The sequence below is a fragment of the Leclercia sp. UBA5958 genome, assembly GCF_002430365.1.
GTDB classification, from domain to species: domain Bacteria; phylum Pseudomonadota; class Gammaproteobacteria; order Enterobacterales; family Enterobacteriaceae; genus Enterobacter; species Enterobacter pneumoniae.
This window is the reverse complement of sequence record NZ_DJCE01000004.1, coordinates 567120-624790: the sequence shown is the minus strand read 5'-3', so window position 1 is coordinate 624790 and position 57671 is coordinate 567120. Positions and strand designations below refer to the sequence as shown.

General features: G+C 55.0%; 45 protein-coding genes, 1 other RNA gene, 2 pseudogenes and 1 other annotated feature (1 of these 49 only partly in view). Of the genes and pseudogenes, 24 read left to right on the top strand and 24 right to left on the bottom strand.

Translation table 11 applies throughout. The features are described 5' to 3' along the window. The 3 genes from clpB to rluD form a co-directional block, all read right to left on the bottom strand. Window positions 1–1207 carry the beginning of an ATP-dependent chaperone ClpB gene (gene clpB / locus B2Q93_RS07420; protein WP_040074444.1) on the bottom strand. The gene continues 1367 nt to the left of window position 1, outside the view, so only the first 1207 of its 2574 coding nucleotides appear in the window; its start codon is at window positions 1205–1207; the stop codon falls past the left edge of the window. A gap of 129 nt (window positions 1208–1336) precedes the next feature. Next, window positions 1337–2068, bottom strand: coding sequence for a purine nucleoside phosphorylase YfiH (gene yfiH / locus B2Q93_RS07415; protein ID WP_286932366.1), 732 nt, complete (start codon window positions 2066–2068; stop codon window positions 1337–1339). After that, window positions 2065–3045: a 23S rRNA pseudouridine(1911/1915/1917) synthase RluD gene (gene rluD, locus B2Q93_RS07410; RefSeq protein ID WP_046886231.1), complete on the bottom strand. Its 981-nt coding sequence runs from the start codon at window positions 3043–3045 to the stop codon at window positions 2065–2067. The genes yfiH and rluD overlap by 4 nt, the downstream gene beginning before the upstream one ends. A gap of 130 nt (window positions 3046–3175) precedes the next feature. Here rluD and bamD point away from each other — a divergent pair, with 130 nt between their 5' ends. The 4 genes from bamD to pheA all read left to right on the top strand — a co-directional run bounded on the left by bamD (window position 3176) and on the right by pheA (window position 5945). Continuing rightward, window positions 3176–3913: an outer membrane protein assembly factor BamD gene (gene bamD / locus B2Q93_RS07405; RefSeq protein WP_212476267.1), complete on the top strand. Its 738-nt coding sequence runs from the start codon at window positions 3176–3178 to the stop codon at window positions 3911–3913. Window positions 3914–4183: 270 nt separating this feature from the next. Then, the gene (raiA, locus tag B2Q93_RS07400) at window positions 4184–4525 is read left to right on the top strand and encodes a ribosome-associated translation inhibitor RaiA (protein ID WP_032613238.1); all 342 of its coding nucleotides are present in this window, start codon (window positions 4184–4186) and stop codon (window positions 4523–4525) included. 103 nt (window positions 4526–4628) lie between these two features. Continuing rightward, window positions 4629–4754, top strand: a sequence feature (Phe leader region). Next, entirely contained in the window at window positions 4630–4677 is a 48-nt protein-coding gene (locus B2Q93_RS21260; RefSeq protein ID WP_411815397.1) for a hypothetical protein, read from the top strand. It overlaps the preceding feature by 48 nt. A gap of 30 nt (window positions 4755–4784) precedes the next feature. Continuing rightward, window positions 4785–5945, top strand: coding sequence for a bifunctional chorismate mutase/prephenate dehydratase (gene pheA / locus B2Q93_RS07395; RefSeq protein ID WP_286932364.1), 1161 nt, complete (start codon window positions 4785–4787; stop codon window positions 5943–5945). Here pheA and B2Q93_RS07390 read toward each other — a convergent pair. Genes B2Q93_RS07390 through aroF form a run of 3 tightly spaced genes read right to left on the bottom strand, consistent with a single transcriptional unit; the run spans window position 5942 to window position 9077 of the window. Next, complete coding sequence (locus B2Q93_RS07390; protein WP_286808213.1) at window positions 5942–6814, bottom strand: SMP-30/gluconolactonase/LRE family protein; 873 nt, start codon at window positions 6812–6814, stop codon at window positions 5942–5944. The two genes, pheA and B2Q93_RS07390, sit on opposite strands and share 4 nt — an antisense overlap. A 60-nt stretch (window positions 6815–6874) precedes the next feature. Beyond that, on the bottom strand, window positions 6875–7996 hold the full coding sequence (tyrA, locus tag B2Q93_RS07385; RefSeq protein ID WP_046886235.1) for a bifunctional chorismate mutase/prephenate dehydrogenase: 1122 nt from the start codon (window positions 7994–7996) through the stop codon (window positions 6875–6877). Window positions 7997–8006: 10 nt separating this feature from the next. Further along, window positions 8007–9077, bottom strand: a complete 1071-nt coding sequence (gene aroF / locus B2Q93_RS07380; RefSeq protein ID WP_286932363.1) for a 3-deoxy-7-phosphoheptulonate synthase AroF — start codon at window positions 9075–9077, stop codon at window positions 8007–8009. A gap of 214 nt (window positions 9078–9291) precedes the next feature. Between aroF and B2Q93_RS07375 the strand changes: the two genes are divergently transcribed. The 4 genes from B2Q93_RS07375 to B2Q93_RS07360 all read left to right on the top strand — a co-directional run bounded on the left by B2Q93_RS07375 (window position 9292) and on the right by B2Q93_RS07360 (window position 12055). After that, window positions 9292–9666 (top strand): DUF2799 domain-containing protein, encoded by a 375-nt coding sequence (locus B2Q93_RS07375; protein WP_212476272.1) that lies wholly within the window; start codon window positions 9292–9294, stop codon window positions 9664–9666. Window positions 9667–9812: 146 nt separating this feature from the next. Beyond that, window positions 9813–10346: a YfiR family protein gene (locus B2Q93_RS07370; protein WP_286932361.1), complete on the top strand. Its 534-nt coding sequence runs from the start codon at window positions 9813–9815 to the stop codon at window positions 10344–10346. Further along, a complete protein-coding gene (gene dgcN / locus B2Q93_RS07365; RefSeq protein ID WP_286932360.1) occupies window positions 10339–11559 on the top strand; it encodes a diguanylate cyclase DgcN in 1221 nt (406 codons plus the stop codon). The genes B2Q93_RS07370 and dgcN overlap by 8 nt, the downstream gene beginning before the upstream one ends. Before the next feature lie 13 nt (window positions 11560–11572). Then, window positions 11573–12055: an OmpA family protein gene (locus B2Q93_RS07360; RefSeq protein WP_212476278.1), complete on the top strand. Its 483-nt coding sequence runs from the start codon at window positions 11573–11575 to the stop codon at window positions 12053–12055. Window positions 12056–12059: 4 nt separating this feature from the next. Here B2Q93_RS07360 and B2Q93_RS07355 read toward each other — a convergent pair whose 3' ends face one another. The 7 genes from B2Q93_RS07355 to ffh form a co-directional block, all read right to left on the bottom strand. Then, window positions 12060–13427 (bottom strand): PepSY-associated TM helix domain-containing protein, encoded by a 1368-nt coding sequence (locus B2Q93_RS07355; RefSeq protein WP_286932359.1) that lies wholly within the window; start codon window positions 13425–13427, stop codon window positions 12060–12062. A gap of 38 nt (window positions 13428–13465) precedes the next feature. Then, window positions 13466–13894, bottom strand: coding sequence for a DUF2946 domain-containing protein (locus B2Q93_RS07350; protein WP_286932357.1), 429 nt, complete (start codon window positions 13892–13894; stop codon window positions 13466–13468). Window positions 13895–14025: 131 nt separating this feature from the next. Further along, complete coding sequence (rplS, locus tag B2Q93_RS07345) at window positions 14026–14373, bottom strand: 50S ribosomal protein L19 (RefSeq protein WP_002914145.1); 348 nt, start codon at window positions 14371–14373, stop codon at window positions 14026–14028. 43 nt (window positions 14374–14416) lie between these two features. After that, window positions 14417–15184, bottom strand: coding sequence for a tRNA (guanosine(37)-N1)-methyltransferase TrmD (gene trmD, locus B2Q93_RS07340; RefSeq protein ID WP_040074388.1), 768 nt, complete (start codon window positions 15182–15184; stop codon window positions 14417–14419). Between the two features lie 30 nt (window positions 15185–15214). Then, window positions 15215–15754, bottom strand: coding sequence for a ribosome maturation factor RimM (gene rimM, locus B2Q93_RS07335; protein ID WP_046886242.1), 540 nt, complete (start codon window positions 15752–15754; stop codon window positions 15215–15217). Window positions 15755–15769: 15 nt separating this feature from the next. Next, a complete protein-coding gene (gene rpsP / locus B2Q93_RS07330; protein WP_003863133.1) occupies window positions 15770–16018 on the bottom strand; it encodes a 30S ribosomal protein S16 in 249 nt (82 codons plus the stop codon). 271 nt (window positions 16019–16289) lie between these two features. Further along, window positions 16290–17651: a signal recognition particle protein gene (ffh, locus tag B2Q93_RS07325; protein WP_046886243.1), complete on the bottom strand. Its 1362-nt coding sequence runs from the start codon at window positions 17649–17651 to the stop codon at window positions 16290–16292. 166 nt (window positions 17652–17817) lie between these two features. Here ffh and B2Q93_RS07320 point away from each other — a divergent pair, with 166 nt between their 5' ends. Continuing rightward, window positions 17818–18609 (top strand): cytochrome C assembly family protein, encoded by a 792-nt coding sequence (locus B2Q93_RS07320; protein WP_046886254.1) that lies wholly within the window; start codon window positions 17818–17820, stop codon window positions 18607–18609. 17 nt (window positions 18610–18626) lie between these two features. Next, window positions 18627–19916, top strand: a complete 1290-nt coding sequence (locus B2Q93_RS07315) for an HlyC/CorC family transporter (protein WP_207293863.1) — start codon at window positions 18627–18629, stop codon at window positions 19914–19916. A 48-nt stretch (window positions 19917–19964) separates the two neighbouring features. On the opposite strand, the gene grpE is transcribed toward B2Q93_RS07315, so the two are convergent. Then, on the bottom strand, window positions 19965–20558 hold the full coding sequence (gene grpE / locus B2Q93_RS07310) for a nucleotide exchange factor GrpE (protein ID WP_040074383.1): 594 nt from the start codon (window positions 20556–20558) through the stop codon (window positions 19965–19967). A gap of 121 nt (window positions 20559–20679) precedes the next feature. Here grpE and nadK point away from each other — a divergent pair, with 121 nt between their 5' ends. The 3 genes from nadK to bamE all read left to right on the top strand — a co-directional run bounded on the left by nadK (window position 20680) and on the right by bamE (window position 23798). Next, window positions 20680–21558: an NAD(+) kinase gene (gene nadK / locus B2Q93_RS07305; RefSeq protein WP_040078426.1), complete on the top strand. Its 879-nt coding sequence runs from the start codon at window positions 20680–20682 to the stop codon at window positions 21556–21558. Window positions 21559–21643: 85 nt separating this feature from the next. Beyond that, a complete protein-coding gene (recN, locus tag B2Q93_RS07300) occupies window positions 21644–23305 on the top strand; it encodes a DNA repair protein RecN (RefSeq protein ID WP_207292242.1) in 1662 nt (553 codons plus the stop codon). A 151-nt stretch (window positions 23306–23456) separates the two neighbouring features. Beyond that, the gene (gene bamE, locus B2Q93_RS07295) at window positions 23457–23798 is read left to right on the top strand and encodes an outer membrane protein assembly factor BamE (RefSeq protein ID WP_040074379.1); all 342 of its coding nucleotides are present in this window, start codon (window positions 23457–23459) and stop codon (window positions 23796–23798) included. 59 nt (window positions 23799–23857) lie between these two features. Here the strand turns inward: bamE and B2Q93_RS07290 are convergent, their stop codons facing one another. Both B2Q93_RS07290 and B2Q93_RS07285 read right to left on the bottom strand, forming a co-directional pair. Beyond that, the gene (locus tag B2Q93_RS07290) at window positions 23858–24145 is read right to left on the bottom strand and encodes an RnfH family protein (protein ID WP_040074377.1); all 288 of its coding nucleotides are present in this window, start codon (window positions 24143–24145) and stop codon (window positions 23858–23860) included. Continuing rightward, complete coding sequence (locus B2Q93_RS07285) at window positions 24135–24572, bottom strand: type II toxin-antitoxin system RatA family toxin (protein WP_040074376.1); 438 nt, start codon at window positions 24570–24572, stop codon at window positions 24135–24137. Before B2Q93_RS07285 ends, B2Q93_RS07290 begins: the two co-directional genes overlap by 11 nt. Window positions 24573–24727: 155 nt before the next feature. Here B2Q93_RS07285 and smpB point away from each other — a divergent pair, with 155 nt between their 5' ends. The 3 genes and pseudogenes from smpB (at window position 24728) to B2Q93_RS07270 (ending at window position 27043) form a co-directional block, all read left to right on the top strand. After that, window positions 24728–25210: an SsrA-binding protein SmpB gene (smpB, locus tag B2Q93_RS07280; RefSeq protein WP_040074375.1), complete on the top strand. Its 483-nt coding sequence runs from the start codon at window positions 24728–24730 to the stop codon at window positions 25208–25210. Window positions 25211–25299: 89 nt separating this feature from the next. Then, window positions 25300–25662: a transfer-messenger RNA gene (ssrA, locus tag B2Q93_RS07275) on the top strand. 184 nt (window positions 25663–25846) lie between these two features. Beyond that, window positions 25847–27043, top strand: a pseudogene (locus B2Q93_RS07270) (integrase domain-containing protein). Between the two features lie 36 nt (window positions 27044–27079). On the opposite strand, the gene B2Q93_RS07265 reads toward B2Q93_RS07270, so the two are convergent. Together B2Q93_RS07265 and B2Q93_RS07260 are read right to left on the bottom strand one after the other, a co-directional pair. Beyond that, window positions 27080–28489 carry a hypothetical protein gene (locus B2Q93_RS07265; RefSeq protein WP_286932348.1) on the bottom strand — a complete coding sequence of 470 codons (1410 nt, stop codon included), beginning with the start codon at window positions 28487–28489 and terminating at the stop codon, window positions 27080–27082. Window positions 28490–29007: 518 nt separating this feature from the next. Then, window positions 29008–29364, bottom strand: a pseudogene (locus B2Q93_RS07260) (phage polarity suppression protein); the annotation flags it as partial. Here B2Q93_RS07260 and B2Q93_RS07255 point away from each other — a divergent pair. Next, on the top strand, window positions 29353–29694 hold the full coding sequence (locus B2Q93_RS07255; protein WP_286932380.1) for a hypothetical protein: 342 nt from the start codon (window positions 29353–29355) through the stop codon (window positions 29692–29694). The pseudogene B2Q93_RS07260 and the gene B2Q93_RS07255 overlap by 12 nt on opposite strands. A gap of 37 nt (window positions 29695–29731) precedes the next feature. On the opposite strand, the gene B2Q93_RS07250 is transcribed toward B2Q93_RS07255, so the two are convergent. The 5 genes from B2Q93_RS07250 to B2Q93_RS07230 form a co-directional block, all read right to left on the bottom strand. Then, window positions 29732–31051 (bottom strand): NAD(P)/FAD-dependent oxidoreductase, encoded by a 1320-nt coding sequence (locus tag B2Q93_RS07250; protein ID WP_286932347.1) that lies wholly within the window; start codon window positions 31049–31051, stop codon window positions 29732–29734. A 273-nt stretch (window positions 31052–31324) separates the two neighbouring features. After that, a complete protein-coding gene (locus B2Q93_RS07245) occupies window positions 31325–32023 on the bottom strand; it encodes a GntR family transcriptional regulator (RefSeq protein ID WP_286932345.1) in 699 nt (232 codons plus the stop codon). A gap of 122 nt (window positions 32024–32145) precedes the next feature. Next, a complete protein-coding gene (locus B2Q93_RS07240) occupies window positions 32146–32451 on the bottom strand; it encodes a hypothetical protein (RefSeq protein WP_233800836.1) in 306 nt (101 codons plus the stop codon). Window positions 32452–32522: 71 nt separating this feature from the next. Then, the gene (locus B2Q93_RS07235; protein WP_286932344.1) at window positions 32523–34025 is read right to left on the bottom strand and encodes an aldehyde dehydrogenase; all 1503 of its coding nucleotides are present in this window, start codon (window positions 34023–34025) and stop codon (window positions 32523–32525) included. A 9-nt stretch (window positions 34026–34034) separates the two neighbouring features. Continuing rightward, window positions 34035–34937, bottom strand: coding sequence for a dihydrodipicolinate synthase family protein (locus B2Q93_RS07230; protein ID WP_046886084.1), 903 nt, complete (start codon window positions 34935–34937; stop codon window positions 34035–34037). Window positions 34938–35329: 392 nt separating this feature from the next. Here B2Q93_RS07230 and yddG point away from each other — a divergent pair, with 392 nt between their 5' ends. Beyond that, window positions 35330–36241: an aromatic amino acid DMT transporter YddG gene (yddG, locus tag B2Q93_RS07225; RefSeq protein ID WP_046886085.1), complete on the top strand. Its 912-nt coding sequence runs from the start codon at window positions 35330–35332 to the stop codon at window positions 36239–36241. A gap of 335 nt (window positions 36242–36576) precedes the next feature. Further along, on the top strand, window positions 36577–37959 hold the full coding sequence (locus B2Q93_RS07220) for an MFS transporter (protein ID WP_040074355.1): 1383 nt from the start codon (window positions 36577–36579) through the stop codon (window positions 37957–37959). Window positions 37960–37982: 23 nt separating this feature from the next. Here B2Q93_RS07220 and B2Q93_RS07215 read toward each other — a convergent pair whose 3' ends face one another. Then, complete coding sequence (locus B2Q93_RS07215) at window positions 37983–39005, bottom strand: GlxA family transcriptional regulator (RefSeq protein WP_286932378.1); 1023 nt, start codon at window positions 39003–39005, stop codon at window positions 37983–37985. An 866-nt stretch (window positions 39006–39871) separates the two neighbouring features. Here B2Q93_RS07215 and B2Q93_RS07210 point away from each other — a divergent pair. From B2Q93_RS07210 to B2Q93_RS07190, 5 genes are all read left to right on the top strand, one after another. Beyond that, entirely contained in the window at window positions 39872–51553 is an 11682-nt protein-coding gene (locus B2Q93_RS07210; RefSeq protein ID WP_286932341.1) for a BapA/Bap/LapF family large adhesin, read from the top strand. Between the two features lie 206 nt (window positions 51554–51759). After that, window positions 51760–53160: a TolC family outer membrane protein gene (locus B2Q93_RS07205; RefSeq protein WP_040074352.1), complete on the top strand. Its 1401-nt coding sequence runs from the start codon at window positions 51760–51762 to the stop codon at window positions 53158–53160. After that, on the top strand, window positions 53157–55343 hold the full coding sequence (locus B2Q93_RS07200) for a type I secretion system permease/ATPase (protein WP_286932339.1): 2187 nt from the start codon (window positions 53157–53159) through the stop codon (window positions 55341–55343). The genes B2Q93_RS07205 and B2Q93_RS07200 overlap by 4 nt, the downstream gene beginning before the upstream one ends. Before the next feature lie 10 nt (window positions 55344–55353). Continuing rightward, window positions 55354–56523, top strand: coding sequence for an HlyD family efflux transporter periplasmic adaptor subunit (locus B2Q93_RS07195; protein ID WP_154298883.1), 1170 nt, complete (start codon window positions 55354–55356; stop codon window positions 56521–56523). A gap of 165 nt (window positions 56524–56688) precedes the next feature. After that, entirely contained in the window at window positions 56689–57225 is a 537-nt protein-coding gene (locus B2Q93_RS07190) for a hypothetical protein (RefSeq protein ID WP_286932337.1), read from the top strand. Window positions 57226–57671: the final 446 nt, after the last annotated feature.

The window sequence follows — 57671 nt, the reverse complement described above, 5'->3', positions numbered from 1 at the left end:
TACGAATGCTGGAAGCGGCTTCATCGATAAGGTCGATGGCTTTGTCTGGCAGCTGACGATCGGAAATGTAGCGATGCGATAAGGTTGCCGCAGCCACAATCGCCGGGTCAGTGATCTGCACATGGTGGTGCAGTTCATAACGTTCTTTTAAACCACGCAGAATGGCAATGGTGTCTTCGACCGTCGGTTCTGCAACAAACACCTTCTGGAATCGACGTTCCAGCGCGGCATCTTTTTCTATGTATTGACGATATTCATCGAGTGTAGTGGCCCCTACGCAGTGCAGTTCACCACGCGCCAGCGCAGGTTTCAGCATGTTGCCGGCGTCCATCGCCCCATCGGCTTTACCCGCGCCCACCATAGTGTGCAATTCGTCAATAAACAGGATGACATTACCCTCCTGTTTAGCCAGATCGTTCAGCACCCCTTTCAGACGCTCTTCGAACTCACCGCGGTATTTTGCCCCGGCCACCAGCGCGCCCATGTCTAGCGCCAGTACGCGGCGGCCTTTCAGCCCTTCCGGTACTTCGCCGTTGACGATACGCTGAGCCAGCCCCTCAACGATGGCCGTTTTACCGACCCCGGGTTCACCGATGAGTACCGGGTTATTTTTAGTACGGCGTTGCAGTACCTGGATAGTACGACGTATCTCTTCGTCACGGCCAATCACCGGGTCAAGTTTGCCTTGCTCAGCACGCTCGGTCAGATCGACAGTAAATTTTTTCAACGCCTGACGTTGGTCTTCGGCTCCCTGATCGTTCACGCCTTCACCTCCACGCATTTGATCGATCGCCTGAGTCACATTAGCAGTTGTCGCTCCGGCAGATTTCAGCAGGTCGGTCAGCGTGCCACGTGAATCAAGCACTGCCAGAACAAAGAGTTCCGACGAAATAAAATTATCCCCACGCTTCTGCGCCAGTTTGTCGCACAGGTTCAGCGCCCGCACCAGATCCTGAGATGGCTGCACATCGCCGCCGGTACCTTCTACCTGCGGTAGACGGCTTAACGCCTGATCGATGGCCGTACGAAGCTGCCCGACGTTGACGCCAGCAGAGGTTAATAAAGGACGTACTGATCCCCCTTCCTGATTCAGCAAGGCGCTCATTAAATGAAGAGGTTCAATAAATTGGTTGTCGTGCCCCAGTGCGAGTGACTGGGCATCAGCGAGAGCAAGCTGGAATTTATTAGTAAGACGATCCAGACGCATAACTCCTCCCATAACAGGTCAAATTTGCTACTGGAGATTAAATGAGGTCATCCCTCAATTATTCAAGGTGAATGACCTGAATTATGCGAAAAGAAAACTACACGTACCGGATCGTCTTGATTCTATAGGTTATATCAGCCAAATGAAACTTGCCATACGACCGGTGGTCTTGTCGCGACGATATGAGAAGAATTCGTCCCGTTCTGTGAAGGTGCACCGATCGCCGCCGTAAATTTGCGTCACACCCAGCGCGGCTAAGCGCTGACGCGCAAGCTGGTAAATATCGGCCATATACTTCTCACCGACTGGCGTGAATGCACTGGCCGCCTGCGGGTCGGCGTGCATAAAGGCCTCTCGTACTTCGGGGCCTACTTCAAAGGCCTGAGGGCCGATTGCGGGCCCAAGCCAGGCGAGGATGTTATCTGGTGTATCGTTAAAACAGGTGATGGTCTCTTCCAGCACGCCGGCACACAGGCCTCGCCAGCCTGCATGGGCAGCCCCCACTTCCGTACCCGCGCGATTACAGAAAAGCACAGGTAAACAGTCGGCGGTCATCACGGCACAAACGGTACCCGGCGTATTGCTCCAGGAAGCGTCAGCACGTTTTGAAACGTAAGGTTCGCCAGTGAGTTTGAGCACCTGCGTGCCATGAACCTGTTCAAGCCAGACCGGTTTGGACGGCAACCGGCCAGCCGTAAACATACGGCGGCGGTTCTCTTCGACATGTTCTGGATTATCACCGCAGTGCGCCCCGAGGTTCAGTGAGTGCCAATCCCCTTCGCTGACGCCGCCAATACGCGTAGAACTACAGGCGGCCACACCTTCAGGCAGTGGCCATTGCGGGATAATCACTTTAGTCATAACCAGTCCACATCGTCCTTATGTTCTTCGAAATCGGCGCGCATGGCGTCGATAAGGTCCACCATATCCTGCGGAATAGGCGCATGCCACTCCATCTCAATACCGGAGATCGGGTGGTACAGACGCAGCATGGTCGCATGCAGCGCCTGGCGGTCAAATTTACGCAGTTCGGCGATGAACGCCTCCGACGCACCTTTCGGCGGACGCGGACGGCCACCGTACAGCTGATCGCCCACCAGCGGGTGAGTGATATGCGACATATGCACACGGATCTGGTGCGTACGCCCGGTTTCCAGACGCAGGCGCAAGCGCGTGTGGATACGGAAATGCTCCATGATGCGATAGTGCGTCACCGCAGGTTTACCCATCGGATGCACTGACATATGCGTTCGTTTGGTCGGGTGGCGGCTGATCGGCTGCTCCACCGTGCCCCCGGCGGTCATATGTCCGATTGCAACGGCTTCATATTCACGGGTGATTTCACGCAGCTGCAGGGACTCTACCAGGCGCGTCTGCGCCGGAATAGTTTTCGCTACCACCATCAGGCCGGTGGTGTCTTTATCCAGACGGTGAACAATGCCCGCACGCGGCACATCAGCAATGGGCGGATAATAGTGCAGGAGTGCATTCAGCACCGTCCCGTCAGGATTACCTGCTCCTGGGTGGACAACCAGGTCGCGCGGCTTATTAATAACGAGGATGTCATCATCTTCGTAGACGATATTCAGCGGGATATCTTGAGGCTCAAAGCGAACTTCTTCTTCGATCTCAACATCAATGGCGACAACCTCCCCGCCTAACACTTTCTCTTTCGGCTTGTCCCAGACTTTGCCATTTACCAGCACGCGCTGGTCAAGGATCCATTCTTTTATGCGTGAACGCGAATAATCAGGGAACATTTCGGCCAAAGCTTGATCTAAGCGTTGACCGAGCTGATTTTCGGAGACTGTTGCGGTGAGTTCTACTCGTTGTGCCATGGACTGCTTCTTCGTTTAACGTTGGGTTTTACGGCTTTGCCGTTTAATATAGTGTGCTATTGTAGCTGGTCTTAATCGGGAGCAGGAAAGAGATTCTCCCGGACAAACATTTGAGGAAAGTCAAAACGTCATGACGCGCATGAAATATCTGGTGGCAGCGGCCACGTTGAGCCTGGCTTTGGTGGGCTGCTCCGGTTCAAATGAACAGGTCCCTGACAATCCGCCGAATGAAATCTATGCGACTGCTCAGCAAAAGCTGCAGGACGGTAACTGGAAACAGGCGATAACGCAACTGGAAGCGTTGGATAATCGCTATCCATTTGGTCCGTATTCGCAGCAAGTGCAGCTGGATCTCATCTACGCCTACTATAAAAACGCCGATCTCCCGCTGGCTCAGGCGACTATCGATCGTTTCATCCGTCTGAACCCGACTCATCCTAACATCGATTACGTGATGTATATGCGCGGCCTGACTAACATGGCGCTGGATGACAGTGCGCTGCAAGGCTTCTTCGGCGTGGATCGCTCTGACCGCGACCCGCAGCACGCTCGCGATGCGTTCAACGATTTCTCCAAGCTGGTTCGTGGTTATCCGAACAGCCAGTACGTGACCGATGCCGGCAAACGTCTGGTATTCCTGAAAGATCGTCTGGCTAAATACGAGTACTCCGTTGCCGAATACTATACGCGTCGTGGCGCGTGGGTCGCCGTGGTGAACCGCGTTGAAGGAATGCTGCGTGATTATCCGGATACGCAGGCTACGCGTAATGGCCTGAAGCTGATGGAAAACGCCTATCGCCAGCTGCAGATGAATGCCCAGGCTGAGAAAGTGGCAAAAATCATTGCTGCCAACAGCAGCAACACCTGATTTATCGCTCTCAAGAGAAACGGCAGCCCTCGGGCTGCCGTTTTTTTATGCGTTTAGTGATTTCGCTGAAGCGGTTTAGCCGCTACCAATCTAGTCAACTATGACCCCTAATCAGCTCTTCGACAAGGTTAAACTTACGTCTTCCTGTCCTGGCTCACAAAAAGAATGAACTGACAAAAAGTGACAAAATAACGTGACTTACATCACACATTTTGACATTAGAGACGGTATGCTGGAATCACCAAGACGGAAAGACAAGAGGTAAAATTTATGACAATGAACATTACCAGTAAACAAATGGAAATTACTCCGGCAATCCGCCAGCACGTCGCAGACCGTCTCGCCAAACTGGATAAATGGCAAACACACCTGATTAATCCACATATCATTCTGTCCAAGGAGCCGCAGGGCTTCATCGCTGATGCAACTATCAATACTCCTAACGGCCATCTGGTCGCCAGCGCAAAACACGAGGATATGTACACCGCTATTAACGATTTGATCAACAAGCTGGAACGGCAGCTCAATAAAGTGCAACACAAAGGTGAAGCCCGTCGCGCCACAACATCGGTGAAAGACGCCAGCTTCGCTGAAGAAGTTGAAGATGAGTAATCCTTTACATTGAGTCTATCGCCAACGCGCCTTCGGGCGCGTTTTTTATTGACAGGGTGAAAACAGTACAGGTACTTTAAGTCTGTCTTTACAAGGAATCTTCCCTGATGCTTAAACCGTTTTTCTTCGCATTCTTTTTTACCTTCCCCTGATTGGGAGGCGTTTCGTCGTGTGATAAAGAATGTGAAGACGAACAACAAGGCCTCCCACACCGGGGGGCCTTTTTTATTGATAACGATAATATGATTAAGGCAAAGCGATGACACAGGAAAACCCGTTACTGGAACTGCGCGATAAGATCAGCGCACTGGATGAGAGATTGCTTTCACTGCTGGCTGAACGCCGTACCCTGGCGGTTGAAGTGGGTAAAGCCAAGCTCGCCACTCATCGTCCGGTACGTGACATTGACCGCGAACGCGACCTGATGGAGCGGTTAATTCAGCTGGGTAAAGCTCATCATCTGGATGCGCATTATATTACCCGCCTGTTCCAGCTGATCATCGAAGACTCGGTGCTTACCCAACAAGCTCTGCTCCAGCAACATCTGAATAAAACCAATCCCCACTCTGCCCGTATTGCTTTCCTTGGCCCGAAAGGATCTTACTCGCACCTGGCGGCACGCCAGTATGCTGCTCGTCATTTCGACGAGTTTATTGAGAGCGGATGCGCGAAGTTTGCCGATATCTTTAACCAGGTAGAGACCGGCCAGGCCGATTACGCTGTGGTGCCAATTGAGAACACCAGCTCCGGGGCAATCAACGAGGTTTATGACCTGCTGCAACACACCAGCCTGTCGCTGGTTGGCGAACTGACCATCCCCATTGACCACTGCGTGCTGGTCTCCGGCTCGACGGACCTGAGCCAAATCAAGACCGTTTACAGCCACCCGCAACCTTTCCAGCAATGCAGCCAGTTTTTGAATCGCTATCCGGACTGGAAAATTGAGTACACCGAGAGCACCTCCGCTGCGATGGAGAAAGTTGCTCAGGCTAACTCCCCTACCGTGGCGGCACTGGGCAGCGAAGCCGGTGGTGCGCTGTATCATTTACAGGTGCTGGAACGTAACCTGGCAAACCAGACGCAAAATATCACCCGTTTTATTGTGCTGGCACGTAAAGCAATTAATGTCTCTGACCAGGTTCCAGCCAAAACCACGCTGTTGATGGCGACAGGACAGCAGGCGGGCGCGCTGGTTGAAGCGCTGTTGGTATTACGCAACCACAACCTGATCATGACCAAACTGGAGTCCCGTCCCATTAATGGCAACCCGTGGGAAGAGATGTTTTACCTTGATATCCAGGCCAACCTTGAATCTGCATCCATGCAGAGTGCCCTGCGTGAGCTAAGTGATATCACCCGCTCAATGAAAGTGCTGGGCTGCTATCCTGGCGAAAATGTCGTGCCCGTCGATCCTGTTTAACGCTCGATAAAGAGGCTTTTCTTCACCCCTGCCACATTCACTGGCAGGGTGAAGATTGCGCCGGATAAAGGGTATTGCTTCACTTCTTCCGCGCTCATGTTTTCACGCGTGGTGGTAATAAAGAGCGTTTTCATATCCGCACCGCCAAAGCAGACCATGGTGGGGCAACGTACCGGCAGTTTATATTCCTCGAGCTGCTCGCCCATGGGTGAAAACCGGGCGATACGCCAGCCATCATACATGGCGCTCCAGTAACACCCTTCCACATCCATGGCCGCGCCATCCGGAATGCCTTCGCCCTCTACGAATTGACAGAACACTTCACGTTGGCCGGGCTCGGCCTGTTCATCGAGCGGAGTGCGATAAATCACCGCATTTGGCGTATCTGAGGTATACATCCACTTGCTATCCGGGCTGAAAGCCACCCCATTATGTCCCTGGATATCACACTGGATAACCCTGGGCGTAAGATCGTTATCAATACGCATCAGCATAGCCCCGTTATAATCCCCCGGCGCCCAGAACGTACCCGCGTAGAAACGTCCGAGAGGGTCAGTTCCGCCATCGTTGAAACGGGCAAGCTGCGGGTTAGAGGGGTTATCACAGACTTTACGCTGCAGGGTGCCGTTTTTATCCGTTAGCCAGATGGCATTACGCATGGCGACAATAAATCCGCCCCGCTCACGCAGCGCGAAACAGCCCACCTCTTCGTGAAAAGCCAGTACAGAATGTTCACCGTTGACCGGATGATAACGGTGGATCTCGCCCTCAAGAATATCTGCCCAGTAGAGAGCCTGTTCTTCCTCGCTCCAGGTTGGACATTCCGGTAAGTGCCCGGTGTAGTTAAACAGGCGCTGTAATTCAGCCATAACCGTTCCCCATAATGAAAAAAGCCAGCGTTGCTGGCTTTTAGTATATACATCACTGGATTACTGACGACTGTCATTTGCCTGTCGTAACAGTATCCGGCTCTCACTCTGGAAGCGCTGAGCGTAATCGCCAAACCAGTGTTCAACCTTGCGGAAACTGTCGATAAAGGCCTGTTTATCACCCTGCTCCAGCAGCGTTATGGCCTCGCCAAAGCGTTGGTAATAACGTTTGATCAGCGCCAGGTTGTTCGTTGACGACATAATAATGTCGGCATAAAGCTGCGGATCCTGGGCGAACAGACGCCCGACCATAGCCAGTTCCAGACGGTAGATGGGTGAAGACAACGACAGCAGTTGCTCAAGCTGTACGTTCTCTTCCGCCAGGTGAAGGCCATAGGCAAAGGTGGCAAAGTGGCGCAGCGCCTGAATGAATGCCATATTCTGGTCATGCTCAACTGCGCTGATGCGGTGCAAACGCGCGCCCCAGACCTGTATTTGCTCCAGGAACCACTGATACGCCTCCGGCTGGCGGCCATCACAATAGACCACCACCTGCTTCGCCAGACTGCCGCTGTCCGGGCCGAACATCGGGTGCAGACCTAGCACCGGCCCCTGATGGGCAGCCAGCATCGCCTGCAGCGGACCATTTTTCACGGACGCCAGATCGATCAGAATACAGTCTTTGGGTAATGGAGGCAGTTTAGCAATGATCTCTTCCGTCACGTGAATTGGCACGCTGACAATAACCATACCGGCGTCCGATACCATTGCTTCGGCCTGTGCCCAGTCCTCTTTTTCCAGAATACGCACCTGGTAGCCAGAAAGGGTAAGCATCTTTTCAAACAGACGCCCCATCTGGCCGCCACCGCCAACAATGACTACCGGGCGCAGCGAAGGACACAGGGTTTTAAAACCCTTATCGTTTTCGCTGGAGTAAGATTCACGCATTACACGGCGTAAGACATCTTCAATTAAGTCCGGTGAGACGCCCAGCGCCTCAGCCTCTTTTCGACGGGATGCCAGCATGGAGGCTTCACGTTCAGGTACATAAATCGGCAGGCCGTAATGACTTTTAACCTCGCCCACTTCGGCAACCAGCGACATCCGGCGCGCCAGCAAATCCAGCAGCGCCTTGTCCACCTCATCAATTTGATCGCGTAACGCGGTCAATTCAGCAACCATAACTACCCTCTTAAGCCAGACGCTTCGCCAGCTGGCCATTTAAATCTTTGTGGATCTCACGCAGCAGCGCATCGGTGGTTTCCCAGCTAATGCAGGCATCGGTCACGGAAACACCGTGTTTCATGGCGCTGCGAGGCTGTTCAGATGACTGATTTCCTTCATGGATATTGCTCTCGATCATCAAACCAATGATTGAGCGGTTGCCATCTTTAATCTGCGCTACCACCGATTCGGCCACCGCTGGCTGACGGCGGTAATCTTTGTTTGAATTACCATGACTGCAATCTACCATCAGCGCCGGGCGCAGTCCCGCCTGTTCCATCTCTTTTTCACACTGCGCGACGTCCGCCGGGCTGTAATTAGGCGCTTTGCCACCGCGCAAAATCACATGCCCGTCCGGGTTACCCTGGGTCTGCAGCAGGCACACCTGCCCGGCCTGGTTGATGCCCACAAAACGGTGAGGCATCGCGGCGGCACGCATGGCGTTAATCGCCGTAGCCAGGCTTCCGTCGGTACCATTTTTAAATCCAACCGGCATTGAAAGGCCAGAGGCCATTTCACGGTGAGTTTGTGATTCAGTGGTACGCGCGCCAATGGCTGACCAGCTGAACAGGTCCCCAAGGTATTGCGGGCTGTTCGGATCCAGTGCTTCGGTCGCCAGTGGCAGCCCCATACTGACCAGCTCCACCAGAAGATTACGCGCAATCTTCAGGCCTGCTTCCACATCAAACGAGCCATCCATATGAGGATCGTTAATCAGCCCCTTCCAGCCAACGGTGGTACGGGGTTTTTCAAAATAGACGCGCATCACCAGATAGAGGCTATCGCTGACCTCTGCGGCAAGGGCTTTAAATCGGTGAGCATATTCAATGGCAGTTTCAGGATCGTGAATAGAGCATGGACCGCACACCACCAGCAGGCGCGGGTCACGGCCAGCAATGATGTTAGAGATGGTCTGGCGGGAGTGCGCGACTTGCGCTTCCTGCTCGATGCTCAGCGGGAATTCCGCTTTCAGTTGATCCGGGGTGATCAAAACATGTTCATCGGAAATATGTACGTTGTTCAGCGCGTCTTTTTGCATGATGGCGATCCTGGAAGCTCGTTTGCGATAGTTGTTTTCCTCAGTGAGGAGACCTAACCATACCATAACAAGTAAAGATTTCAATCCAAAATACGTACATAAAAGTTTACGAAAGGCTATTTTAATGAAAAAACAGCCCACAAATTCGTAAAGAATAAATTACAGTCCATATTCCTATTCGCCAGGCTATGCTGAAATAAAACGGAGAACATCAATGCGCCCGATTGCGATTTCACTGCTTTGCCTGCTGCTGGCTGCCTGTCAGGTCGATCCCTATACCCATCAACCTGACTGGACGGGCACCGACTGGTTCGATGCCGGAAAAGAAGATGCGCTGAGCGGTGCGGCGATCAAATCCAACGAAACGCTGGCCGATACCTATCACGATCCCGAAGTCGATCGGAGTCGCTATCTAAAGGGCTATAAGGCAGGGCAAGAGAAAATATGTCGGGAAGACCTTTTATTTGCCTGGGGTATGTCGGGAAAAATATTCCCGGCCAGCTGTGATACCGTAGAAAACAATAAGGAACTTCGACAAGCCTGGCAGCAAGGTATGGATGAAGGGACGCAATCGAGTCGTCTGAATTAATTATGACTTTCGCCCAGAATAGAATGCTTAGATTTTACTTAAGTCCCTAAAGAGATTTAGGGCCGTAATGACTGACCAGATAAACGATGATATTCTTTCTGAGAATTTTCAGAACATATAATCCCTGGGCGGGGTAGCAGAATCTGGTGAGACACTCATTAACTATCTCCTGGCGCTGGGTCGCAGCGGCACTGTTTCTGTTTATTCCGTTCGGATTTGCAGCCAGTGCTACCTGGACTCAGACCGAAACGTCGGTCCGCGCGATTGTCTCTGGCATCGTCAGTTATACCCGCTGGCCTGGGCTGCAAAGCCAGCCCACGCTCTGTATCTTTTCCACCTCCCGTTTTACGCAAGTGCTGAGCGGGAGTGATAACGTACCTCTTTCTTACATACCGATTATTGTCCACAACGCCCAGGAAGCACTGGGAGCTGGCTGCAATGCCCTCTATTTTGGCAACGAATCACCGGAATCCCAGCAAGAATTAATCAACGCCTTTCATTCCCGCCCCTTATTATTAATCTCCGAACAAAACTCACAATGCCAAATTGGCAGTGCGTTCTGTTTGATATTTGACAGCGCCCGGGTGCGGTTCGCCGTCAATCTGGATGCACTTTCTCGCAGCGGCGTCAGAGTTAATCCGGATGTATTAATGCTTGCACGGAATCCAAAGCATGAATAAGGAAAATTATTCGACTCCACGTCCAACGTTTAAACGTACGTTACGCCGTATCAGCCTAATTAGCGTCGTCATTACCATGACCCTGGTCTGGCTACTCCTTAGCATTGCTTCTGTGGTCACGCTGAAACAGTATGCACAAAAAAATCTGGCTTTAACCGGGGCCACAATGAGCCGCAGCCTGGAGGCCGCGATGGTATTCAACGATGCCACCGCCGCCAACGAAACGCTCGCGACCCTGGGTAAGCAGGGACAATTTTCCGCCGCCGTGGTGGTAGACCATCACAACAAGCGCTTTGCTGCCTGGTCAATGGGACCAAATGAAAATACTGACAAACTGGGCGCCCTGGTCAGCCGCTGGCTCTTCCCGCTGCCGGTCTCTCAGCCCGTTCAGCATAACGGCCAGACCATTGGCGAATTACGTCTTACCGCACGCGATAGCCTGATCGGCCATTTCCTGTGGACCTCTTTTGCCGTGCTCACCGGCTGTATTCTCTTCGCCTCGTTTATCGCGTTAACCATCACCCGCCGCCTGCATAACGGTGTGGTAGATGCGCTACAGAACATTACCGATGTGGTGCATGATGTGCGCTCGAACCGTAATTTCTCTCGTCGCGTGCAGCAGGAGCGCATCGACGAATTTCATCGCTTCGGTCAGGATTTCAATAGCCTACTGGATGAGATGGAAGAGTGGCAGTTGAAGTTGCAGGCAAAGAATGCGCAATTACTTCGCACAGCGATGCACGATCCCCTTACCGGGCTTGCCAACCGCGCAGCGTTTCGTACCAGCATCCATTCGCTGATGAATGACGCCGCCGCAAGCACCCGCTCTGCCCTGCTCTTTCTGGATGGCGACGATTTCAAACGGATTAACGATACCTGGGGGCATGCGGCCGGGGATTGTGTATTGATAGAAGTGGCCCGCCGTCTGGTGGAGTTTAGCAGCAATCGCCATCAGTCCTTCCGCCTGGGCGGTGATGAATTTGCGGTGATCCTGTACGACATCCACTCGGAATACGAAGTTCAGGATCTCTGCGCCGACATTGCGCAACGGTTTACTCCTCCATTTGATCTGCATAACGGCAACACAACAACAATGTCTTTGAGTATTGGCTCTGCTCTAACGTGGGAACACAGTTCGGTTGAACATTTACTGGAGCAGGCCGACAGAAATATGTACCGGGTAAAACACCGGCGCGCAAAAACAATATCGTAAAAAGGATGACACTATGTTCAGGCGTTATATCGCACCGCTAGTATTAGCTTCAGCAATGCTTACCGGATGTCAGGCACCGCAGGGGAAATTTACGCCGGAGCAGATTTCCGCTATGAAGTCATACGGCTTTAGTGAAGAGAATGGCGACTGGTCACTTGGGCTGTCGGCAAAGATCCTGTTCGGCAAAAACGAATATCAGCTACGCCCCGAAAGCGAGCAGCAGATCAAAACCATGGCATCGCGTCTTGCCGCAACCGGGCTGACCCATGCGCGCATGGATGGTCATACGGATAACTACGGTGAGGATAGTTACAACGAAAGTCTTTCGTTGAAACGGGCAAATGTGGTCGCGGATGCGTGGGCACAGGGTGCCCAGGTTTCTCGCAACAATTTCACCACTAACGGGTTAGGCAAGAAATTCCCGGTGGCAGATAACAAAACAGCCCAGGGACGTGCCGAAAACCGCCGCGTCGCGGTCGTTATCAGCACGCCCTGAGGCTTTATTTCATCGATTCTGCCAGTGAAAGCGCGGTGGCTTTGCGCCAGCGCAGCCAGTCAATCATGACAAACAGCACCAGACTGCATCCCATCACTGGCATCATCAACCCCAGCAGCACGCTAATCAACAGCGTGACCATACGCCCCCAGATCGGTAAATCTTTCCAGCTCTGAAAGAGCATCTGGGCCGGATTCATCACATTATGTGCCGGCCTGCGCATCCACCACATGCGATAACCCCAGACAATCATCACGCACAGACCAACGCCAAAGGCGATGAGGAGCAACTGATTCGGCAAGCCAAACAGCACGCCCATATGCAGATCCACCCCCCAGCGAGTTAACTTTGCCATTAGCGGATAATCGGCGAAACGAGCATGGTCGAGTACTCTAAGAGTGTGCGGATCCACCGCCACGGCATCCACCTGAGTTGGCCAGCCACGATCGATTTCCGTCACCGTCCAGGCCTGGGTGTCGCTTTTAGCCGGTCGAATTTCAAGGCGAGACGCATCAATACCTGCCGCTTTAGCCACATGCAGCACACCGTCGAATAGCGTCAAATCCGGTTTAACCGCAGGCATCGGCATGCTCATTCCATGCCCATGATGTTCAGCATGCGGATCGGCAGCCATCGCCGGCCCCTGCAATTGCGTATTCACCTGTGGCGTCATCCATCCCATCTGCGCTCGCAGTTTATCTACGTTGCCGCCTGCCCACTGTGACCAGGTAAGTCCGGTAGCAGAAAAGAGCAGCATACCCACCAGCAACGTCCAGCCGAGAGTGACATGTAGCCGACGACGATTCTGGAAACGATTATTAATGCGACGTTTCGGCCGGGTGATAAACCACAATGCGATTCCGCCAAGGGCAGCAATCCACATCCATGAGGCGGCCAGCTCGCTATACAGGCGGCCAACATCTCCCAGCAGCAGCGAGCGATGCAGGTAATCAATTTTCTGGCGCAGTGGCAGGATCCCACTGGTACCGTAAACGGTCATGTCGCCCCGAACGGCGAGGCTCACGGGATCGATAAAAATCGCCCGGTTTTCAGAGGCAGACAGTTCAGGGTCGGCATACATGACCCGGGTAGTTTCACCCGCAACCAAACCCGGACGTACAGCATGCAGACGCAACTCGCCGCCCGTCACTTTGTCTGCTGCAGCAATTTGCTCTGCCAGCGGCCGCGCAGGCCCCTGTGAATCGGTATGCAGGGCATGGTGATAAAGCGCCTCTTCCAGCTGTGGGGTGGCGACATACAGCGTGCCGGAGAGCGCGGCAATAAAGATAAAGGGCCCGACAAACAGACCAACGTAAAAGTGTAAGCGACGTAATAGGTTGCCCCATGCCGCGCGCGGAGTGCAGGTAGTCATACTTTTCCTTTTAAGGCAAAAAGTTATCGATTGTATTTTTAAAGGGAAAAAGCAGACCGGCGCGGCGGTGCACGCGTATCAGGGTAAAGCCAGGGGAAGAAGTACCAGTGTTTAACAACCGGCCGCACTGGGGTGACCCGCTGTCTTAACAACATTCCGGCAAGCAGCACAACCAGCGCCAGGAGTAGCCCTGGAACATGCGCCAGGAGCACGCAGTAGCCACAGGCTTCAGCGTGATCGATAGGCAGGCTTTCTGGTGTGTTGTGAGACATGTCGTGAGGCATGTCATAGGGCATCGCATGATGCTCTGCCATGCTCATTTCATGGTGCATCCCCGGCATGGCGCTCATGGGATCTTTATTGAGCGATACTGAAATTAACGGCGCGACAACGATCAGCAGGATCGCAAACAGCGCGGACCATGCCGCTGCGCGTTGCCATCTTTTCAGCTGCCGATTTAACGTCATTATCCCTCCAGTAAAACGCGGGTATTGTAAACGATTTATGTCGAAAGGGTTAATGCAAGAGAGAGGATGAGATAAAAAAAGGGCCAACCTTTCGGTCAGCCCTTTTTAACAGGATGTCGCTTAAGCGAATCTTAGTTCAGACGCTCTTTAATACGAGCAGACTTACCAGTACGCTCACGCAGGTAGTACAGTTTAGCTTTACGTACAGCACCACGACGTTTAACAGCAATGCTGTCAACTACCGGAGAGTGAGTCTGGAAGACACGCTCAACGCCTTCGCCGTTGGAAATTTTGCGAACAGTGAATGCAGAGTGCAGACCGCGGTTACGAATAGCGATAACCACGCCCTCGAATGCCTGCAGACGTTTTTTGGAACCTTCAACAACCCATACTTTCACTTCCACGGTATCACCCGGACGGAAGGAAGGTACGTCCTGCTTCATCTGCTCTTGTTCAAGTTGCTTAATAATGTTGCTCATAATTTAATCTCTTATCCTGGGTAAACTGATATTCGGGAGCGTATTACGCATTCCCATCATGTTCATGCTGCTGGTGCGCGTGTTCTCTTTTGAACTCGGCCAGCAACTTTGCTTGCTCTTCAGTCAGAGCCAGGTTTTCCAGAAGTTCAGGTCTTCTAAGCCAGGTTCGGCCCAGCGACTGCTTCAGGCGCCAGCGACGTATCTCGGCATGGTTTCCAGACAGTAATACTGCCGGAACCTCCATCCCTTCTAACACTTCAGGACGAGTATAGTGGGGGCAATCCAGCAACCCGTCAGCAAAAGAATCTTCCGTTGCTGATGCTTCATGTCCCAGTACACCCGGAACAAACCGGGCCACGGAGTCAATCAGCGTCATTGCCGGTAACTCACCACCGCTGAGAACGTAATCGCCGATAGACCATTCTTCGTCAATCTCGGTTTGAATTACGCGCTCATCTACACCTTCGTAGCGCCCACAGACCAGAATCAGCTTTTGATTCGTCGCCAGTTCGCTCACGCCCGCTTGATCAAGCTTGCGTCCCTGAGGTGACAGATAAATCACCTTCGCGCCTTCACCTGCCGCGGCTTTAGCTGCTGCGATGGCATCCCGTAAAGGTTGAACCATCATGAGCATCCCCGGTCCGCCGCCGTAAGGACGATCGTCCACGGTACGGTGCCGGTCATGCGTGAAATCACGAGGACTCCAGCTTTCGATGCTCAGCAGGCCATTTTTTACTGCCCGGCCAGTTACCCCGTAATCGGTAATCGCGCGGAACATTTCAGGAAACAGGCTGATTATGCCAATCCACATAGCGCCGTCTTTTACCGTTTTCAGGAGAATTTAAAAACCAGGATCCCAATCTACTTCAATCGTTTGAGTAGCGAGATCGACTTTCTTGATAACCTGTCCATCGAGGAACGGAACCAACCGCTCCTTGATGCCAAATGCATCTTTCAGGTTTGCCTTAATAACGAGAACGTCATTTGACCCGGTTTCCATCATATCGATGACTTTCCCCAGGCTGTAGCCTTCGGTAGTGACCACCTGGCAACCCATAAGGTCTTTCCAGTAATAGTCGCCCTCTTCCAGCTGTGGCAACTGCGACGAATCCACGACAATTTCACAATTAGTCAGTGCATTCGCGGCATCACGATCATCTACGCCTTTCAGCTTGATGATGATGTCCTGATTGTGGTGACGCCAGCTTTCCAGCTCGACTTCGACCCACTTACCGGCTTTCTGGATAAACCAGGGCTGGTAATTAAAAATGCTATCAGCGTCTTCAGTGGAGGAAAACACTCTGAGCCAACCACGGATACCGTAGCAAGAACCCATTTTGCCCAATACAATCGGTTCAACAGGTGCTTTATTGCTCATCATGACCACCGTGACAGATTAAGCTGCTTTGTTTGCTGCTTTGATCAGCGTAGCAACGCGATCGGAAACAGTAGCGCCCTGGCCAACCCAGTGAGCGATACGATCCAGATCCAGACGGGTTTCTTCTTCTGCGCCAGCGGCCAGTGGGTTGAAGAAACCAACGCGCTCGATGAAGCGACCGTTGCGTGCATTACGGCTGTCAGTAACAACAACCTGGTAGAACGGACGCTTTTTAGCGCCGTGACGTGCTAAACGAATAGTTACCATAACATCCTCTTGTGTGAATAAAACAACCGGGCCCCATCGAGGAACGGAGCCCGGGTGTCATATTAAAAGCCCGAAAATTTTACTGATTTCTGGGGAAAATGCAATCAGCATATGCTTCACATATGCCAAACAAGGGTTATAAGGCGTATATCGGTGCAGCCAGTTTAGTTTCGGCGTGCGCGCAGAAAGCGGAGCGTACACGTAGTACGTGAGCATTTCGAGCACACCCCGGAGCTAAAATGGCAAACAAGATAGCCTTATATCCCTTGTTTTAGCGGCCTGGGAATCCTGGGGGCATCATCCCCTTCATCCCGCGCATCATCTTCGCCATACCGCCCTTCTTCATCTTCTTCATCATGCGCTGCATGTCGTCGAACTGTTTCAGAAGACGGTTTACGTCCTGCACCTGCATACCGCAGCCGGCTGCGATACGACGTTTACGCGAACCTTTGATGATTTCTGGCTTCGCACGTTCTTTCAGCGTCATCGAATTGATAATCGCCTCCATACGTACCAGCACCTTGTCATCCATCTGCGATTTAACGTTGTCCGGGATCTGGCCCATGCCCGGCAGTTTGCCCATCAGGCTTGCCATGCCGCCCATGTTTTTCATCTGGCGCAGCTGCTCAAGGAAGTCGGTCAGGTCGAAGCCATCGCCTTTCTTCAGTTTATTCGCCAGCTTCTCAGCCTGAGCGCGGTCAACTTTGCTTTCGATATCTTCGATCAGGGACAGGACATCACCCATGCCGAGGATACGCGAGGCGATACGATCCGGATGGAACGGCTCCAGCGCTTCGGTTTTCTCACCCACGCCGAGGAACTTAATCGGCTTACCGGTGATATGACGGATAGAGAGCGCCGCACCACCGCGGGCGTCACCGTCCACTTTGGTCAGTACCACGCCGGTTAACGGCAGCGCTTCGTTAAACGCTTTGGCGGTATTGGCCGCATCCTGACCGGTCATGGCGTCAACAACAAACAGGGTCTCTACCGGATTGATAGAGGCATGCACCTGCTTGATCTCGTCCATCATCGCTTCGTCAACGTGCAGACGACCGGCGGTATCCACCAGCAGCACGTCGTAGAATTTCAGCTTCGCTTCTTTCAGCGCCGCGTTAACGATATCGACTGGCTTCTGGGCAACGTCGGACGGGAAGAAATCCACGCCAACCTGCTCGGCCAGGGTTTCGAGCTGCTTGATCGCCGCCGGGCGATAGACGTCCGCAGAAACAACCAGCACTTTCTTCTTGTGCTTCTCGCGCAAGAATTTACCCAGCTTACCAACGCTGGTGGTTTTACCTGCACCCTGCAGGCCCGCCATCAGCACGACCGCAGGTGGCTGAGCCGCCAGGTTCAGCACCTGGTTCTCTTCGCCCATCGCCGAAACCAGTTCATTACGAACGATTTTGACGAACTCCTGCCCCGGGGTCAGGCTCTTGTTAACTTCATGGCCAACCGCTTTCTCTTTCACACGGTTGATGAATTCACGCACGACCGGCAGCGCCACGTCGGCTTCGAGCAGCGCCATGCGGACTTCGCGCAGCGTCTCTTTAATATTCTCTTCGGTAAGGCGTCCGCGGCCGCTGATGTTGCGCAGCGTGCGCGACAAACGATCGGTTAAATTATCAAACATTGTCTCTCGCCTGGGGTAGAAACGTTGGGTCGCTCATGCGACACATACACAGAATTTTGCCGGAGTATAACATGAAGGCGGCTTTGTTGTTATGCAACGGTTGGAGCAGGCGTCACGTAACGTTATACTGCTTCTCTTTCTTATTAAGACAACTGTCGACACCTATATGCCTGTTTTCGCACTGATCGCCCTTGTTGCCTACTCCATCAGCCTTGCGCTGATTATTCCTGGCCTGCTGCAAAAAAACAGCGGCTGGCGGCGCATGGCTATTTTGTCGGCGGTGATAGCGCTGGTGAGTCACGCCTTTGCACTGGAGTCGCGCATCATTCCTGGCGACGGCAGCGTGCAAAATCTGAGCGTGTTGAACGTCGGTTCGCTGGTTAGCTTGATGATCTGTACGGTGATGACTGTCGTCGCCTCCAAGAACCGCGGCTGGCTGTTGCTGCCTATTGTTTACGCGTTTGCGCTGATCAACCTCGCCTTTGCCACCTTCGTCCCTAACGAATACATCACCCATCTGGAGACGACGCCCGGGATGATGGTGCATATCGGTCTGTCGCTCTTCTCCTATGCCACGCTGATTATTGCTGCGCTGTATGCCATGCAGCTGGCATGGATCGATTATCAGCTCAAGAACAAAAAGCTGGCCTTTAGTCATGAAATGCCGCCGCTGATGGTAATCGAGCGTAAAATGTTTCACATCACTCAGGTTGGCGTTGTCCTGCTAACGCTCACGCTCTGTACCGGCCTGTTTTACATGAACAATCTGTTCAGCACTGAGAATATCGACAAAGCCGTCCTCTCTATCGTGGCGTGGTTTGTCTATATTGTCCTGTTATGGGGCCATTATCATCAGGGCTGGCGTGGCCGCCGCGTGGTCTGGTTCAACGTAGCGGGCGCTGGCATCCTGACGCTGGCCTACTTCGGTAGCCGCGTTATACAGCAATTTGTTAGTTAGCAACCAAGGAGTTCCCCCTGGAACACATCTCCACCACCGCGCTGATCGTTACGCTGATCATCATGGTGGTTATTTCCGCCTATTTCTCCGGCTCGGAAACCGGCATGATGACCCTGAACCGTTACCGGTTACGTCATCGCGCCAAACAAGGTAACCGCGCCGCCCGCCGCGTAGAAAAGCTGCTGCGTAAGCCTGACCGCCTGATTAGCCTGGTGCTGATCGGCAATAACCTGGTCAATATTCTTGCCTCTGCGCTTGGCACCATTGTCGGGATGCGCCTGTATGGTAATGCGGGCGTCGCCATCGCCACCGGGGTGCTCACCTTTGTGGTGCTGGTGTTTGCCGAAGTCCTGCCCAAAACTGTCGCTGCACTTTATCCAGAGAAGGTTGCCTACCCCAGCAGCTTCCTGCTGGCGCCGCTGCTTATTCTGATGATGCCGCTGGTGTGGTTGCTGAATATGGTGACGCGCCTGCTGATGCGGATGGTGGGTATTAAAGCCGATGTCACGATCAGCAGCGCGCTGAGCAAGGATGAGCTACGCACTATCGTTAACGAATCCCGCTCGCAAATCTCGCGCCGTAATCAGGATATGCTGCTGTCGGTGCTGGACCTGGAAAAAATCAGCGTCGACGACATTATGGTGCCCCGTAACGAGATCGTCGGCATCGATATCAACGACGACTGGAAAGCCATTGTTCGCCAGCTCACCCACTCCCCGCACGGTCGCATCGTGCTCTATCGCGATTCACTGGACGATACCATCAGCATGCTGCGCGTGCGTGAAGCGTATCGCCTGATGACCGAGAAAAATGAGTTTACCAAAGAGGTCATGCTGCGCGCCGCAGACGAGATCTACTACATTCCGGAAGGCACGCCGCTTAGTACCCAGTTGGTCAAATTCCAGCGCAATAAGAAAAAAGTCGGTCTGGTGGTAGATGAATACGGTGACATTCAGGGACTGGTCACGGTCGAGGATATTCTTGAAGAGATCGTCGGCGATTTTACTACCTCCATGTCGCCTTCTCTTGCTGAAGAGGTGACCCCGCAGAATGATGGCTCTGTGCTGATAGACGGCAGCGCCAGCGTGCGCGAGCTGAATAAAGCCTTTAACTGGCATCTGCCAGAGGATGAAGCGCGGACGATAAACGGTATGATTCTGGAAGCGCTGGAAGAGATCCCGGCGGCAGGTACGCGGGTGCGTATCGGGCAGTACGATATTGATATCCTGGATGTGCAGGACAATATGATCAAACAGGTTAAGGTGCTGCCGGTGAAGCCGCTGCGGGAGAGCGTGGCAGAGTCATGATATTACAGGCCGGGTAAGCGAAGTGGCTACCCGGCCTGCAGGCACCAGTTACGCTTTCGCTTTCGCCACGGTCACCATCGCAGCGCGAATGGTACGGCCGTTCAGGGTATAACCCTTCTGCATGACCGCCAGCACGTTACCTGCGGCAACCTCTTCCGACTCCACCATCGCGATTGCCTGATGGACGTTCGGATCCAGCGCCACGTTGGTATCGGCCACGACTTCCACGCCGAACTTACGTACCACATCGAGCATAGATTTCAGCGTCAGTTCGATACCTTCGATCATCGCCGCGTTGTCCGGATTGGCTTTATCAGCCACTTCCAGCGCGCGATCCAGGCTATCAATCACCGGCAGCAGTTCGTTGACGAACTTCTCCAGCGCGAATTTATGCGCCTTTTCGACATCCAGCTCGGTACGACGACGCAGGTTGTCCATCTCCGCCTTCACGCGCAGGACGCTGTCGCGCTCACGGCCCTGGGCTTCAGCTAACTGAGCTTCCAGATTCGCAATTTTTTCATCGCGCGGATCCACCTGCTCAGCAGAAGCGTCCGGCTCAACCGCCTCAACTTCCTCGTGCTGTTCCATGATAATTTCTTCCGGGGCTTGCCCCTCAGGCGTTTTCTGTTCTTTACTACTCATGAATTTCTCCGCGTTTTTCTGCATTCAACTCGCTAACTTCGCTTATTATGGGGATCAGTTTCCGGGATTCAAGGGAACAAGCCACATTGTCATCATTCATTCGCACAAGGACCTCCAGAAAATGAATAATCATTTCAAGTGTATTGGGATTGTTGGTCATCCACGTCACCCCACCGCGCTGACGACACATGAAATGTTGTATCGCTGGCTGTGTGCCAAAGGGTATGAAGTGATGGTAGAGCAACAAATCGCCCAGGAGCTACAGCTGACCAAGGTGAAAACGGGCACGCTGGCAGAAATTGGTCAGCAGGCCGACCTCGCGGTAGTGGTTGGGGGTGATGGTAATATGCTGGGGGCGGCGCGCACGCTGGCGCGCTACGACATCAAAGTGATTGGTATTAACCGCGGCAATCTGGGCTTTTTAACAGACCTCGATCCCGACAATGCTCAGCAGCAACTAGCCGATGTGCTGGAAGGCCATTACATCAGCGAAAAGCGTTTTTTACTGGAGGCGCAGGTCTGCGCACAGGATTGCCAGAAACGCATCAGTACCGCCATTAACGAAGTGGTACTGCACCCGGGTAAAGTTGCCCACATGATTGAATTCGAAGTCTATATCGATGAAACCTTCGCCTTTTCGCAGCGTTCCGATGGCCTGATTATTTCAACCCCGACCGGGTCAACGGCCTATTCGCTCTCTGCTGGCGGCCCGATTCTGACCCCCTCTCTGGACGCCATTACGCTGGTCCCCATGTTCCCGCACACCCTCTCGGCACGCCCGCTGGTGATCAACAGCAGCAGTACTATTCGACTGCGCTTCTCACACCGCCGCAGCGACCTGGAGATCAGTTGTGACAGCCAGATCGCGCTGCCGATTCAGGAAGGCGAAGATGTGTTGATCCGCCGCTGCGATTACCACCTCAATCTGATCCACCCTAAAGATTACAGCTATTTCAATACATTAAGCTCCAAGCTCGGCTGGTCGAAAAAATTGTTCTGATTTTGCATCCAGCACTTTACTGTATAAAAAACCAGTTTATACTGTATGAAAAAACAGTCATGGTTTTTCATACAGGAAAACGTTTATGCTGGCACAACTGACCATCAGCAACTTCGCCATCGTTCGTGAACTCGAAATCGATTTTCACAGTGGCATGACCGCCATCACCGGTGAAACCGGTGCCGGTAAATCTATTGCCATTGATGCGCTCGGCCTGTGCCTGGGCGGCCGTGCTGAAGGCGACATGGTGCGCGCAGGCGCGAGCCGTGCCGACCTCTGCGCCCGCTTCGCGCTCAAAGATACCCCTGCCGCCCAGCGCTGGCTTGAAGAGAACCAGCTCGAAGATGGCCGTGAGTGCTTACTCCGCCGCGTCATCAGCAGCGACGGACGTTCCCGTGGTTTCATCAACGGCACAGCCGTTCCCCTGTCGCAGCTGCGCGAGCTGGGTCAGCTACTGATTCAGATCCACGGTCAGCATGCGCATCAACAGCTTGTGAAGCCTGAACATCAAAAATCGCTGCTTGATGGTTATGCTGGTGAGTATGCACTCACTCAGCTGATGGCTGAGCACTATCGCCAGTGGCACCATAGCTGCCGCGAGCTGGCCCACCATCAACAACAGAGCCAGGAGCGTGCAGCCCGTGCTGAACTGCTGGCCTATCAGCTGAAAGAGCTGAATGAATTTAACCCGCAGGCAGGCGAATTCGAGCAAATCGACGAAGAGTATAAACGTCTGGCCAACAGCGGACAGTTGCTCTCGGTCAGCCAGCAGGCATTGAGTCTGCTCGCCGATGGCGAAGATGTTAACCTGCAAAGCCAGCTCTATACCGTACGTCAGTTGGTAACCGAGCTGACGGGAATGGACAGCAAACTCTCTGGCGTGCTGGATATGCTGGAAGAGGCCGCCATTCAGCTCTCCGAAGCGGGGGATGAACTGCGCCACTATTGCGATCGGCTGGATCTCGACCCGAATCGTCTGTTTGAACTTGAGCAGCGTATTTCGCGCCAGATTTCTCTGGCCCGTAAACATCACGTGGCACCGGAAGAGTTACCGGTTTACCACCAGTCACTTCTTGATGAGCAGCAGCTCCTTGACGATCAGGCCGATTCCCAGGAGACGCTCTCCCTGGCGGTAAGCGTTCATCACCAGCAGGCGCTGGAGACGGCGCAGCAGCTGCATGAGGTTCGCCAGCGCTATGCCCAGGAGCTGAGCCAGCATATTACCGAGAGTATGCACGCCCTCTCCATGCCGCACGGTGTCTTCACCATCGAGGTGAAGTTCGAAGCCAACCATCTCACCGCAGATGGCGCAGACCGCATCGAGTTCCGCGTGACTACCAACCCGGGACAGCCGCTGCAGGCCATTTCTAAAGTGGCATCGGGGGGTGAACTGTCGCGTATTGCGCTGGCAATCCAGGTCATTACCGCGCAGAAGATGGAAACCCCGGCGCTTATCTTTGATGAAGTGGATGTGGGCATCAGCGGCCCGACGGCAGCCGTGGTCGGCAAACTACTTCGCCAGCTGGGTGAATCCACCCAGGTCATGTGTGTGACCCACCTGCCTCAGGTAGCAGGATGCGGACATCACCATTTCTACGTCAGTAAAGAGACCGATGGTGAAATGACCGAAACGCATATGCAGCCGCTGGACAAACGAGCCCGCCTGCAAGAGCTGGCGCGCCTTCTGGGCGGTAGCGAGGTAACGCGTAATACGCTTGCGAACGCGAAAGAACTGCTGGCTGCCTAAACTTTTTCGGGATCTCAGAGTCATACAGAACAATAAAAACGCCGCCAGACCTGGCACCAAAGGTTTTAAAGTGGTGAAAGGTCTATTATCATCGGCATATTACATATGAGCCGTCGCGTATTGCTCGGGCCCGAAAAGGAATCAAATCACTATGCGCTGTAAAACGCTGACCGCTGCCGCAGCGGTTCTCCTGATGTTGACCGCTGGCTGCTCCACCCTGGAACGTGTGGTTTATCGCCCTGACATCAACCAGGGGAACTACCTGGCACCCAATGATGTGTCTAAAATTCGTGTTGGTATGACGCAGCAGCAGGTTGCTTATGCCCTGGGTACGCCGATGATGTCCGATCCGTTCGGCACCCAGACCTGGTTCTACGTCTTCCGTCAGCAGCCTGGCCACGAGAGCGTGACCCAGCAAACGCTGACGTTGACCTTTAACAGCAGCGGTGTGCTGACCAATATCGATAACAAGCCTGCACTCACCAAAGAGTAAGGCTGTCTGGAATGCAAAAAAGGTGCTCAGTGAGCACCTTTTTTTATGGCATGACGACCTTATTTTGCAGCTTTTTCAGCGCGCTGGCGTCGCAGCTCTTTCGGGTCGGCAATCAGCGGGCGGTAAATCTCTACCCTGTCGCCATCGTGTAGCGTATCGCCCAGTTTGACCGGACGGCTGTAGATACCGACTTTGTTCTTCGCTAAATCGATGTCGCTGCGCAGTTCCAGAATACCGGAGCAGCGGATAGCCTCTTCCACCGTCGCCCCCTCTTCCAGGGAAACGCGCTGGAGATACTGTTTTTCCGGCAGCGCGTAGGCCACCTCCACAGCGATTTTAGCTGGCACTGTAAACCTCTTTTGCCCGCGAGGTAAACGCCTGCACCATGTTCGCCGCCAGCTCTTTAAAGATGCGACCAAACGCCAGCTCAATCAGCTTATTGGTGAATTCGAAGTCGAGATGAAACTCGATACGACAGGCATCAGCGCTAAGCGGAGTAAATTTCCAGCCGCCCATCAACTTCTTGAAGGGGCCATCCACCAGCTGCATCAAAATACTCTGATTGTTGGTCAACGTATTACGGGTCGTGAACGTCTTGCTAATGCCCGCTTTCGAGACATCAACCGCGGCGGTCATTTGCGTCGGGCCAGATTCCAGCACCCGGCTTCCGGTACATCCCGGAAGGAACTCTGGATAAGCATCCACATCGTTCACTAACTGATACATTTGTTCCGCACTGAACGGAACAAGCGCAGTACGACTAATCTGAGGCATAGCATTTTCCATGATCACACAACCACTAAATAATAACATTTATCGCTTGTTAAAAAAACGCTAAGCCTCATCTCGTGCTAAGATAGCGCGTTAGGCCTCACAGGACGCAATGAGGTGACTTTTGACATCAGATTACTTATGGCTTCACGACACTTATGACGAAGAAAAAAGTACATAAACCCGGCTCGGCAACCATTGCGCTCAATAAGCGTGCCCGCCATGAATACTTCATTGAAGAAGAATTCGAAGCCGGCCTTGCTCTGCAGGGCTGGGAAGTAAAATCGTTGCGCGCCGGTAAAGCTAACATCGGCGATAGCTATGTCATTCTTAAAGACGGCGAAGCGTTTCTGTTCGGCGCCAACTTTACGCCGCTGACGGTCGCCTCGACGCATTACGTTTGCGACCCGACCCGCACCCGTAAGCTGCTGCTGAACATGCGCGAACTGGAGTCCCTTTACGGGCGCATCAATCGCGAAGGCTATACCGTGGTTGCCCTGTCGCTGTACTGGAAAAACGCCTGGTGCAAAGTCAAAATTGGCGTGGCGAAAGGTAAGAAACAGCACGACAAACGCTCTGATGTGAAAGAGCGTGAGTGGCAGGTCGATAAAGCACGTATCATGAAAAACGCAGGCCGATAAATCCTGCGCACTTATTGGTCAATTCAATAAGTTAGGTTATGGGCTGGTATCCCGGACGACAAATCTGGTATACTGCGTTCAACACTATTGGGGCTGATTCTGGATTCGACGGGATTTGCGAAACCCAAGGTGCATGCCGAGGGGCGGTTTGCCTCGTAAAAAGCCGCAAAAAAATAGTCGCAAACGACGAAAACTACGCTTTAGCAGCTTAATAACCTGCTCTGAGCCCTCTCTCCCTAGCTTCCGCTCTTAAGACGGGGATCAAGAGAGGTCAAACCCAAAAGAGATCGCGCGGATGCCCTGCCTGGGGTTGAAGTGCTAAAACTAATCAGGCTAGTTCGTTAGTGGCGTGTCTGTCCGCAGCTGGCGTGCGAATGTAAAGACAAACTAAGCATGTAGTACCGAGGATGTAGAAATTTCGGACGCGGGTTCAACTCCCGCCAGCTCCACCAAATGATGATCCGGATACGTCCGGTGAAGTACAGAAAGCCCGCATAGCACAAGCCCTGCGGGCTTTTTTGTGTCTGTCGTTGTCCGAGAACATCCGGCTGAATCCGGTGATTATTGGTATACGTTTAGGTATACGGTAGGATGTATACCTAAAAGCGTATACCAATTCATGAAGGAGCGGCCACAGTGGCACGGACAACACGCCCCCTGACCAACACCGAAGTTCTGCGCGCTAAAGCGTTAGAGAAGGATCTAACGCTGCATGATGGCGATGGGCTTTTCCTGATAGTGAAAACCAGCGGGAAAAAGCTCTGGCGTTTCCGTTATCAACGTCCGGCGACAAAACAGCGGACAATGATGGGGCTAGGTGCTTTCCCCGCCCTTTCACTTGTTGACGCCAGAGGGTTAAGAGCGGATTACCTTGCCTTGTTAGCCAACGGAATTGACCCGCAAATTCAGGCCGAAGTTGCAGAGGAACAGCAGCAAATCGCTCTGGACAGTATTTTTTCAACGGTCGCCGCTAACTGGTTCCAGCTCAAAAGCAAAAGCGTTACCCCTGATTACGCAAAAGACATTTGGCGTTCACTGGAGAAAGATGTATTCCCAGCCATCGGTGAGATCTCCGTTCAGCAAATAAAAGCCCGAACTTTGGTTGAAGCCCTTGAGCCAATCAAAGCTCGTGGTGCGCTTGAGACTGTACGTCGACTGGTTCAGCGCATTAACGAGATAATGATTTATGCCGTAAACACGGGTCTGATTGATGCGAATCCAGCTTCAGGTGTTGGAATGGCTTTTGAAAAGCCCAAAAAACAAAACATGCCGACGCTGCGGCCAGAGGAATTGCCAAAGCTGATGCGTTCTTTGGTTATGTCTAATCTGTCTGTTCCGACGCGTTGTCTTATTGAGTGACAACTTCTGACCCTTGTGCGCCCTTCTGAGGCCTCCGGCGCTCGGTGGTCAGAGATCGATCTCGATGCCAAGCTCTGGACAATTCCAGCCGAACGGATGAAGGCCAAGCGAGAGCACATTGTTCCTTTATCCACTCAGGCATTAGACATTCTAGCGGTAATGAAACCTATTAGTGCGCATCGTGAGCATATTTTCCCAAGCAGAAATGACCCGAAACAACCAATGAATAGCCAGACTGCCAATGCAGCATTAAAACGAATTGGGTTTGGAGGAAAGTTGGTAGCTCACGGATTACGCTCCATTGCCAGTACATCTATGAATGAAGCTGGATTTAATTCAGATGTCATTGAGGCCGCATTGGCACATATTGATAAAAATGAATTTCGGCGAGCATACAACCGTTCAACATATCTTCAAAAAAGAATTGAATTAATGAGTTGGTGGGGCGAATTAATTAGAATATCATGCAAGTAAAAATAAGGTGGTGATAAATCACCACCTTCCATATACTTAATTAAATTCTTTGAATTTATCACGCAACATACTGAAATGCTGCTCACCAATTTTATAATACTCGTCTAAAACACCATTAATAACCGCACTATTTATAATAAAAATATACTTACCTTTGCTTTTTGCCAACGCCTTTATCTTGTCTTTTTGCAGTTCGTTTGTTGCTTCACAGCAGGACAATAAACAAACTGATGTTTTAATAACATCCATTTCTTGAACTAGGTTTTCCAGATAACTCTCACTAATATGAGAGCTTGACATCACAATATTAACTAAAACTTTATCAGCCGGAATTTCAAAAATCGAAAAATCAAAAAAGAATCCCGCACGAGATTCATTTAACATTGTAAAGCTATAACCAAGCATATTTCCCTTTATCAAGCACGGATAAAAAAGAGAAGGATAAAATATAGTCAGAAATATTTTTTTAAGGCTTTCAATATACAATTGCTCATTATTTTCTTTTATTGCAAGCTTGAGATTCTCAACATCTGATGATAGTGGACCAGTTACAGCCCCTGTTGAATTATCGAAGCTTTTATGGGGAAGAGGCGGTGGCGGTGAAAGTAATAGTTCTTCTTTGTATTGCTTTATTGCATCAGGATATTTTACTATCTGTTCCTCAATAAACTCCTTAGACTGCCCAAATTCTTCGATAATCTTTGTAGCTGTTACTGTTTGCTTCCCTCTTAAAAGAGTTACAAGCGCAGATCCTGCTTTAAGATGTTCTGCTCTAATCTCTGGAATTATATATTTCCGATAAAATTTGGAATGTGAATAAGCTATCTTTTCTCTAGCCATTACCTTTGGAATAAGTATAATTTCTTCACCATTGTAAATAGGGAGCTTAAATGTTCTTTTTCCCCATCGCCCACTACTCGGATCCCACAAACGAATACCAGAAACATCTGACATATCCACATTATAAAATTCACAAATCTTTTGTGTATATTCTATAAACGGAAGCTTAAGTATATTACATACAGAATCAGAAATCCTGTCAGAAGCAATCCCGTCAATAGTTAATGCTGTATCCTCAAGATCATGCAGTAATCCTGTTTGAGCTGCTTTGCTATTTTTCAATGACTCTAAAATTAGCTCTGCCGTTTTAACTCCTAAGGCTTTGCCAGAGGATTTTTTAGAAGAATACCCAAGATGAAATGAATTGGATTCCTTCAATGAAGATAATAATACTCCAGCTCTTTTAAGGTCTCCGTTTTTTATACTAGCCATAACATCTGCGAAATAATCCTGAATTAATTTCTCAAGGCCACCTCCCCAATTTGTTTTTAATGCTCGAATAGAGGTGGGATCTATAAAAAATTGTAAATCAGTATCCAAAGGGATATCAATAAAATCTAAATTTGATTGCTGAAATTCCATATTAAAAGCTTCAGAAAACTTCATACAGCACTCCTTACTTTAAGCACATGACAATGGGAACACTCTCATTTGTATTACATCAGGAAAAAGATCACAAGTTAGACAGATTAAACTTGTTTTAAAAATCAAAAAAAAGAATAAGTTACTCTTTAATTTCAATTACATATATTGAAACAAAGGGTTTTTGAACACTGTAACGACTATTTTCATAATCAATAATACGTTCACTACTCACTGTTCCTGAGCTCTTCAGATACGCACTACATTGTACTTATCCCTCCAAACCAATATCGCACTCAATCGAGACCATTGGGGGATGCACTAAGTCAGCGAATTTAAATGCAGCGCGCAATGCTCTCCCCGCCACGCCTGCCCGCTTAATGTGTCGCTTTTAATGCAGGTGCATCAGTGGGCTCAGGCCGCAGCATGGCCGGCGCGGGAGAGCATTTTGAGGGGGTAAAAACGCATGCAAAACCATGTACCTGATGCGTGCATGGCTATTTTTGGAAAAATGGCGGAATTTTTGGGTATTTTTTCGTGAACTACCGGACGGCCAGTTCAGCACGTTTATTTACGTAATTCTGATTTTGTGTAGGTGTGTATTTTTCACGATTATCAGCCCGTGAAGCCGCGTCAGGCCTGAATCCGGCAGCCGTTAATAATTCACCGTCCTGTGCTGAATAATTAATTTTTCCGCCTCTGGCCAGCCAGACCACGAGGGCTTCACACAGATACTGCATGGAATGCTGCATGACGCATTGTTTTACAGTGCAGTGCTGCCCGTGATAGCCCATGAGCTCAGGTGCCAGCGCGGTGGCCAGCTCAGCACCGTGCGACATCATAAAATCATCCAGCCGGTTACGGATGCTGATGCGCTGCATATCCTCATGTGCCCGGATATCCAGGTCATCATGGTGTTCAAAGGCACGCTCGAGATCACCTGGAACCTGCTGGGCGAAGAGGTCATCATCATCGCGCCAGAGCGCTCCGTGGTTTCTGTGCCAGCCAACAGCTGGCGGCGCTATCGTGCCGTGGGAGATGATGTCGAATTTATCCTGACCACTGAGGGTGACCAACGCAAGCGCGTCTACTGGGATGAGGCGATCCTGCGTGAGGCCAAAACGCACAACCGCGGTCTTGATCCAGACGGCTACGTCAGCAAGGTGGATGTTATGCCGGTAACCGCCCGTCGGGCAGGCGCCCGCATCGAGAGTTTGCCGCAAGCATAAATAAGAAAGGCCGGGGCTTACGCACCGGCCGCTTATCCTACACCTCAAGCCCCGCTCTGAACTGCCCCCACTTCAGCACCGAGTTCACCCCAATCGACAGGAAAGGCTCCGGCGGGGTTTTATTCGGCCCCGGCGAGGCCGCCAGGAAGTCAATCAGCTCATTACGCTCGCCGGCAATCATATCGGCCAGCAGCGTGCCGGTGGCGGTGCCGCGCGTAATCCCCAGTCCGTTGCAACACAGCGCGCCATAGACATTCGGCGCCAACTGGCCGAAGAACCCTTCATGGTTTTCCGACAGGCAGATCGCCCCGCTCCAGGAGTACTCAAAATCCACCTTATCAAGGGTCGGGAAACGGCGCTCGAACGACTTACGGTGGTTAGCGATAAAGTTATTCAGATGTTGTTCACGCGGACGGCCATCCGGGTGGAAGCTAAAACTGTTCCGCACCAGGATGCGGTTATCTACCGTCCGGCGCACGGTACTGCCAAACGGATGCGCCGGGATCACGCCCCATACCGGTTTGCCGCCCAGCCCGGCCTGCTCCTCTGGCGTCAGCGGACGGGTCAGGCTGCCATAGAGAAACGTAGGCAGCAGGCGGCCACGCAGGAAGCCAAAGTGTGAGGCAAAAGCGTTGTTGGCCAGAATCAGCTTATCGGCGGTGATGCAGCCCTTGTCATGTATCAGGGTCACCTTATCGCCATAGTTGATGGCGGTAATCGGGGTGTATTCATGCAGCGTTACGTTCGCGGGCAGGCTATCTGCCAGCCCCTTCACCAGCGCGGATGGCTGCAGCAGCATGGTGCCAGGAATAAACAGCGCCTGCTTATAATAGGAGGTACCAATGTGGTCCGGCAGATCCTTGCCAGCGATCATCTCGGTGTCACGGCCAATCTTCTCCAGCCCACGGCGATACGCCTCCAGAATGGCAACGCCCTGCTCCCCCACTGCAGCCTGATACTTACCCGAGTCGGACATCTGGCAGTCAATGCCCTGCTCTTTCACGATCGTGCGCAGGATGTTCTGCCCCAGGGTGTTAAGTTTCAGGATCAGCTTAGCGGTTTTCACATCACCAATGTAATCCTTCGCCCCGATATCATGCGGCACGTCGATGGCAAATCCGGCGTTGCGCCCGGACGGACCATAGCCCACCTCCTGGGCCTCAATCAGCACCACTTCATCGTCAGGAAAGTTGAGCGCCAGCTGTCGGGCAGCGGCCAGGCCAGTAAGGCCTGCGCCGACAATCGCCCAGCGGGCATGTTTTTGTCCGACATGGGCAGGACGAGGGGTACGCGCCTGGCTGGTGTGATACCAGCCCGGCAGGGCGTCATCCGCCGGCAGCGAGGTGATCTTTTGCACGTTTATTACTCCGGTACGCTGGGTTCTTTTCAAATTCACCTGCCGCACGCTGCGGGGCGCACAGGTCAGGTGATGCTGAAATAATGTTAGCCATGTTGCTAAAATGAATACGTGATGTATATCTCATGTATACATAAAGTATAAAAATAGTAACCAGGTTAAAAAAAATGTTGTGCAACGCCCAGGGGAAAACCGCAGCAATAAAGCCGTGAAATAGAGAGGATGCAGAGAGACAGGCCTGCCAGCGGAGGCCGGCAGGCGCAACGCGTGGGGTTAGCGCTTATCGCCTTCAGGTGGCGAAACTACATCGGCCTTCAGCCCCTGGGGGGCGATAAAGATCTCCATGTTCTCCCGCGACAGCTCCCAGTGCTCGAACACCAGGTCAACCACCGCCTGCTCATCGCGTGCCTCGATGGCGGCAATAAAGGCGTCATGATGGTCTGCCGCCAGCTGCAACCGCCGCGCCATATCGTCGTTTTGCGGGCGGAAAAAGGTATGTCCGATACGACAGTGGTCAATCAGCAGCCTTCCGAGGCTCGGCTGCAGATAGGGGTTAGCCGCCATCTCGCCCATAATTTCATGAAAACGATTATTCTCCAGCGCCAGTGCCTGAGCGTCATGGGTTTGTGCTGCCTTGCGAAACCGCTTTTGCGTCTCTTTCAGCGCTCTAAGCTGCGCCGGTTTAAAGTGTTGCACCGCCAGTCGCCCGGTCGCTGCATAGATCATCGGTGCGACAAGGAAAAAGTTACGCAGCGTCGAGTGGCTCATGGGGATGACGCGTACGCCCCGTTTTTCAACAATTTCGAGATAGCCTTCACCCGCCAGGCGCTGAAACACTTCGCGGACCGGCGTGCGGGACAAGCCGTATTGCGCCGTCAGGCTGGCTTCATCCAGCAGTTCATCCGGATCCAGCTCCATGGTTAAAATAAGACGCTTCAGATCCTCATACAGCGCTGCTTTTCCCGTCCTCATTGTCGCCTCCTGAAAAACCGGGTGAGTGGCCAGTGTCTGCGGTTAACCTACAGAAAAAGGCGGTATACAGCAAAAATAAATCACCTCTTCTCATTCCGCGAATAGCCCCAGTTTTTCAACGATTAACGATGATTTTTCAGCTCATTAGCGGTTTGCCAAATCAACTGCAACATCGGTTCAGGATCCCGATCCGGGGGATGGCGCAAGATCTCACTACGCAGCCAGGCAATTTCGCTGGTGGCGAACTGGCGAAAGCTCATCCCGTCGCTCGCATTTTTTAACCATTTCATCAGAAAGGCATTTTTCTGCCGGTTCGTTCGAATACGCCCATGCCGTCTGGAAAGACCCATCGCGACCAGAATACAGAAGTAGAAGTGGACTCGCTTTTCCAGGCCGTCAGGCATGGCGGCAAACAGATGGTTTTTCATCTCCGTCAGCTCAGGCTGAACGCGCAGGCTGCCTGCCGATAACGGCGGCGGGCAGCCCTCTCCTGTGCGTGTCAGGCATCGTCTGTGGGAACATCAATCCAGATGGTCTTCAGTTCAGTGTACTGGTCGAGCGCAAAGACCGACTTATCACGTCCGCCAAAGCCCGACTGCTTATAGCCGCCAAACGGGGTGGTGGCATCCCCTTCACCGAAGCAGTTGACGGTGACCGTGCCTGCGCGGATGGCACGCGAAACGCGGATCGCCCGGTTGAGCTTGCCGGTATAGACCGATGCGGCCAGTCCATAGGGGGTGTCATTTGCCAGGGCGACGGCTTCAGCTTCGGTTTTAAAAGAGGTCACGCAGAGCACCGGGCCGAAAATCTCCTCGCGGAACAGCGCACTCGCCGGCGTTACGCCGTCGATAACCGTGGGCTGCACATAAACCCCCTGCTCCGTGTCCCCGCCGTGAATAATGCGCAGCCCCTCCTGGCGCGCCGTCTCCAGATAGCCGCTGACCTTACTGAAATGCTCCTCTGAAACCAGGCTGCCGAGGCGGTTCTGCGGATCGAGCGGATTGCCCATCGGCCAGTCGCCCATCTGTTTTGCCATCTCTGCCAGCAGCGCTTCCTTTATCTCGTCCTGAACCAGCAGGCGCGAGGTGGCAGAGCAGTTCTCGCCCATGTTCCAGAAAGCACCGTTGAGCACGTGCCCGGCCACGCTCGCCAGATCTTCGGCATCGGCAAACACCAGCGCTGGATTTTTGCCACCACACTCCAGCACCACTTTCTTCAGATTTGACTCTGCGGCGTAGTGCAGGAAACGCCGTCCGGTGGCGGTAGAGCCGGTAAAGCTCACCATATCGATATCCGGATGCAGGCCAATCGGCTCGCCCACTGCTTTCCCGGTACCGGTCACGATATTCAGTACCCCCGCCGGAACGCCCGCCTGATGTGCCAGTTCGGCAACCCGCAGCGCGGTTAAAGAGGTCTGTTCCGCCGGTTTGACGATCACCGAGCAGCCCGCCGCCAGCGCCGGGCCAAGCTTCCAGGCCAGCATCAGCAGCGGAAAGTTCCACGGCAGAACGCAGCCCACCACGCCAATGGCTTCACGCACCACCAACGCCATCGCCCCTTCGCCCACCGGGGCGGTGTGGTCGTATAGCTTATCGATGGCTTCGGCGTGCCATCGGATGACGTGAATGGTTTCCGGCACGTCCACCGTCAGGCATTCACTCACGGGCTTGCCGCTGTCGAGGCTCTCAAGCACCGCCAGCTGCGTAACCTCCTGCTCCATCAGCTCTGCCAGCTTCAGCAGCACCGCTTTGCGCTCGCCCGGTGCCCGCTTGCTCCAGCTTCCGGCCTCGAAGGCAGCGCGCGCGGCGCTCACCGCCGCGTTGACATCGTCAACGTCGCAGGCGGCAATATCAGTAATGTGCTCGCCGGTCGCCGGGTTGTGGGTGGGCAGTCTCTTCCCGGCGCTGGCCGCCACGAAGCGGCCGTTTATAAAGGCGTTATTGGCCAGGGGCAACGCCCGGGCGAAGGCAATAACGTCATCCACTGTTTGCAACTGACTCATTCTGCCCCCTTACGCCGCTGTCGCCGCAGCCACGTTGCGTTTCACATCGGCAATGACGGCTTTCAGTTGAGCTTTCTCTTCTTCGTCCAGTCCCTGCAGTGGCGCACGTACCGCCCCCGAAGTCAGGCCGTTCAGTTCGCAACCGTAGCGGATCGATTGCACAAACTTTCCGCCGTCGAGGAAGTTCATCAGCGGCATCATGGCAGCCATGATCTTGCGCCCCTTGTCGAAATCTTTCTCCACCACGCAGGCTTCATACAGCGCCACGTGTTCGCGGGGGATAAAGTTGGAACCTGCACAGACCCAGCTGCGCGCGCCCCAGGCGAAAAATTCCAGCGCCTGATCGTCCCAGCCGCAGGAGAGCGCAATGTGCGGGAATTTGCAGGCCAGCAAATGCAGGTTATTGAAATCGCCTGAGCTCTCTTTAATCGCCACCACGTTCGCCGAGCGGCTCACTTCGGTGAAATAGGTCTCGCCCATGGTGATACCCATGCGGCCCGGGTAGTTATAGAGCATGATGGGCAGCTGTGCGGCTTTGTCGACCGTCAGCGCATGATGGGCATTTTCCCGCTCGGTCGGCAGGGCATAGGGCGGAGAGGTCACGAGGATGGCATCGGCTTTCGCTTCGCGGGCATGTTTTGCGTAGTCCACCGCATCTTCAGTGCGGATGGCGCCGGTTCCCACGACCAGCGGCAGACGGGTACCTATCACGCTGCGCGCGTGCTCCACCAGCGCTTTACGCTCCTCCGGACTTTGGGCGTAATACTCGCCGGTAGATCCGCCAATGATAATGCCGTGGACGCGCGCCTCGATCAGCGACTCCAGCACCTCGGCAAAGCGCGCGAAATCAATGCTGCCATCGGCTGCGTAAGGAGTAATGGCCGGGGTGTAGATACCTTCAAATGTAAACACGATAACCTCCAGGGAAATTCATGACCGTAACAGTCAGCTACGCAACCGTGATGGCGTGCGTTTGTTAAAAATTTGCACAAGGGGGTAAAAAAGGTCAATGGATGAATATTTTTTGTATACACAGAAAATACAATATAAATACGAAATTACCGTATATTTTTACACGAGCAAAAATAATTCTCTTTTAATTACAGCAATTTAAATTGTGATATCAAGCGTAGTAATTTTCTATATGATTTCCGATAACGATCACATTCCGGGATTATTGCGGATGAAGGCGTATTTACAGAGAGAGTTGAGAGGCATAATTTTAAGACTGAATTTAACCAGGATTTAACAGAAAGCGACTGCACAGCGCCTGGTTGTGACCAAATTGTAAACAGAGGTAGGGTATGCCCCAGAAGAAAGCGACACTCATCGGGTTGATAGCGATCCTCTTGTGGAGTGCGATTGTGGGTTTGATTAAAAGCGTGAGCGAGGGCTTTGGCCCGGTAGGAGGCGCGGCGCTGATCTACACCTGCAGCGCGATACTGCTGATCTTTACCGTTGGGTTGCCGAAAATTCGCCAGTTCCCACCGAGCTATCTGATCCTCGGCAGCATTCTGTTTGTCTGCTACGAGCTGTGCCTGTCGTTATCGCTGGGCTTTACCCATAACGGACGGCAGGCCATCGAAGTGGGGATGGTCAATTACCTCTGGCCGAGTCTGACCATTCTGTTAACGGTGATCGTTACCCGGCAGAAAACCAGCCCGTTAATTATACCCGGGGTGATCATCGCCATCATTGGCATTGGTCGGGTGCTGGGCGGGGACCAGGGATTCTCCGTAAACGAAATGACCCGCAACGTAATGGACAATCCTCTAAGTTATGGCCTGGCATTTAGCGGCGCGGTGATTTGGGCAATATATTGCGTGGTCACGAAATTAATCGCTAAAGGCAATAATGGTATTACCCTGTTCTTTATTTTGACGGCCCTGACGTTGTGGGTGAAATTTCTCACCTCGCCTCAGCCGGACTTTATTTTATCGTGGAAAGCGTGGATAAGTTTATTGCTCGCGGCCATCGCTATGGGCTTCGGTTATGCCGCCTGGAACGTCGGCATCCTGCATGGCAACGTGACGATACTGGCCGCCGCCTCCTATTTTATTCCGATTATCTCTGCCGTGCTGGCCGCGTTTATCCTCAGTTCACAGCTGACGATGGCCTTCTGGCAGGGTACCGCCATGGTAAGTCTCGGCTCGCTTATCTGCTGGTGGTCGACGCGCACCGTCCCGGTGGCAAAGTTATCTGACGAGCGTTCTTGATATCCGTCTGCGGGGGGTACACCTCCCGCAAGACGTAAAGTGAAGTAAGACCATAATAGATATAAATAACATCTTATCCGACCATCCTGCACCGGAGGAGTACCTGTCATGAATCAGCCTCAATAACCGATAAATTCATTCATTGTTTTATTAAGATCGCTATATCTGCTCTGGATAACACTTTATCGATCTTACCTGACCTACATTTATTCCGTATTCGTTTGATTAACGGTATGAGCTTCGCTCGGTCTAAATAAATAGTCATCGCCTCTGCTATTTATTTCGTCCTCTTATTACTGATTATTCAACGACGTCGGGAAAAGACAGGAGTTATCATGTCAAATATCCTTTCAGTTGAAGACGTACCGCTTAATCGTTTTCATCGGTTACTGACCGTTCGTTCCGGCGGCGGCTCCTTTGTCGATGGCTATGTGCTGAGTATTATCGGCATCGCCATGATGAAGGTCTCCCCTGCTCTCGGCCTGAGCGCCTTCTGGGAAGGGCTTATTGCCGCTTCGGCGCTGATAGGCATCTTTTTTGGCGGCTTTATTGGCGGCGCCCTGACCGACCGTCTGGGCAGACGCGTGCTCTATTTTGTGGGGCCGACCCTGTTTGTGGTCTGCTCGCTGGCACAGTATTGGGTGCAGAGCGGCGAGATGCTCTTCGCCCTGCGCTTTCTGAACGGCGTGGCGGTCGGCATTGAGTATCCGGTTGCCACCGCTTTCCTGGTCGAGTTTCTGCCGAAGAAAAACCGTGGTCCCTGCCTCGCCACCCTCACTATTCTCTGGTTTGCCGGTGCGGCGACCGCCTACCTGGCCGGGGAAGCGATCCTGCACCTGGGCGGCCCGGAGGCCTGGCGTCTGGCGCTGGCCAGCACCGCGCTGATTGGTGCCCTGCTGTTCATTGTGCGTCTGGGTACGCCGGAATCACCGCGCTGGCTGATGAGTAAAGGACGCCACGCGGAAGCCGAAGCGATCATTCGTCAGGTTTACGGGCCGGACTTTAGCCTCGATAACCTGCCAGTGCAGGCCGAAAGCAAAAACCTGTCGTTCGCCAGCCTGCTGCACTCGGGTTACGGCAAACGCATGGCGTTTGTGACCATCTTCTGGACCTGCTCGGTGATCCCGGTATTTGCCGTCTACGCCTTTGCGCCAAAAGTACTGGATGCCCTGCACCTGAGCGGCGCCTGGGCCTCCTGGGGATCGGTAGCCATTACCTTGCTGTTCGTGGTGGGCTGTATCGTTGCCACCCGCCTGGTAAATATTCTGGGCCGCCGTAAATTGCTGCTGCAAAGCTTCCTCTGGTCCGGCCTGGCGCTTCTGCTGTTAGGCCTGCTGCGTGATGGCCCCTCGCCTGTCATTCTGCTGATGTTTGGCCTGTACGCGCTCTTTATCGGGGGTGCGCAGGTACTGCAGCTGGTCTATCCAAACGAGATTTTCCCGACTGAAATTCGTGCAGGTGCGGTTGGGGTGGGAACCTCGCTGTCACGCGTTGGCGCGGCGGTGGGCACCTGGCTGGTGCCGGTTTCCCTGCAAACCCTGGGGATTGGCAACACCATGTACATTGCTGCGGCCATCACCTTCTTCGGGCTGATTGTCTCCTGGTTCCTGGCACCAGAGACCAACGCCCGGAGCCTGGAGGATGCCGCGTCGCTGGATGATGCCCCCCGGCAAAAGGTGACCCTCAACGCGCCGCTCACCCGACGCAATACACTCTAATAAAAAGGGCTGCATCGCAGCCCTTACTCTTTTACCAGCTTTTCCACTTCCCGCCGCCGTTTTCTGAACGAGCCCGGCGTTTCGCCATACTGCTTACGAAACCACGAGATGAGATGGGTCGCATCGGCAAAACCGGTCGCTATAGCAATAGCGCCGATGCTGTTGCTGGAGTCGGCCATCAGTTTACGCGCCCGCTCCAGACGCATACGTCGCCAGTACACCGCCGCCGAGTGGCCGGTACACTTCGTAAAAATAAGATTAAGCTGGCGGAATGTGACGCCAGCAAAATCTGCCACCTCTGCCAGCGGCACCGGCGAGTCCAGATGATGCTGCATAAACTCAATGACTTTATTGACCAGCTCGTTATCGTAACCATCCGGTTCGCTGAGCGAGGCTTTGCGTTTCGCCTGGCGTGTCGGAGCCTCTTCCACCAGCAAATATTTCAGGACCTTTTGCGAACGTACCAGTCCGCAATGCTGACGAATCAGATCTGCCGCCAGGTCGATGGCCGTACCGCCCGGACACGTAATGATCCCGCCATCTTTGATGTAGGTTTTATCAATAACCGGGATGGCTTTCGGAAAACGCAGGCGAAACTCATCCCGGGTGGTGAAGTGGATGGCGCAGTGACGCCCGTCGAGCAGCCCGGCGTTACCCGCCACAAACGCGCCGCTACAGAGCGTGATAATAGGGATATTGCGCGCATGCAGATCCCGCAGAGCCGTTAACAACCAGCCGGGCGGCTGGCGCGTCTCCTCCAGCAGACCGCCCGCCACCACGAAGTAATCCCAGGGTTTGCTGAAATCTAACGCGGCGGTGGGTGAGACCGGCAACCCGCAACTGGCGGTAACGGGCTTATCATCGCAGGTCATCCACTCCCAGCGGCAAAAGATTTGCCGACTGGAAAAGGATTCATCAGCGGCAAAACGCAGAGATTCAACCAACCCGGCCACGGAGGCCAGAGTAAATTGCTTCATCAGCAAAAAACCAATGGTGAGGTCAGGTTTTGGCTCAGTCTGGCTTATGGGAGGTGTTGAAGGTGACATAATTTCCGGCTCATCAAAAACGTGTGCACCCATAAACTATACCCTTTTCATCTTGTTACGCCCTGCGTTTTTGTTGCTTTGTGCGAGCCCGCTTCGCAAAAAGCTTAACAATACTTTTTACGCTACATGACTTTTGCCGGTGCGCTATGTCTTCGTAAAAGTGCCCTGCACTTCGGATAAATATCAACGTATTGGGAACTATATCTCTGGCCAGCCATTAATTAACAGCGAAAATTAAGCCAAAATCCTTTACTTTATTTACCACCGCGTCAGTAGCAGTCTTTGGTAATACAGGCAAATAAACTTATATATAAGAATAATCGCCCTTAAATATAATATATTCACTCTTAACTTAACTAATACTAAAACAGTAACCCACAATTACTTAAATGAAATTTTGTGATTACGATCGAATTTCTCGCACTTTCAGGCCTACGTATTACAGCCCGCACCGTGCGCGCCATCGCAGGCCAGGCAAGGCCTACAGCGGTGGAACGCAGGGTAAATAGAATTAAACGCGTTATTAGGCACTTTTAATTAGCTTCACTTACCTTTTATTTACGCTTCCTTAATTTGCGCTTTCCTCGCTTAAGCGCTATATCAAATTCATACGCAATAATTTGATATCACCATAGTTTATAGGGAATAAAAACGCCCAAAAACGCACACTAATATCGACTCGCACCTCATGTGCAACATTGCAATACCTCTTATTTTTCCTGAGACGTATTGATTGCCTTATTAACCAATTTCAGTGTTGAACTATTTTAAATAATAGTTTTGCCGCTGCGGATACCTTTTATCTATGGGAAGGAATGGCCCCAACCTGCGCGCCATTTCTACGCACTCTGACGGGAGTATTTCGAATGAGCAAGATCACTGTCCTCTCCACATTGACGAAATCAGAAACCACTATGGAGGGGACTCAGGTCATTCTGAATGACCCCTCTATCGTCACGCTCCACGTGGGCCGCGCCGATATTGCAGGTTACAGCCGCAGCAACGACGATCTCATTGTTCGCCTGACGTCAGGTGAAACCATTACGCTGAAAAATTTCTACGCGGCGGGCAACGGCAGCCAGCTGGTACTGGAGGAGACAGACGGTGCGCTGTGGTGGATTGAAGATCCGCTGGTGGCTGAACAGTACGAGTCAATTGCCTCAACCGAGGCGCTGCTGGCCGGTGGTGCCACCGGTTCGGCAGGTGAAGGAGCAGTATGGCCCTGGGTGCTGGGTGGTCTGGCGGTTGCCGGTGGGATTGCCATCGCCGCAAGCGGTGGTGGCGGCGGCGGCGGCGGCGGCGGTGATGATGATAACAACAATCCCCTCCCTCCGAATCCGGGCGATCCGGATACGACAGCCCCCAATGCGCCAACCAACCTGCAGCTCTCCACAGACGGCACCACAGTTACGGGCTCTGCCGAGCCGGGCAGCACGGTAACCATTCGCGATGCCAACGGGAATATCATCGGCAGAGGCCAGGCGGGAAGCGACGGCAAATTCTCCATTGGTCTGGACGGCCCCGTTAATGCGGGCGACACCCTTACCGCCACGGCCACAGACAGCGCGGGCAACGTCAGTAAGGAGACCCAGCTTGCGGTAACCGACACCGTTGCGCCAGAGGCACCTACTAACCTGCAGCTCTCCACCGACGGCACCACCATCACCGGCTCTGCGGAGCCTGGCAGCACGGTAACCATTCGCGATGCGAACGGGAATATTATCGGCAAAGGCCAGGCGGGGAGCGACGGTAAATTCACTATCGACCTGGGCGCTCCCGTTAACGCTGGCGAGACCCTTACCGCCACGGCCACAGACAGCGCGGGCAACGTCAGTAAAGAGACTCAGCTTGGGGTGACAGACACCGTCGCACCCGACGCGCCAACGATAGTTCTGGTAAACGACGACGTGGGCAGCATCAAAGGGCCATTGACCAGCGGTCAGAGCACGGATGATACCCGCCCTACCTTCAGCGGGCTGGGTGAAGCCGGTGCTACCATTACCCTCTTCGATAATGGCAAGCAGATAGGCACCACTAAAGTTAGCGCGGACGGTAGCTGGAGCTTTACGCCAGGCAGTAATCTGAGTGAAGGGATCCATAACATTACCGTGAAAGCGACCGACGCGGCGGGCAATACCAGCCCGGCCTCCGCAGGTTTTACGGTGATTGTCGATATTACCCCTCCTGCCGCGCCTACCGCAGCCATCGTCAATGACCAGAGCGGCAGCGTAGTGGGTGTAGTGCAAAACGGACAAAGTACCGACGAGAATCAGCCCGTCCTGACCGGGACCGGCGTGCCGGGCAGCAAACTCACCATCTACGATAATAACGTCGTAGTTGGCAACGTCACGGTACTGCAAAACGGGACCTGGAGCTTCAAGCCGACGGCCCCTCTGAACGAAGGTTCGCACACCATCACCGTGCGGGAGAGCGATGCTGCTGGCAACCTCAGCCAGCCTTCCACCCCCATTACCTTCATCGTTGATACCACGCCTCCGGAAGCGCCAACCTTAGATCCGATGGCGCCAGAGGGCATTTTCGTTACCGGCAAGGCCGAGGCGAACAGCACCGTATTTATCTTCAGCGGAACGACCTTACTGGGTCAGGCTACGGCGGGTGCAGACGGCACCTTTAGCGTGCGCCTGAACTCAGCGCAAACCGACGGCCAACAGCTGAACGTGGTGGTACAAGATACGGCGGGCAACCGTAGCACCCCAGTAAACTTCGATGCCACCGACTCCGGCTTCCCGGACTCCCCGCTGATTGTTCGTGTGGAAAATAATAACGGCGCGGATCCGGTGGCCATTGGTAACGGCCAGCCGACCAATGACACGACGCCGCTTATCAGCGGTACCGCGGCAGCCAACGCCACGATTAACCTGCTGATCAACGGGACCGCATACGGCCCGATCACGGCAAACGGAAACGGTGAGTGGAGCTTCTCGCCTCCAGCCCTGCCCGATGCCGACTACGTGATTACCGCCACCGCGACAACCCCAGCCGGCACCAGCGGACCGTCGCTGACCTGGAATTTCACCATTGATACCGCCCCGCCGACCGCGCCCGATGACGTTGAAGTCTCCGGAAACGGCACGCAGGTGACCGGTACGGCCGAAGCGGGCAGCACGGTGACGGTGAAAGATGCCGATGGCGATACCATTGGCACCGCGACGGCGGGCCCGGATGGCCGCTTTACCGTCACCATTTCACCGGCTCAGGTCAATGGCGAAGCCATCACCGTGACGGCAACAGACGTTGCGGGCAACCCGAGCACCGTGACCAATGCCAACGCGCCAGATATCACCGCACCAGAGATCCCGCAAAATGTGGTGGTGGCACCCGATGGCGCTAGCATTACCGGTGATGCGGAACCGAACAGCACCGTCATCGTTCGCGATCAGGACGACAACGTGGTGGGCCAGGGCCAGGCCAACAACGACGGTAAATTCGAGCTGACGCTGGATCCGCCGCAAACTAACGGCCAGCTGCTGGACGTCACGGCCAGTGACGGAAATGACAATACCAGCGTGCCGGCGCAGGTCGACGCGCCGGATTCTACCCCACCAGCCGCACCGGGGGACCTGGCGGTAAGCCCTGACGGGACCACCGTCACCGGCACCACCGAGCCGGGCAGCACCGTCACCGTGAAAGATGGCGACACCACCATCGGCACCGGCAAGGCAGATGACAGTGGTAATTTCTCTGTCACGATTACTCCTCCGCAACGCAACGGTGAAAGCCTGGACGTCAGCGCCACCGACCCGACCGGCAACCCTGGGCCGGCTGCATCGGTGAACGCGCCGGACACAACGGCACCGGAAGCGCCGGTGATCCTGAGCGTCAATGATAACGTGGAGGCCAACACCGGAAATCTGGATAACGGGGCCACCACCAATGACAATACGCCGCTGATTAGCGGTACCGGCGAGCCGGGCTCGACCATCACCCTGCTGAATAATGGCGTCTTCCTGGCGACCGTCACCGTGCTGGAGAATGGCAGCTGGAGCTATACGCCTGCCGCCCTTACCGAAGGCGGGCACCTGTTCACGGCAACCTCTAAGGACGCGGCGGGCAACGTCAGCGGGATATCAAACAGCTGGAGCATCACCGTTGACACCGCCCTGCCTGATGCCCCGACGATCGGCACCATTATCGATAACGTGGAGGGCGGTGCTGGCACCGTCACCAGCGGTCAGCCCACCAACGACGGCACCCCTACGATTAACGGTACCGGCGAACCTGGTGCGACCATCAGCATTCGTCTGGACGGCGAGGAGTTCGCCAGCGTGACCGTTCTGCCGAACGGGACCTGGACCTGGACCCCGACGACGCCGATCCCAGATGGGGATTACACGCTGACCACCGTCGCCACTGACGCGGCGGGCAACGTCAGCGAGGCATCGCCTGATTTCACCCTGAGCATCGATACCCGGGAGCCGGGCCAACCGACAATCGGCACCATTACCGACAATGTGGGTCCTAACACCGGGCCGATTGCCAACGGCGCGGCCACCGACGACACCACACCAACGCTCGCCGGCACCACCGATCCGGGCACGACCGTCACCATTTATGATGGTGACAACCCGATCGGCACCGCCACGGTTCAGCCGAACGGCGACTGGAGCTTTACTCCGCAGGTTCCGCTGACGGAAGGGCCACACACCCTCACCGTGGTGGCGACCAATCCGGCAGGCACCGCCACGACCTCTACCCCGGTCAACCTGGTGATTGATACCACCGCGCCGGAGACCCCGGCTGCGCCAGCGGTCACCGCCAACCCGGACGGGACCACGCCAACGGATCTGAGCTCGGGCAGTACCACGCGCGACACTACGCCAACCCTGAGCGGCAGCGGTACGGAAGGGGATATCATCACCATCTACAACGGTGACGAAGTCCTGGATACCGTGACCATTCCGGCCGGTGGTGTCTGGACCTGGACACCGACAGAGCCGCTGGACGATGGCACCTACGATCTTACCCTGACGGTGACCGCCCAGGATGGCGCCGGCAACAGCAGTGCGCCGTCGCAGGCGGTCTCTATCACTATTGATACCGATCCACCAGCGGTGCCGGATGTCCCGGTGGTAACCGACAACGTGGCCCAGGGCACTGGCCCGGTGGCGGACAATGGCAGCACCAACGATCCGCGTCCGGTCCTGAGCGGTACCGGGGTGGCGAACGATGTCATCACCATTTACGACAGCGCCTCCGCCAATCCTGGTAACGTGGTCGGCACCGTTACGGTCGATGCTAACGGCAACTGGAGCTGGAGACCTGAGGGCAACCTCACCGAAGGGGACCACACCTTTACCACTACCGCCACCGACCCGGCGGGGAACGAATCCATTGCATCTGGCGGTATCACGGTCACTGTGGATATCAGCGCGCCGGAAATTCCGGTGATTACGACCGTAGGCGGAGCCGGTAACGGCGGTGCCACGGACGATACTACGCCTGCGATCGCCGGCACCCTGGAGAACGCAGACGGCGATGCCACCGAGGTCATCATCTATAACAACGGGGTCGAAATCGGCCGCGCGCCGATTATCGACGGCGCCTGGACCTTTACCCCAACGACCGCGCTGCCAGAAGGGCCGCTGAACCTTACCGCCGCCGCGGTGGATGCGGCGGGCAACCTGAGCGCCACCAGCCCGGTCGTGACGGTTACCATCGATACGCTGGCCCCGTCCGTGCCTCAGATTGATGCGGTAGAAGGCGCCACCCTGGTGGGTGACATACTCTATAGCCGCGACAGTACACCAACCATCACCGGTACCGGCGAGCCAGGCAGCAGGATTACAGTGACTATCGATGGCACAGCGCTCGAAAGTTCCCCGATCGTGCAGCCAGACGGTACCTGGTCGATTACCTTACCAGACGAGCCTGAACTCTCTGACGCCACCCATACCATCGAGATTGTTGCTACCGACCCCGCCGGCAACACGACTTCCGGCGAGCCGATCTCTCTGACGGTTGACACCACCCCGCCAGGGGCACCAACGGTGACAGATCTGGCCCCTGAAGGCACGCCGCTTACCGGCACCGCCGAGGCGGGCTCCACGGTGGTTATTACCGGCCCGGGCAATGTTGAACTGGGCCGCGGCGTGGCCGATGCGCAGGGCAATTTCAGCATCGCCCTGTCACCGGCGCAAACTAGCCAGAACACTCTGACCCTGATCGCCACCGACGCGGCCGGTAACCCGGGCGCCTCCACCGAATACACGGTGATCGACTCCGGCGTCGATCTGCCGGACGTCCCGGTCATTACCACCATTATTGATGGCGAGGGCGCGGTAACGGGGGATGTGAAAGGGAAAACCTCTGACGACCCTACCCCGACGCTGAACGGCACCGCACCGGCAAACAGCACGGTGAACATCTTCCTGGACGGCAACCCTGTGGCGGTGGCGACGGTGACAGCTGGCCCGGATGGCACCTGGACATGGCCGGTCGCCCCGGCACTTACCGAAGGGGCTCATAGCTTTGCGGTCAGCGCGACACAGGACGAAGCCACCAGTGGGCTTTCGCCTGCGGCAAGCGTGACGATCGACCTGACCGCGCCGAACGCGCCGGTGATTGGCGCGGTGACTGACGATGTCGCCCCGGGCACCGGGCCGCTGGCCTCGGGCCAGACGACCAATGACGCGCAACCGACCCTCTCCGGGCGTGGCACGCCGGGTGAGACCATCACCGTCTATGACAATGACACCCCGATCGGCACCGCACTGGTCGGTGCCACCGGTAGCTGGACCTTTACCCCTACCGAGGCGCTCGGCGAGGGCAACCACTCCCTGACCATTACCGCCACCGATCCGGCGGGCAACGAGAGCGATCCGTCCGCAGCCTTTACCCTGGTGGTGGATACCGTCTCCCTCACGCCGACCATCACCAACGTGTCGGATAACGTCGATCCCGTTCAGGGAACCATCCCTACCAATGGGGTGACCAATGACAACACGCCGACCCTGACCGGCACCGCTGAACCTAACAGCGTGGTCACCATCTCCGATGGCAACACGGTGTTGGGTACCGCCATTGCCAATGCAAGCGGCACCTGGACCTTCACCCCGACCCTGGCGGAAGGCACACATAACTTCACCGTCATCGCCACCGATCCGCAGGGCAACGTCAGCGACGCCTCAACGCCATGGACGGTGGTGGTCGATACCACTGCGCCAACCCTGCCCGTTATCACCAGCGTGAGCGATAACGTGGAGGGGGGCACCGGCAATCTGACCAACGGACAGCTTACCAACGACGCCACCCCTACCCTCACCGGTACGGGTGAAGAGGGAAGCACCGTTCGTATTCTCGATGGCAACACGGTGATTGGCAGTGTGGTGGTCGGTGAGGGAGGTACCTGGTCCTTCACGCCAGAACCGGCGCTGACAAACGGGCCGCACAGCCTGCGCGTCAACGCTATCGATCCGGCCGGTAACGTGAGCGCGAATTCACCGGTCTTTACTATTACGGTAGATATCACTCCGCCGGCCGCGCCTGCCATTACCAGCGTGGTGGATGATGTCGGTCCGGCGACCGGCACCCTCGCCAGCGGAGCCTCGACCAACGACAACCTGCCTACCTTCAACGGTACCGGCGAAGTGGGCGCCACCATTCAGATCTTTGACAACGATGCGCTGATCGGCACCGCCGTGGTCAGCGCTGCCGGCACCTGGACCTTTACGCCGACGACCGCACTGACCGACGGGCCGCATGTATTCAGCCTCTCCGCCGTCGACGCGGCAGGCAACATCAGCGTCACCTCCACGCTCTATAACCTGACGGTGGACACCGCCGCGCCGAATACCCCAACGCTTCTCAGCGTTACCGACGATCAGGGCCCGAACACCGGAACCCTGACCAGCGGACAGGCCACCAACGATCAGCAGCCAACGCTGGCAGGTACGGCGGAGGCCGGTGCGATCGTGCGTATCCTCGACAACGGCGTGCAGATTGGTGAGACGACGGCCGGGTCAGATGGTCGCTGGACATTCTCCCCTGATTCCGCGCTGAGCAACGGCAGCCATACGCTGACCATTACGGCTACCGATGCGGCGGGTAACGTCAGTACACCAACGCAGGGCTTCGTGGTGGTGGTTGATAACGTGCCGCCGCAGGCACCGCTCATCAGCCAGGCTATCGATGACCAGGGCAGCATTACCGGCCCGGTCGGCAGCGGTCAGCCAACTAACGATGCGCAACCGGTGCTGAACGGCACCAGCGAACCAAACGCCGTGGTGCGCGTCTTTGAAGGCAACACGCTCATCGGCCAGACTCAGGCTAACGCGGACGGCAGCTGGTCGCTGCCTGTCGAAACGGCGTTCCTTGACGGCCAGCACGTGCTGACCGCAAGAGCCGTCGACGCGGCAGGCAACGTGAGCCCGCCATCGCCAGCCTTTACCCTCAACATTGACACCCAGCCACCTGCCACGCCGGTGCTGACCAGCGTGACCGACGACGTTCCGGCAGGTACCGGGCCATTGACCAACGGCCAGACCACCAACGACAACCGACCCACCCTGGCAGGGACGGCCGAGGCGGGCTCAACGGTAAGTATCTACGACGGTACGACCCTGCTGGGCACCGTTGTGGCCACAAACGGTAACTGGACCTTCACGCCAACGACACCGCTGGCGGATGGCAGCCATAACCTGACCGTCACCGCCACCGACGCGGCGGGTAACAGCAGCACGGCAACCGGTAGCTTTACCATCGTGGTGGATGCCACCGCACCTGCGGTGCCAGTGATCACCACCATCGTGGATGACGTCGGGTCAATTACCGGCCCGGTCACCAGCGCGACACCGACTAACGACAACCGGCCAACCCTCAACGGCACCGCGGAAGCGGGCGCGACGGTGACCATCTATGACGGCACCACCGTTGTGGGCCAGGCCGTCGCAGATGCGAACGGCAACTGGAGCCTGCCACAAACCAACGTGGCCCTGAGCGAAGGCCAGCATAACTTTACCGTTACCGCCACCGATGCAGCGGGTAACAGCAGCGCCGCCTCGCCCATCACCTCCATTGTGGTGGATACCGTTGCGCCACTGCAGCCAACCAGCCTGGCGGTGGTTAATAACGGCACCCGCGTCACCGGTCTTGCCGAGGCGGGCAGCACCGTGACGATCACCAGCGCCAACGGTACCGTTCTCGGTACCGCCACGGCGAACGGTGACGGCACCTTTACCGCAACCATCTCCCCGGCACAGACCAACGGCGAAGCACTGCAGGTCTTCGCCACCGACCGGGCGGGTAACGCGGGCACGACCTCCGCCGTGACGGCACCGTTCACGACGCTGCCGAATGCACCGGTCATTACCACCGTTACCGATGGTGAGTCACCGGTGACGGGTACCCTGACCAACGGTCAGGCCACCAACGATTCAACCCCGACGCTGGCCGGTACCGCGCAGCCAAACTCTACGGTCACCATCTATGATAACGGCGTCTCTATCGGCACCGCACAGGCTAACGGCAGCGGCGCGTGGACCTTCACGCCGACGACAGGGCTGACGGAAGGCTCACACGCCTTCACCGCCACGGCGAGTAACGCCACCGGCACCGGCCCGGCGTCGACGTCTACCTCGGTGATCGTGGACACCCTGGCGCCGAATGCACCGCAGGGTACCTTTAACGCCGATGGCAGCGTATTGAGCGGCACCGCCGAAGCCGGCAGTACGGTCACCATCAACACGCCGAATGGTTCGTTCACGACGGTCGCCAATGCTAACGGGACCTTCAGCTACACCTTCCAGCAAAAACAGGTCGACGGGGAGCAGATTACCGTTACGGCGACCGATGCTGCGGGCAATGTCTCCACTACGTTCCCCGTGACGGCGCCGGTTCTGCCGCTCTCTGCCAGCGATAACGCGATTGAGCTGGAGCTGGGAACGACCGCTACGGTGACCAATACCCAGTACAGCGATTATGGGTTCCTGCTGGTGGGCGCGGTGGGTAACGTGCTGACGCTGCTTGGCAACGACACCGCTCAGGTGGACTTCACCGTCGGAGCGGGCGGCAGCGCCAACATGACCATCGACGCTAACGCCTCCGGGGTGGTGCTCTCGCTGCTCAATACCCTTGAGCTGGTGGTGCAGCGCTGGGATGCGGTCAACAACACCTGGACTACGGTAGTGGATACCGGCCTGCCGCAGTTTGCCAACCTGCTGACGCTGGGGGCGAGCGGGGTAACGCTTAACCTCAATGATCTGACGGGCGGGCAGTACCGGGTACTGAGCTATAACACCAACCTGCTGGCGACAGGCTCGTATACTAGCCTGAACGTGAATATCACCGAAACCAGCGCGGGCACCTTGACCGGTGAAACGGCCCAGAGCGGGAACGTGATTGATGACGTGGATCCGACCACGGGCAGCGACACCGCCCCGATCGGGACGCTGGTCACCAGCATAACTAACGCACTTGGCCAGAGCGTCGCGGTTAACGCCACCGGCGATACCGTTGTTCAGGGGCAGTACGGCACCTTAACTATCCGCAGCGATGGTACTTATACCTACGCCCTGAACAGCAATGCCGGTCCATCAGTTCTGGGTCGCACGGAGAGCTTCACCTATACCCTTACCGGTGGCGGCACCACCGACTCCGCGAAGCTGGTGATTTCGCTTGGCCAGGGCACCGTCAGTAACGGCGTGGTGGCGACGGACAACACCGCCTCCCTGACCTTCGATACCACAGTCAGCGCGGTAGATAACGGCCCGTCTTCGCAGGGCGGCTTCACCGTGGTGGGTATCAATCTTGGCTCGACGCTGGGGCTGAACCTGCTGGACGATCTGAGCAATCCGATCATCTACAACGTGGAAGACGGCACCACCCGCACCATGACCATTCAGGCCTCGGTAGGGGGCGTGGCGCTGGCCTCCACCTTTGATCTGTACGTCTATAAGTTCAACGAAGCGACGCAGACCTTCGAGCAGTACCGCACCGTAGCTAACTGGCTGCGTGCCCCGCTGCTCGGCGGCACCTCGCCGCAGTTAACCCTGCAACTGCCGGCCGGGGAGTATCTGTTCCTGCTTAACACGGCGGCGGGGATCACCGCCCTGACCGGTTACACCCTCAACGTGCTGCAGGATCATGTCTACAGCGTAGAGAGCGTGTCGGCCACCACCCAGGGTGATGTCCTGTCGGATGACATCGTGCCGAACGGCACGGTGGTCAGCCAGGTGAACGGCGTGGCGGTGAGCGCCACTGGCGTCACCACCATCGAAGGGGAGTACGGTACCTTACGTATTAACGCTCAGGGGGAATACACCTATACCCTGCGCAGCGGCGTAGGATCCAACGGGATTAATACCCCTGACACCTTCGTCTATACCGTGCGTACGCCGACCGGCGTGACCGATACCGCCTCACTGAATATCACCCCGACGGCGCGTCCGCTGGATGCGGTGAATGATGTGAGCCAGGCGGTTGACGTAGCCTCGGTCCACCATACCGCGGCTTACTCAGACACCACGGTCGGTTCTGCCAGCTGGACATCGGCACTGCTGGGCGCCACCCAGGGCAGCGGCAGCGGTACCTTTGTCGTTGATGCCAATACCGCGCTGCACAACGTAGTGCTGAACTTCAACGTCGCCTCGCTGCTTAACCTGGGCGGGCTGACGGTGAACTGGACCCTCTCTCAGGGCGGGACCACCATTCGTACCGGCTCCTTCGGCGGCGGTATTCTGCTGGGAGGTAACGCTTCTATTAACCTGACCGGCCTGGATCTGGACGCGGGCACCTACACACTCAGCTACACCGGCCGGGTGGGTGCCCTGAGCGTGGGGAATATCACCATTACCCCGAGCGTAACCGGCACCAGCTTCTCGCTGTCCCAGTTCGACTCCACCAGCGGCCATACCGTTAACGGCAATATCTTTGACGGTACGGACTCTCAGGGGGCGATGGATCAGCTGCACTCGGTTGATACGCGTCTGAGCATTACCGGCTTTAACGGCGTGACCTCTACGATCGATCCGTACGAATCCAGCAGCGCCACGGTGACCGTACAGGGGCGCTACGGCACCCTGTCGATCGCAGCCGATGGGGATTACACCTATACCCTTAAAAGCGGTGTTGCGCTCTCCAGTATCACGACCAAGGAAGTCTTCAACTACACTCTGACTGAGGGTGGAAAAACAGACACAGCCTCTCTGACCATTAACATGGCGCCGAAATTTATCAGCTCCGAACATAATGATCAGATTACCGGCACCGTGTATGGCGACACCCTGATTTACCAGGTGTTGAACAACACGGCGGGCAATGCCACCGGGGGCAACAGCAGCGGCGATCACTGGACCAACTTCTCGCTCACGCAGGGCGACAAGATTGATATCGGCGATCTGCTGGTGGGCTGGAACGGACAGAGCTCGACGCTGGGTAATTACATCCAGGTGAGCACCAGCGGCAACAATACGGTGATCTCCATTGACCGCGATGGCACAGGAACCGCCTACGCTAAATCGACGCTTGTCACGCTGGATAATGTGCAAACCACCTATGAGGAGCTGGTGTCCCAGAATCACATCATTACCTAATGACGCTAAAAACAGACCCGGGCGCGTGCCGCCCGGGCTGAACACAATAGAGCTATACCCTTCATCATTCGAGCTGCATGACAAAACGCCTTATGCGTTTTGAGGTGCCCTAAAGCGGCCCCGCAGGACAAGGCCCTGGAATGAATCGGGTAATAAAGCCAGCCTGAATGATGACGGGTATATATTGATTTTTTAGGGATAAAAGCATGGATAAAGTGTCTTGCTGGTGGCTGTCGTGCTGCCTTTTTTCCACCCCGCTTTTCGCGGAGATATCGCCTGCCGTTATTAATCCTGCGCTTTTAAGCGAACAACAGGAACTCCCCGCCTTAAATGGCCGCGTCGCACTGCCAGCCACTAAACCCCCATCCGGAACGCTAACGGTACAGGACGCCGTCACCCGCGCCGTTACCTGGCATCCGACTATTCGCGAGGCGGTGGGCAAGCTCTATGAACAGACAGAGCAGGTGGATGTCGCGAAATCGAAATACTATCCCCAGGTCAATGCCGGGATGGAAAACGGCTATACCCATGACGGCTACGACAACGGTTTTACCCCCTCGCTGGTGCTTTCGCTTTCGCAGATGCTGTACGATTTTGGCAAGGTAGCAAGCCAGGTACGGGCAGAAAGCGCCGGTGTGGCCCAGCAGCAAGCCAATGTCCTGGTCAGCATCGATACCATCGCCCACGACACCGCCCTGGCGCTGGTGCAGGTGCAAACCTGGCAGCAGATGGTCGAGACCGCGAAAGAGCAGCTCGATGCCCTCTCCTCCATCGGCACGCTGGCACGCCAGCGTAATGACGAAGGGGCCAGCTCGCTGTCGGATGTGGTGCAGACCGAAGCGCGCATCGAGGCGGCGCGCGCCCAACTGATGCAGTATCAGGCAAGCCTGGACAGCTCCCGCGCCACGCTAATGAGCTACCTCGGCTGGGATAACCTCAATACGGTGAGCAATGACTTCCCGCAAAAGCTGGGAAAGAGTTGCGACCTGGCAGAGCCGGATGACCGCCTGGTTCCGGCCGTGCTGGCCGCCTGGGCGCAGGCCAACGTCGCCCAGGCCAACCTGGATTATGCTAATGCCCAGATGACGCCGACCCTTTCACTGGAACCGGAGGTGCGCCACTACCTTAACGATCGCTACTCGGGCAACGATGTGCGCGACCGCACCCAGTATTCGGCCTGGGTGAAAGTCCAGATGCCGCTCTATCAGGGGGGCGGCCTGACCGCTCGTCGTAACGCCGCCGGCCACGCGGTGGAGGCGGCCCAGTCAACGATCCAGCGCACGCGTCTGGAAGTGCGAAGAGATCTGCAGGAGTCCCGCAGCCAGGTGCTGAGCCTGATGAGTACCCTGCAGATTCAGGCCCGTCAGGAAACGCTCAGCCAGCGCACCCGTGAACTCTATCAACAGCAGTACCTCGACCTCGGCTCCCGTCCGCTACTGGATGTGTTGAACGCCGAGCAGGAGGTTTATCAGGCACGCTTTACCCAACAGCAAACCGCCGGACAACTGCACCAGCTTCAGCTGAATTGTCTCTACAACACCGGGCGCCTGCGCAACGCGTTCAGCCTTGATAACCGCACTATTCAGTCCGTGGAGATCCAGCCATGACGCAAAACGATTCAGATCAACAGGCGCCCCTTAGCCAGCAGTCGCTGGAGCTGTGGGCGCAGGCGTTTGGCTACGTGGCGACGCGCTACCGGGTCACCTGCTCCCCCGGCGCGCTGGTCGCCAGCGCCCCCTGGCTAAAAGATAAGCCCAAAATCCCGGCGTTGACCGGGCTGGCGCGCGACGCAGGATTAAGCTTTAAGCTGCTGAGCAACGAACAGGCATCTATTAACAGCTGGCGCTTGCCGGTGGTGGCGGAGCTGGACGATGGCAATATCGGCGTAATCGAACATTTTGACGGAGAAGATACCCTCGACGTCTGCTTCTTCGACGATAAAACGCACGTCAATCGCCTCTCGATGAGCGCCCTGCTGCCCAAAATCCGCCACGTGGTAGCCTTACGTCCGCTGTCGGCGCTGAAAGACAGCCGCGTGGATGCCTATATTTCGCAATATCGTCCTGACTGGCTCTATCGGCTGGTCATGCGCGACATGCGCCCCTATGCCTACGTGATGCTGGCGGCGCTTTTCGTTAACGTCCTGTCGCTGGCGGGTATTCTCTTCTCGATGCAGGTCTACGACCGGGTCATTCCGGCGCAGTCCTATCCCACCCTGTATGTGCTGACCATCGGGGTGCTCATCGCCACGCTGTTTGGTTTTTTACTGCGAATGGCCCGCAGCCACATCATGGATCTGCTGGGTAAACGCGCGGATTTACGCGTCTCTGACCGCGTCTTTGGGCATGCCCTGCGCCTGCGCAATAGTGCTATTCCCCGCTCTACCGGCAGCTTTATCTCGCAGCTGCGCGAGCTGGAGCAGATCCGTGAGATGGTCACCTCCTCCACGATCTCGACGATTGTCGATCTCCCCTTCTTCCTGTTGTTTGTGGTGGTGCTGGCGATTATCGCCCCGCAGCTTGCGTGGATTGCCCCGGTGGCGGCGGTGCTGATGGTGCTGCCGGGGCTGCTGTTACAGAAAAAGCTGGCGGCGCTGGCGAAGCAGGCGGCCCACGAGTCAACCCTGCGTAACGCGGTACTGGTGGAGAGCGTGCAGGGGCTGGAAGATATCAAGCTGATGCAGGCGGAGAACCGGTTTTTACAGCAGTGGAACAGCTACATCCAGATTACCGCCGAGTCCGGTCTGCGTACCCGCGAGTTGACGCAGAACCTGATCAGCTGGGGAATGACCATTCAGAGCCTGGTGTATGCCGCCGTGATTGTGGTGGGTGCCCCGATGGTGATCGAAGGGGAGATGACCACCGGTGCCGTGGTGGCCGCCTCGATGCTTGCCTCTCGCATGGTGGCGCCAATGGCCACGCTGTGTGGCGTGCTGGCCCGCTGGCAGCAGGTGAAAGCCGCCAAAGAGGGGCTGGACAGCATTATGCAGCTGCCCACTGAGAACCAGCGTGAAGAGACCCCTATCCGCCAGGATGTGTTGCGCGGTCACTACCTGTTTGAGCAGGCCCAGTTCCGCTATGGCGGCGAGGAGCAGCGTGTGGCGCTGCGCATCAACCGCCTGGAGATCAAACCTGGCGAAAAAGTGGCGATCCTCGGGCGCAACGGCGCGGGCAAATCGACGCTGCTGCAGGCGATGATCGGCGGCATGGATCTGATCGACGGCGAATCGCGAATAGATAACATCAGCCTGCCGCATCTCGACGTGGCCGATCTCCGGCGTAACGTGGGGCTAATGACCCAGAATGCCCGCCTCTTTTACGGCACCCTGCGTGAAAACATTACCCTCGGCACGCCGCGCGCTACCGACGAGGAGATCTTCCAGGTGCTGACCATGTGCGGTGCCGCGACCTTTGTCCAGAAACTGCCGAAAGGGCTGGATCACCCGATCATGGAGAACGGCGTGGGCCTCTCGGGCGGCCAGCGCCAGTCGATTTTGTTGGCACGTATGTTCCTGCGTGACCCCAATATCGTGCTGCTCGACGAGCCGACCGCCTCGCTGGATGAACATACCGAGCGCGAATTCATTCAATATTTGCAGGCCTGGCTCGGCAACCGCACGCTGATCGTCGCCACCCACCGGGTGCCGGTGCTGGAGCTGGTAGACAGGGTGGTGGTCCTGAAAGAGGGGATGCTGGTAATGGACGCGCCGAAAGCACAGGCATTAAGCAATAGCCGCATGCAGCAGCAGGCGAACGGACGGGAGTGGAAAAATGAAAATAAGTCAGCGTGACGCCGCGGCGATGGATGACCTTGATAACGCGCTCGGCAGCGAGAGCGGCTATACCGGGGCGCGCAATATTATTCTCTTTACGCTGGCGCTGTTTGTGGTGCTGGGCGCCTGGGCCTGGTGGGGGATCCTCGACGAGGTCTCCACCGGTACCGGGAAAGTGATCCCCAGCTCGCGTGAGCAAAAGCTGCAGTCCCTCGACGGGGGGATCCTTGCTGAACTGATGGTGCATGAGGGGGATCAGGTGCAGGCCGGCCAGGTCCTGGCGCGGATGGACCCTACCCGCTCTGAATCCAACGTGGGGGAGAGCGCAGCGCGTTATCGCGCCTCTCTGGCCTCCAGCGCCCGCCTCTATGCCGAGGTGAACGACCTGCCGCTGAAGTTCCCCCCTTCGCTGGCAAAGTGGACCGATCTCACCGCCAGCGAAACCCGGCTGTATAACTCCCGCCGCGCTCAGCTGGAAGATACCCAGCGCGAGTTGCGACAGGCCCTGGCGCTGGCCAATAAAGAGCTCGCCATTACCCAGCGGCTGGTGAAAACCGGTGCTGCAAGCCATGTGGAAGAGCTGCGTTTACAGCGTCAGAAGAGCGACCTGGAGCTGAAGCTTACCGATGTGCGTTCGCAATATTATGTGCAGGCCCGCGAAGCGCTCTCGAAAGCCAATGCCGAGGTGGATATGGTATCGGCGGTTCTGAAGGGGCGTGAGGACTCAGTGACGCGGCTGACGGTCAAATCCCCGGTACGGGGGATTGTGAAAAACATCAAAGTGACAACTATCGGTGGCGTTATTCCGCCCAACGGTGAGCTGATGGAGATTGTACCGGTGGACGATCATCTGCTGATCGAAACGCGTCTTTCGCCGCGTGATATCGCTTTTATCCACCCTGACCAGAAGGCGCTGGTGAAGATCTCCGCCTATGATTACGCCATCTACGGTGGGCTGGAAGGCGTGGTCGAGACCATCTCACCGGATACGATTCAGGACGAAGCCAAACCCGAAGTCTTCTACTACCGGGTCTTTATCCGCACCAATCAGGATTATCTGGTGAACAAGGCAGGAAGGCACTTTTCGATTGTGCCCGGAATGATTGCGACTGTGGATATTAAGACCGGTGAGAAGTCGGTGCTCGACTATATGATCAAGCCGTTCAACCGCGCAAAAGAGGCGCTGAGAGAGCGGTAATTTTTTCGAAGGCCCTCGCCTCCTGGAGGGCCCTTCTTCCCGTCAGGTCTGAAGCCGCCTCGCAAAATTTATATTTTCACCCTTCTTTAGAGCCGAACCGCTTCCCGAGCCGTCACGACTGATTAAAACTTAGTCTAAGGATAGATATTGCTCAGGGAGGGCAAAATGGATGAACAGGCGGACTGGCAAGCACCCTTTTGTGAAGACTGCGGTCATGGGATGGTGTACCGAACCTTTACCCTTGGCGGCAGGCTCTATGCTGTCGGATTTGAGAAAGTAGACGTCCTGCAAGATTTTACACATAAAGGGGGCAGTATTCTGAAATTTACTGCCTCTGCTTCGCGCTCCTTCAATAATCTGTGGGCTGTTATTTTCGACGAAATAGATCATGAAGCCCTGGATTTCAAAGGGTTCAGGCATATTCCGCATTCTGGCCTTTCGGGTGGACGCGTATTGTTTAAAGTTGCACGTATAATTTTTGAGCATTACTCTGCTGCGAGGGCTGGTGCCTATGTTTTTTCTGCGGCCACTGACCCTCTCGGTTTACGCAAGGACGACCTGGTAGATCTTTACAGTCGGATTTTAGGTCTGACTGGCTATCCGAAAAGTCGATTGTTCAAAACGTTGTTTAACGGATGGCAGGCATATAGCAACTGCGCATCAGGAGGAAGGGAATATGTCGTTACCACAGATCGTTACTGAGCTCCATGTCACCACACCTGAGCTTCTTTTTATAGAAATGAGTAAAAGGCTACGGCTGGCAGCATGTCGTGATATTCGTAATAAACTCAAATCAGGAGAAATAACCTTTACGAATGGGCGTTTCACTGGCGAATGTCTACAGGTTGAGCGCCCTCCACGTCGTTGATTTATAGTGAGAACGACCCGGCAAACTGAGCCACACTCGCCGGGTCGATGGCACATTAGCCTGTTCTTGCCGCTTTCGCCTCATACTATGGATGCAAAATCTCACTTATTTTCTTCATCATTGCCAACACATTTTTATGGAATAATTAAGAGTGATCTGGAAATTTATATAGAATATATTTCAAAATGAATCCAACGTGACTCACCAATAATAAACAATCAGTTTTTTTTATTTTTATACTATGGTCGACCCCTTACAGCAGTAGATTATTTAAGCAATT

What these genes read in the sequence shown, in the direction of transcription:
- B2Q93_RS07255 (WP_286932380.1), top strand. Translation starts at nt 29,353, where the DNA reads ATGTGCCCGGATATCCAGGTCATCATGGTGTTCAAAGGCACGCTCGAG.
- yddG (WP_046886085.1), top strand. Translation starts at nt 35,330, where the DNA reads ATGCCCCAGAAGAAAGCGACACTCATCGGGTTGATAGCGATCCTCTTG.
- yfiH (WP_286932366.1), bottom strand. Translation starts at nt 2,068, where the DNA reads ATGACTAAAGTGATTATCCCGCAATGGCCACTGCCTGAAGGTGTGGCC.
- B2Q93_RS07390 (WP_286808213.1), bottom strand. Translation starts at nt 6,814, where the DNA reads ATGGCTGAATTACAGCGCCTGTTTAACTACACCGGGCACTTACCGGAA.
- B2Q93_RS07350 (WP_286932357.1), bottom strand. Translation starts at nt 13,894, where the DNA reads ATGACGTTAAATCGGCAGCTGAAAAGATGGCAACGCGCAGCGGCATGG.
- aroF (WP_286932363.1), bottom strand. Translation starts at nt 9,077, where the DNA reads ATGCAAAAAGACGCGCTGAACAACGTACATATTTCCGATGAACATGTT.
- B2Q93_RS07190 (WP_286932337.1), top strand. Translation starts at nt 56,689, where the DNA reads ATGGATGAACAGGCGGACTGGCAAGCACCCTTTTGTGAAGACTGCGGT.
- ffh (WP_046886243.1), bottom strand. Translation starts at nt 17,651, where the DNA reads ATGTTTGATAATTTAACCGATCGTTTGTCGCGCACGCTGCGCAACATC.
- B2Q93_RS07200 (WP_286932339.1), top strand. Translation starts at nt 53,157, where the DNA reads ATGACGCAAAACGATTCAGATCAACAGGCGCCCCTTAGCCAGCAGTCG.
- rimM (WP_046886242.1), bottom strand. Translation starts at nt 15,754, where the DNA reads ATGATGAGCAATAAAGCACCTGTTGAACCGATTGTATTGGGCAAAATG.
- B2Q93_RS07220 (WP_040074355.1), top strand. Translation starts at nt 36,577, where the DNA reads ATGTCAAATATCCTTTCAGTTGAAGACGTACCGCTTAATCGTTTTCAT.
- bamE (WP_040074379.1), top strand. Translation starts at nt 23,457, where the DNA reads ATGCGCTGTAAAACGCTGACCGCTGCCGCAGCGGTTCTCCTGATGTTG.
- dgcN (WP_286932360.1), top strand. Translation starts at nt 10,339, where the DNA reads ATGAATAAGGAAAATTATTCGACTCCACGTCCAACGTTTAAACGTACG.
- B2Q93_RS07265 (WP_286932348.1), bottom strand. Translation starts at nt 28,489, where the DNA reads ATGAAGTTTTCTGAAGCTTTTAATATGGAATTTCAGCAATCAAATTTA.
- recN (WP_207292242.1), top strand. Translation starts at nt 21,644, where the DNA reads ATGCTGGCACAACTGACCATCAGCAACTTCGCCATCGTTCGTGAACTC.
- rpsP (WP_003863133.1), bottom strand. Translation starts at nt 16,018, where the DNA reads ATGGTAACTATTCGTTTAGCACGTCACGGCGCTAAAAAGCGTCCGTTC.
- B2Q93_RS07235 (WP_286932344.1), bottom strand. Translation starts at nt 34,025, where the DNA reads ATGAGTCAGTTGCAAACAGTGGATGACGTTATTGCCTTCGCCCGGGCG.
- B2Q93_RS07320 (WP_046886254.1), top strand. Translation starts at nt 17,818, where the DNA reads ATGCCTGTTTTCGCACTGATCGCCCTTGTTGCCTACTCCATCAGCCTT.
- B2Q93_RS07205 (WP_040074352.1), top strand. Translation starts at nt 51,760, where the DNA reads ATGGATAAAGTGTCTTGCTGGTGGCTGTCGTGCTGCCTTTTTTCCACC.
- nadK (WP_040078426.1), top strand. Translation starts at nt 20,680, where the DNA reads ATGAATAATCATTTCAAGTGTATTGGGATTGTTGGTCATCCACGTCAC.
- raiA (WP_032613238.1), top strand. Translation starts at nt 4,184, where the DNA reads ATGACAATGAACATTACCAGTAAACAAATGGAAATTACTCCGGCAATC.
- B2Q93_RS07285 (WP_040074376.1), bottom strand. Translation starts at nt 24,572, where the DNA reads ATGCCTCAGATTAGTCGTACTGCGCTTGTTCCGTTCAGTGCGGAACAA.
- tyrA (WP_046886235.1), bottom strand. Translation starts at nt 7,996, where the DNA reads ATGGTTGCTGAATTGACCGCGTTACGCGATCAAATTGATGAGGTGGAC.
- B2Q93_RS07215 (WP_286932378.1), bottom strand. Translation starts at nt 39,005, where the DNA reads ATGTCACCTTCAACACCTCCCATAAGCCAGACTGAGCCAAAACCTGAC.
- B2Q93_RS07360 (WP_212476278.1), top strand. Translation starts at nt 11,573, where the DNA reads ATGTTCAGGCGTTATATCGCACCGCTAGTATTAGCTTCAGCAATGCTT.
- pheA (WP_286932364.1), top strand. Translation starts at nt 4,785, where the DNA reads ATGACACAGGAAAACCCGTTACTGGAACTGCGCGATAAGATCAGCGCA.
- B2Q93_RS07375 (WP_212476272.1), top strand. Translation starts at nt 9,292, where the DNA reads ATGCGCCCGATTGCGATTTCACTGCTTTGCCTGCTGCTGGCTGCCTGT.
- B2Q93_RS07195 (WP_154298883.1), top strand. Translation starts at nt 55,354, where the DNA reads ATGGATGACCTTGATAACGCGCTCGGCAGCGAGAGCGGCTATACCGGG.
- bamD (WP_212476267.1), top strand. Translation starts at nt 3,176, where the DNA reads ATGACGCGCATGAAATATCTGGTGGCAGCGGCCACGTTGAGCCTGGCT.
- smpB (WP_040074375.1), top strand. Translation starts at nt 24,728, where the DNA reads ATGACGAAGAAAAAAGTACATAAACCCGGCTCGGCAACCATTGCGCTC.
- rplS (WP_002914145.1), bottom strand. Translation starts at nt 14,373, where the DNA reads ATGAGCAACATTATTAAGCAACTTGAACAAGAGCAGATGAAGCAGGAC.
- trmD (WP_040074388.1), bottom strand. Translation starts at nt 15,184, where the DNA reads ATGTGGATTGGCATAATCAGCCTGTTTCCTGAAATGTTCCGCGCGATT.
- B2Q93_RS07355 (WP_286932359.1), bottom strand. Translation starts at nt 13,427, where the DNA reads ATGACTACCTGCACTCCGCGCGCGGCATGGGGCAACCTATTACGTCGC.
- rluD (WP_046886231.1), bottom strand. Translation starts at nt 3,045, where the DNA reads ATGGCACAACGAGTAGAACTCACCGCAACAGTCTCCGAAAATCAGCTC.
- B2Q93_RS07240 (WP_233800836.1), bottom strand. Translation starts at nt 32,451, where the DNA reads ATGAAAAACCATCTGTTTGCCGCCATGCCTGACGGCCTGGAAAAGCGA.
- B2Q93_RS07210 (WP_286932341.1), top strand. Translation starts at nt 39,872, where the DNA reads ATGAGCAAGATCACTGTCCTCTCCACATTGACGAAATCAGAAACCACT.
- grpE (WP_040074383.1), bottom strand. Translation starts at nt 20,558, where the DNA reads ATGAGTAGTAAAGAACAGAAAACGCCTGAGGGGCAAGCCCCGGAAGAA.
- B2Q93_RS07245 (WP_286932345.1), bottom strand. Translation starts at nt 32,023, where the DNA reads ATGAGGACGGGAAAAGCAGCGCTGTATGAGGATCTGAAGCGTCTTATT.